This window comes from Mycobacteriales bacterium (genome assembly GCA_040902655.1).
Taxonomy (GTDB): Bacteria; Actinomycetota; Actinomycetes; order Mycobacteriales; family SCTD01; genus SCTD01.
This window is the reverse complement of record JBBDWV010000025.1, coordinates 1-53,290: the sequence shown is the minus strand read 5'-3', so window position 1 is coordinate 53,290 and position 53,290 is coordinate 1. Positions and strand designations below refer to the sequence as shown.

Sequence of the window (53,290 nt, the reverse complement as noted above, 5' to 3'; positions counted from 1 at the left end):
CGGACCGGTCTCCCGGTCCGGCCACCCGACCGTCGATCAGTCGATCAGGCAGAGCCCTGCTTCTCGAGCACGGTGTCCCAATCGGCCTCGAAGGTGAAGTCGATCGGGTAGTCGGTCCCGGACGGCTCCGTGACGCCCCAGCGGATGTCGTACCGGATGAGGGTGTGGTCCTTCTCGCGGAGCTGGACGTCGCCCCAGGGGGTGTCCGCCATCTCGATTCCCTCCAGCGCACCGGCAACGGCATCCGGCTCGATCGAGTCGGCCTCCTTGATCGCCTCGGCCAGCAGCCAGACACCGATGTAGGCCTGCACGGACCAGTTCGTCGGGCCCTCGCCGTACTTCTCGCGGTAGTCGGAATCGAACTTCTCGTTCGCGTCGCTGGGCGGAGAGCCGAGCGCGAAACGGGAGGCGCTGTGGATGCCGGCCGGCACCTTGTCCCCCAGCGCCTCGATCACGAGTGAGTCCGCGAAGGCCGGCGTGACGAAGGTGGTCTTGTCGAACAGACCGAACGGCTGGGCCTGCTGGATGAAGGCCACCAGGTCACCACCCCACAGGCAGCTGTAGACCGCCTCGGGCTTGCGCTGCAGGATCTGCTGGATCAGCGGCGTGTAGTCCGGCTCGAACAGCGCCGGCCACAGCTGGTTGCCGACCTGCACACCGGGCTGCTCCTGCTTCAGCGCCTCGAAGTAGCGGTCCGTGCAGTCGCGGCCGTAGGCGTAGTCCGGCGAGATCGACATCCAGTTCTTGAACCCGAGGGTCTTGCCGTACTGCGCGTTGGCGATCCCGTCGAGCCACGTGCTGCGCGCCGCGCGGAACACCCGCGGCTGGAAGTTCTTCTCCTCGGTCAGACTGTCGGCCTCCGAGGCCGTCGAGATGACGACCGTGTCCAGCTGCGGAGCGGCCTGCGACACGGCGAAGGACTCGTTCGAGGACGAGCCGTCGATGAGGAAGTCGACTTCGTCCTGCAGGACGAAGTCGCGCGCGGAGCGGACCGCCTGCTCGGGGTTGGCCGCGGTGTCCTTCTGGGAGATGCGGAGCTCACGTCCGAGCACGCCGCCGGCCTCGTTGATGTCCGCGACCGCCAGCTCCGCGCCCTTGAAGCCGGTCTCGCCCAGCATCGCGATCCGCCCGGAGAACACGGAGATGAAGCCGAGCTCGATCGGGTCGCCACCACCCTCGCCGCCACCAGCGCCGCCACCAGCACCACCACCGCACGCGGCGAGCGCGAGCGAGAGGACGAGCGCGGGCACTGCGACGGCCCGTCGTGACCTCAACGTCATACCAAGCTCCTCTGTCTATGTGCCTGGACAGCTGCGCTGCCCATGGACTGGAAAACCGCGTCCTGCTGTTTGGGACGATCTCGCATTGGACCGGTCAGTACAGCTGCGAGAAAAGCACTGATCCGGGCCGCCGTCCAGTAGCACGGCGCAGCAGATCAATACCGTAACCGCACTGTGTCCGGGACGTCCGTGCAGGACCCACCGGGAGTCTTGTGTTGACCGACCGGTCTATGTAACGTCGGCCCCGCCCGCGCGGGCCGCGACGGAAGGTGACCACGATGACGAACACGATGATCGAGGATCGGCTCGACCTGCTGATCGACGGCAGCAGCCGGCCGGCGGCCGGCGGCCAGACCCTCGACGTGAAGGACCCGTCGACGGACGGGCTGCTGACCAGGGTGGCGGACGCGCAGCCCGAGGACGTCCAGGAGGCGATCGACGCGGCGCGGAGAGCGCAGCCGACCTGGGCCGCACTGCCACCGAGGGAGCGCGGGCAGATCCTCTACCGGGTCGCCCAGGGGATCCGGGCGGACGCCGACCGGCTCGCACACATCGAGTCCTCGGACACCGGCAAACCGCTACGCCAGGCCAGGGCCGATGTGGAGGTGGCCGCTCAGTACTTCGAGTTCTATGCCGGCTACGCCGACAAGCTCTATGGCGACACGATCCCGCTGGACGGCTCCTCCTTCGCCCTGACGTTCCGTGAGCCGCTCGGCGTCACCGGGCACATCATCCCCTGGAACTACCCGATCCAGATCTGCTCCAGGACGGTCGCCCCCGCCCTCATGGTCGGCAACGCCTGCGTGGTGAAGCCGGCGGAGGAGGCCCCGCTGGCCGCGGTCCTGCTCGGCCGGATCGCGTTGGCGGCCGGAGTTCCGGCCGGTGTCCTCAACGTCGTACCGGGCCGCGGCGAGGTCGCGGGCGCCTACCTCGCGGGCAGCGACGACATCGACCACATCTCCTTCACCGGCGGGGTCGACACCGGCCGGATCGTCATGGCCGCGGCAGCAACGAATGTCAAGCCCGTGACGATGGAGCTCGGAGGCAAGTCCCCGAGCATCGTCCTGGCGGACGCCGACCTGGCGCGGGCGGTTCCGGTCATCACCAATGCCCTGATCCAGAACGCCGGCCAGACCTGCGCGGCAGGCACCCGGGTGATCGTCCACGAGTCCCGGCACGCCGAGCTCGTGGAGCTGCTCGGCGAACGGTTCCGCGGCGTCACCCTCGGCCGCGGAACCGACGACCCGGACATGGGGCCGCTGATCTCCTCGGTCCAGCGCGACCGGGTGCTGGGCTACCTCGACATCGCAAGGAACGAGGGCTGCACCGTCGCCGCGGGCGGCGGCGCACCGTCGCTCGCGGGCCTCGACGGCGGCTACTTCGTCTCGCCGACACTGCTCGACGGCGTGTCCAGCGACATGCGGGTGGCCCGGGAGGAGATCTTCGGCCCGGTCCTGAGCGTGCTGACCTTCGCCGACCAGGCCGAGGCGGCGGCGCTCGCCGACGCCACGGCGTTCGGGCTGGTCACCTCGATCTGGACGACCGACGTCGACCGCGCTCTCTGGCTCGCCCGGCACGTCAAGTCCGGTCAGGTCTACGTCAACTCCTACGGGGCGGGCGGCGGCGTCCCGCTGCCGTTCGGCGGCTTCAAGAAGTCCGGCTTCGGCCGCGAGAAGGGACTCGAAGCCGTCTACGAGTACAGCCAGACCAAGATGGTCGCATTCGATGTGAGGAGCCAGGCATGAAAGGCGTGACGACGGTCCTGACCGGTCCCGAGCGGATCGAGCAGCGCGAATTCGACCTCCCCGATCCGGGCGCCGGCGAGATCCTCACCGAGGTGCTGCGCGCCAACATCTGCGGTTCCGAGCTGCACATCTGGCGCGGGCACCACCCGCTGATCGTGGACGGCTGCGTGCTCGGGCACGAGGGCATCGGCCGGGTCGCCCGCTTGGGCGACGGTGTCGACCGGGACTTCGCCGGCCAGCCGCTGCGGGAGGGCGACCGCATCGTGGCCACCTACTTCCAGATGTGCCGCAGATGTCCGGCCTGCCAGCGCGGCGAGTGGAATTTGTGCCAGAACGCCTACGCCTTCTGGCGCGAGCCGGCCACGAGCAGCCCGCACTTCCATGGCACCTTCGGCACCCACTACTACGTGCACCGTGACCAGTACGTCTACCGGGTCCCGGACAGCGTCCCGGACCGGGCTGCCTCCGGCGCCAACTGCGCGCTCTCCCAGATGATGTACGGCGTCCACCTCGCCGAGGTGGCCACCGGTGAGACCGTGCTGATCCAGGGCTCCGGCGGCCTGGGGCTGTGCGGTATCGCGATCGCCAAGGAGCGCGGTGCCCGCGTCGTCGTCACCGAGGTGCACCCGGACCGGATCGCCTCCGCGCGGCTGTTCGGTGCGGACGAGGTGGTCGACCTGTCCGGTGCGGACACCGCCGAGGCGCGGGTGGCCGCGGTGCACGAGGCGGTCGGCGGCGCGCCGGACGCGGTCATCGACGTCACCGGCGTGCCGAGCACCTTCTCGGACGGCGTGCGCACGGTCCGGCCGGGCGGGCGGTTCGTGAGCATCGGCAGCATCAGCCCCGGCAAGCTGTGCGATTTCGACCCTGGTCTGTTCACCCGCTCGGGGGCGGTCATCCGGGCGGCCATCCGCTACCACCCGTGGTTCCTCGGCCGGGCGCTGGACTTCCTGGCCGACAACGCGCACTACCCGTGGGACTCGCTGGTCGACGCCGACTACGCGCTGGACGACGTGGAGCAGGGCCTGCGGGACTCCGCGGCCCGCAAGGTTGCCCGGGCGAGCATCAAGGTCTCCCCGGAGGCGACCTGAGCTGACGGACCGGCCTGAGCACCGCACCGCCCCGAGAGAGGAGTCCTCAGCGATGGAGGACCAGGACTACCAGGCACTTCGCACGGAGGTCTTCGCCCGGCTGTGGAGCGAGGTCGCGCCGCTGGCCGAGGAGATCGAGGAGACGGAGTCGATCCCCCGCGACCGGCTCTTCCCGATCCTCGCCGACCTGAAAGTCTTCGCCATGCTCATCCCGGAGCAGTACGGCGGGCTGGGTCTGAGTATCGCCCAGTACCTGCCGGTGATCGCGGAGTTCGCCAAGGTGCACGGTGGCATCCGGGCGCTGGTCCACGTGCACAACTCGATGTGCCACGCGTACGCCGAGCTCGGCAGCGAGGAGCAGGCCCGGGCGGTGTTGCCTGCAGCGGCGCGCGGCGAGAAGTCGGTCGCCTTCGCCCTCACCGAGCCGGACCACGGCACCGGGGCGGACCTCGGGACCACTGCTGTTCGCGACGGCGACTCCTACGTGCTCAACGGGCGCAAGTGGCTCATCACCAATTCCGACTTCGCCAGCCACTTCATCGTGTTCGCCCGGACGGGCACCGGCGGCCGGTCGGCGGTCAGCGCGCTGTCGGTCGAGCGGGGGCTGCCCGGCTTCACGATCGAGGCGCTTCCCGAGACGATGGGGTGCAAGGGCGGCCAGCACGGCCAGCTCACCTTCGACAACGTCCGGGTGCCCGCGACGGACCTGCTCGGACAGGAGGGCGAGGGCCTGGCGGGCATGGAGCGCTCCCTGGAGATCAGCCGGGTGCTCGTCGCCGGCTCGTCCCTGGGCACCGCGGAGTACGCGCTCGAGCTTTCCCTGCAGCACGCCCGGGAGCGGGTCACCTTCGGCAAGCCGATCGCCGAGCGTCAGGCGGTGCAGCGCTACCTCGCCGAGATGGCGCAGGACGTCTACGCGCTGCGCCTCATGCTCGACGACGTCGCCGACAAGTACGACAGGGGGCAGCCGATCCCGCTCGAGGCCTCCCTGGTGAAGCTGTTCGGACTCGAAGCCGTCGGCCGGGTCACCGACCGCGCCCTGCTGGTGCACGGTGGCATCGGCTACACCCGCGCCCGGAGCATCGAGCGGTTGTACCGCGACGCGCGGCTGAACTGGTTGGAGGAGGGCACCCCCACGATCCAGCACATGGTCGCGGCGCGGCAGCTCGTCGACGGGAACGGGTGGGCGCAGGAGTGACGGGACCCCTGACGGGCCTCCGGGTGCTCTCGCTGGCCGAGCAGTACCCCGGCCCGTACGCCACCCTGCTGCTGGCCGACCTCGGCGCGGACGTGGTCCTGGTGGAACGGCCTGGTGGCGGCGACCCGGCGCGCCAGTTCGGCTCGTTCTTCGAGTCACTCGCGCGCGGCAAGCGCTCGGTGGCGCTGGACCTCAAGGACCAGGAGGGTGTCGACGCGCTGCTGGCGCTGTGCCGCACCTCCGACGTGCTGCTGGAGGGTTACCGGCCGGGGACGATGGAGCGCCTCGGCGTCGGCTATCCGCAGGTCCGCGAGGTGAACCCGCGCCTGGTCTACGCGTCGATCTCGGGCTTCGGACAGGACGGCCCCTACCGGGACCGGCCGGCCCACGACGTGTCCTACCAGGCGGTCGCCGGGCATCTGTACGAGCGCCTGCAGCTCCCCGGGCAGTCGGCCGCCCCCAGCCTGGCGCTGGGAGACCTGTCGGCAGGCCTGTTCGCGGTCGTCGGGGTGCTGTCGGCTCTGCAGCAACGTGAGCGGACGGGCAACGGGACACACGTCGACGTCTCGATGACCGACGGGCTGGTGTCGCTCCTGACGGCACACCTGATGCCCGTGGTGAACCGGCTCGGACCTCCGGCGTTCCCGTACGAACCCGGCTACGGCGTCTTCGCCGCCGCCGACGGGCAGCTGCTCTCGTTGAGCGTGGCGCACGAGGACCACTTCTGGAAGCGCCTGTGCGCGGCCTGCGAGCTCCCCGAACTGAGCGGACTGCGCTCGGCCGAGCGACTGGAGCGCCACGACGAGCTCACGGAGCGGATCGCGGCGCAGGTCGGTGCCCGGGGCAGGTCCGCGTGGGAACAGCGGCTGGTGGAGCACGACGTGCCTCATGCCTGGGTGAACGCCCTCGACGACGTCCCGCAGGACCCCCAGGTACGCGCCCGCGGGATGTTCGTGACAGTCCCGGCCGAGCCGGACCACCCGGAGCGGGTGCACGTGCGCCAGCCGCTGCGTTTCGACGGAACGGCACCCGGCCCGCAGTCGCACGCGCCCGAGATCGGCCGGCAGACGCGCGAGATCCTGCTCGCCGCAGGCTGTCCCGCCGAGGTCGTGGACCGGCTGGTCGCGCGGGCCTCGGCGTGAGCACGCCGCCGCGCCCGTCGCAGGCGGGGCGGCTGATCGCCGGCGACGAGCTGGAGACGCGTACGGCGGACGCCTACCGCGCGATGATGCTCCGCGCCCGGCAGGTGGTCTCGGCCGCGATGCGCGACGGGAGCGGCGAGGCGGCCGCCCGCGGCTGGGAACGGCTGCCGGACGCGCCACCGCCACCGACAGCGCCGCCGACAGCTCGCCCGACGCCGTGGCCGGACCTCCCCCCGGCTGCACGAGAGGACCTGCTCCGCCGTGCGCAGGCGGCCGGGAACGCGCCTCGACCGGCGCTGGTCCACGTCCCGCAGTCGCTCGACCGCCCTCGGGCGGGTCCGCTCGAGGGCCTGGCCATGGTCGTCAAGGACCTGCTCGACGTCGCCGGGCAGCCGACCCGCAACGGCACTCCGGGCGGCGCCTGGCGCGAGCCCGACGTCTCCTGCGCGGCGTGGGAGCGGCTGGCAGCGGCGGGCGCGGTCTGCGTCGGGAAGTCGGCCACGCACGAGATGGGCTGGGGCGCGACGACCCCTGCTGTGGAGCACCCCCAGGACCCCGCCCGGCTGGCCGGCGGGTCGTCGGGGGGATCCGCCGTCGCCGTGGCCGCCGGCCTGGTCGCCGGCGCCCTCGGCAGCGACACCGGTGGCTCGATCGGCATCCCGGCCGCTCTCTGCGGCGTCGTCGGGCTACGCCCCACCCACGGCATGGTGCCCACCGCGGGCGCGACGCCGCTCGCCCCCGGGCAGGACACGATCGGACCGCTCACCCGCGACGTCTCGCTGTGCCTCCGGCTGTTCGGCCTGCTGAGCGGACGGCCGGTCCCGGTCCCGGTTCCCGAGGTCGAGGGGTTGCGGGTGGGTGTGCTCACCACCGGTCCGGTCCAGCCGGGCGTGGCGGAGCAGGTCGAGCGCGCCGTCGACGGGCTCGCCGGCCGGGGGGCCCGACCCGTGTACGTCACCGTGCCGGAGACGGGCTGGGCGGCGGCCGCCTCCCTGCTGGTCATGCTGCACGCCTCCGCCCGGCTGTGGGCCCCCGCTGTGCTCGCCCGGCCGAGGCACTGGGGGTCTGCAGCCCGGGCCCTGCTCACCCTCGGCACCGAGCTGGACGACGCGGACGCGAGTACCGCCCTGCAGGCGTCCCGCGCCGTGCGACGCGCGCTGGCGGACTGCTTCGCCACCGCTGCTCTCGACGTGCTGGTTTTTCCCACCACACCGTGCACGGCCCCGCCACGCGGTGAGCAGACCGTGCAGGTCGGTGGACGTCCGCAGCTGGTGGCCGCCGCGCTGTCCCGCTACGCCTGCCTCGGCGCCGTGACGGGGGCGCCGACGCTGTCGGTGCCGTGCGGTGTCGACGGCGCAGGCCTGCCCGTGGGGTTGCAGGTGCTCGGACCACCGGGCTCCGAGCCGTTGCTGGGCCGGGTCGGCGCCACCGTCGAGGCCGCGCGCTGACTCACCGGGTGGCGACGGCCGCGAAGCGGGTCACGCCGAAGAAGTACTCCCCCGCGGCCGCCTGCTGGAGGATGTCGGCCTGCCACGCCTCCACCAGGTCGCGGTGCCGCCGGGCGACGAACGCGGCGATCAGGTCCGCCATGCCGAGGCTGTAGAGGGCGGCGGCGGGATCGGTCTCGACGACGGGCACCGCATGTACCTGCACGTCCTGCAGGCCGCCGGCCCGCAACAGCGCGGCGATACCCGTCGGCAGGTGTGGGTGCACGAAGTGCTCCTCCCACGCCCGCAGCACCGTGTCCGTCCGGTCCCGGTCGGCAGAGTGCCAGACGCACGAACGCCAGTCGGTGTCCACGAGGACAGCTGTGCCACCCGGCCGCAGCACCCGACACAGCTCGGCCACGGCCTGCTCCAGGTCCGGCACGTACTCCAGCACCTGGACGGCGACGACGCCGTCGCAGGACGCATCGTCGAGCGGTAGGGCGGTCGCCGAACCCAGCACGAAGTTTCGCCGTGCCTGCCCGGCACCGCGGCCCGTCCTGCGCCGGGCCGCCTCGATCATGCTCGGCTGGCGGTCCAGGCCCAGCACGTGGCCCTGCTCGCCCACGTCACCGGCGAGCTCGGCGGTCAGGTGGCCCGGCCCGCAGCCCAGGTCCAGCACGCGCGCGCCTGGTCGGGCCGCCAACAGTCGTCGGGTGGCAGCCCGCTGGTCGACGACCGCCGGCGCGTCGTAGATCTGCCCGAGACGCTGCGGGTCGAAGACCGCTGCGCCCCCGCCGGCGGCGCCCGGCGGGGCGGGAGGCCGGCCGGTCACGAGGAGCCGCCCTTCCGCCGGCTCCTCGAGAGCTCCTGCACGTCGTGCAGCCGTCCGGACACCCCGCCGGCGCGCAGCTCGCCCTTGCGCACCTTCAACGTGGGGGTCTTCGGCAGCTCCGGCACGAACTCGACGTAACGCGGGAGCATGAACCGCGGCACCCGCTGCTCGAGGAAGCAGAAGATGTCGAGAGCGTCGTCGAAACCGACCTGCCGCGGCACGACGACCAGCTTGATGTCCTCCTCCGTGTGCTCGGACGGGACACCGATCACCGCGACCTCCTCGACCTGGTCGTGCGCGACCGCGATGCTCTCCAGCTCGGCCGAGGAGATGTTCTCCCCACGGCGCCGGACGACGTCCTTCCTGCGGTCGAGGTAGCGCAGCTGCAGGCTCTCGTCGGTCACGAAGACGTCTCCGGTGTGGAACCACAGGTTGCGCCACGCGTCGACGGTCTTCGCGTCGTCGCGCCAGTAGCCCCTCGAGAACTGCCACGGCTTCTCCGGACGGAGCACGAGCTCGCCGGGCTCACCGAGCGGCACCGGTTCGTCGAATTCGTCGACCAGGCGCCAGTCGAAACCGGGACGCACCCGCCCACAGCTGCGGTGATCGACGATGTCCTCGTCCGAGATGGAGGTGACCGGACAGATCTCCGTCATGTTGAACATCGAGTGCACGGCGACACCGAACCGGGCCCGGAAGGTGTTGACGTCAGGATGAATCGGAATCATCAGCACCGAGCGCAGCGGGCTGTCGTCCTCGCCGTCGCGGACCGGCTCGGACAGCAGGTAGCTGGTCGCGCCGCCGAGCAGCAGCGTGTGGGTGGACCCGGACTCCCGGACGTCGCTCCAGAAGTGCGAGAGGCTGAAAGACGACCGCATGACGAGTCGGCACCCCGCGACGAGCGACTTGTAGAGCAGCAGCTTCTGGCCCACGTGGTTGGGCGGGGACGTGGCGTAGATCGCCTCTGACCGGTCGAGCCCGGGAGGTGCGGCGACAGCCGACTCGTACTCCTGCGCAAAGGTGCACAGGACTCCTCGGGAGCCGCCTGTCGTCCCGGACGTGAACAGCATGCAGGCGACGTCGCTCATGCCCAACGGCACCTCCTCGAGCCGGTCCGGCTCGCCGAGGTCGGCCAACTGCTCCCACGACCAGACGGTGCGGCCGGCCGGTGCCTGCGGAGCCGGCGCCGAACTGCCCGGGACGTCCACCACGACCAGGTGCTCGAGCCCCGGTACCGCACCGAGCACCGGCTCGAGGTCGGCGAGGACACTCCTCGAGGCCACCAGAACGCGCGCGTCGGCACTGTCGAGGAGCGAGACGAGCAGCGGCCCCTTGTAGCCGACGCCGACCGGACACTCGACCGCCCCGAGCCGCATGCACGCGAACCAGGCGACCGCGCTCTCCGCGACATTCGGCAGGATCGTCACCACCCGGTCGTTCCGTCCGACTCCCAGGGACCGCAGTCCGGCAGCGACGCGCTCCACCGTGGCGGCGACCTGCGCGTAGGTGGACGATCTGCCGTCCTCGACCTGTTCGAGGAACGGCTGGTCGGGCCGCTCACGGGCATGTCGCCGGAGCAGCTCGGGGACGGTCAACTCCTCGGCGGCGGGCTCAGGCACGAGCCTCCACCGCCAGGGTGTGCCTGCCGACCACGTCCTTGGCGATGAGCAACCGCATCACCTCCGAGGTCCCCCCCAGGATGTCGCCCATCTTGGCGTCCCGCAGATACCAGTCCACCGGCGGTTCGACGAGGAAAGCGGCTCCACCGAAGAGCTGGACGGCGTCGGCACCGATGCGCTGGGCGGCCTCGGTGACGAAGACCTTGGCGGCCGCACACACCGCCGTCGCCGCCTCCGGCTCGGTGTCGATGACCCGCGCGGCGTGACGTACCAGTTGGCGGCCCGCTTCGACCGAGACGTGCATGTCGGCGATCTTCGCCTGGACCATCTGATGGTCGGCGACCCGCTGCCCGAAGCTGCGACGCTCGACGACTCGCGCCACGGTGCGGGCCAGGGCATCCCGCCCGTTGCCGACGTAGGCCCCGGCCAGCCCCACCCGCGCGGTCTCCAGTGCCTGCTTGAAGATGCGCCCACCAGCACCTACCGCGCCCAGCACGTCGCTGTCCTGGACCTCGCAACCGTCCAGGACGACCGATCCCGCGATGGGGATGAGGTAGCCGGGTGGGCTGGAATTCTCGGGGCCGTTCGACAGGCCGGGGTTGTCACGGGAGATCAGGAAAGCCGCCTTGCGGGCCGGACCCTCGGAGCCGGTGACCTGCGCGAGGACCGTGAAGAGCCGAGCGTGGTGGGCGAGGCTGATGTGGATCTTCTTGCCGTTCAGCACGTAGCCACCCTCACGTGGTGCGGCGTGCGTCCCGAGGCTGGTGATGTCGGACCCGCTCGCCGGCTCGGTGAGACAGAACGCTGCGAGCACCTCGCCGGCCGCGAGTGCGGGCAGCAGGGCCGCCTTCTGCTGTTCGCTGCCGTACTGCACCAGGCCGAGGGTCCCGATGGTGGAGTGCTCGTTGATCGAGTACGCCGCCATCATGTCGTGGGCCGCGATCTCCTCGATCGCGGCGACGTACTGCTCGACCGTGTAGCCGTGGCCGCCATAGGCCTGCGGGATCAACAGCCCGAACAGCCCGCGCTTCGCGAGGGCGGGGACCGTCTCGGCGTAGAACCGGTCCACGTCCCGCCCGTGGTCGGCCGGCACACCGCCGTCGCTGGTCAGTAGCTCGCGGACCCGGCCCTGGACGTCCTCGTTCATTCCTGCTCCTCTCCGACCCGCAGGTCGAACGCTCTCTCGAACCACCGCCAGTGGACGTCGCGGTACTCCTCGTTGGTCGCGATCTTGCGGAACGACCAACTCTTGTTGGCCCAGGCATAACCGGTCTCCACCATGGAACGGGCGGCGAGCCGGGTGTTCTCGACCTCGGCCATGCCCAGCCGGTGCGCGGCTGCCAACGGCTCCTCGAAATGGTCGACGACGAGCTCGTCCCAGTCCTTGACCGCCTGCAGGTACTCGCCGTCGAGGTTGCGCGACTCCTGGTAGACGAAGGTGATCTCCAGCTGCCTGTCCTGCATCACGCGCATGAGGGTGAAGAAGCGGCTCTTCAATCTCCGCACGGGGTTCACCTCGCTGGCACTGAGTTCGTCCTGCAGGTTGGACACGTTCTGCTGGCACACCAGGAAGACGATGTCGTCCTTGGACCGGACGTACTGGTACACGGTGGCGATGTTCATCTGTGCCTCAGCCGCGATCTCGCGGGTCGTCACCGCACCGAAGGAGACGCGACGCGCCAAGACGACGGCGGCGCGACAGATCTCCGCCCGCCGGGCCGCCACCAGTCCGGCATTGCGGACCGTGGTGTCGACATCGGGCCCACGCACGGACCTCGCGACCATCTCGTCCCCTCGGGCCGGACCGACGTGTCGGCCTGCGGAGCCGCCCGGGCAGACTTCCAAGCGAACGCTTGGTTGTCAACCGCGGGAATCTCCGCGCCCGGCTCGACAGGGTCGGCTGCTCGGCCTGCCGGCCCGTGAGGTAGACCTCGTTCCGGACAGCCCAGGGGGTCCCGGCCCGGACTCCCCCACGACGCGAACCCTGAAGGAGAACGATGGCGGTGGATCCGCGAGGCGCGGACCTGAAGCGGTACCCCGACGGCGCCGAGCCGGTGTCCTACGGCGAGGGGGCGGCGGCGTGAAGGCCTGGCAGCTCCACGAGGTGGGCGAGCCGCAGGACGTCCTGCGCTGGGAGGAGGTCGACGAGCCGGCGGTCCATTCCGGCACCCTCCGGCTCCGGGTGGACGCCGTCGCGCTCAACTTCCCGGACGTGCTGCTGTGCCGCGGTCTCTACCAGGAGAAGCCCCCCCTGCCGTTCACGCCGGGGCTCGAGGTCTGCGGCACCGTGCTGGACGGGCCGCGGGCCGGTGAACGCGTCCTCGCCGCCCCAGGCCTGCCACGCGGCGGTCTGGCCGAGCGGGTCGTGGTGTCGGAGGCGGGAGCACTACCCGTCCCGGACGCCATGCCCGCCGCGACGGCGGCGAGCATGCTCATCACCTACCAGACCGGCTACCTGGGCCTGCACCACCGGGGGCGGCTGCAGCCCGGTGAGACGCTGCTGGTCCATGCCGGCGCCGGTGGGGTGGGCAGCGCCGCCATCCAGCTGGGCAAGGCCGCCGGCGCCCGCGTGATCGCGACCGCCGGCGGTCCGGAGAAGATCCGGGTCTGCGAGCAGCTGGGCGCCGACGTCTGCATCGACTATCTCGCCGAGGACTTCGTGCCCGTGGTCAAGGACATCACGGAGGGCCGCGGCGCCGACGTCGTCTACGACTCGGTGGGCGGTGACACCTTCGACAAGAGCCGCAGGTGCATCGCCTTCGAGGGTCGGATCGTGGTCGTCGGCTTCGCCGGCGGCCGGATCGCGGACGCCCCGACCAACCACGCCCTGGTCAAGAACTACGCGGTCGTCGGCCTGCACTGGGCGCTCTACCGCACGCACCAGCCGCAGGTCATCCCGGACACCCACGACGCGCTGATGGCGCTGTGGGAGCAAGGACGGATCGACCCCCTGATCGGTGCGGAACTCCCCCTGAGCCAGGCGCCGTCCGCCCTGGCCAAGCTCGCCGACCGCGGCACCATCGGCAAGGTCGTCCTGCTGCCGTAACTGATCCGGCGCCCCGCTACTTGTACTGCGCGGCCAGCCCCAGGACCTGCTGCACGTACCAGTCGGCGTGGTTGTAGGCGAAGATCGCGTCGTAGAGGCCGTCGGGCCCGCGGTTGGCACCGAAGCGGCACAGGTAGCGGGCCGCTGACGGCACGGCGTCGTACGGGCTCATGATGTCGGCCTTGCCGTCTCCGTCGCCGTCGATGCCGTACGCGGCCCAGGTGCTGGGCAGGAACTGCATCGGGCCGAGCGCGCCGGCGCTGGAGGGGCCGAGGTGGCGGCCGTGGGCGCTCTCGACCTGGCCGATGGCGGCGAGCACGGTCCAGGACAGCCCGCGGCAGTAGCGGGCCGAGTCGATGTAGAGCTCCCGGTAGGTGCGGGGCTTGCCGCCACGGGGCGCCACGACCTCGGGGCGCAGGACCTCGACGACCGCGTCGGGGCCGAGGACCGCGTGCACCGCCTTGCGCAGGGCACCGATGTCGCGGCCGGGGGCGCTCACGACCACCGCGCTCGACGGGACGACTCCGAGGGAACGGGCGACGGCGCGATCGGTGACCAGGTCGATGCCCGACAGGCCGTACGCCGCGAGCGCACCGACCCGGAGCTCGAGGTCGCGGTGCCCCTGGACGGTGACGGTGCCGCCGAGCGGCAGGTCGCGTGCGCGGGCCAGGCCGTAGGACGGCGCCAGCTCGCCGCGCGCGACGGCCTTCCACAGCTCGTCGGAGGAGGCGGTCTCCTGCGGGGTGAGAGCGCGGAACGTCGACGGGTCGACACCCACGACGCGGGCCGCCTTACCACCGACGCGGACCGTCCCGGCGTCGATGAGCGCCACCGCCTCGACCTTGCGAACGGCCTGCAGCGCCGTGAGGTGGGCGGGGGTCAACGGGCGCGACACGCGGACGAGCAGATCCGGGACGTGCAGGACGGCCAGCGGGGACACCGCCGGCTCCGCCTTCGGCGCGGGCGCGGGCGCGGCGGGACGGCTGCGATCGGCGGCCTGCCCCAACGGTGCGGCCGGGACGGCGCCGGGTAGGTCGAGCGGCTCGGGCGCTGCGGCGGCATCGGCTGCGGTCTGTGCCACGGGGGCAGCCGCCGTGCGCCCGGCCCGGTCGAGGGTCGCGACGGCGACGCCGGACAGCAACGTCGAGGCGAGCGCCACGCCGACCACGCCTGGGCGCAGGAGCCGCACCTGACCGCCTCTCTGCCCGGCCGCACCGGTAGGTGCAACCATCCTGCGCGTGACGGATGTCCCGCGCACCGCGCCCTGCCCCGGCGTCTCCGGCGACTGGCTCGGCCCGCTGTCCGGGTTGGTCAACGACGGACCGGCCGGTCTGGTTACCGGGTCTGTGCTGCTCGTCCTGTTCGTCGCCACCGCGCAGATCCCTGCCGTGCCCAGACCACCACCTGCCGGGGCGACGGTCCGCCACGCGACGGCGCTGCGGTGACCGGCTGGGACGTCGCGGTCGTGGGTGCAGGGCCTGCAGGGGCCGCCGCGGCGCTGGCCGCCGTCCGCACCGGCGCCCGGACCGTGCTGCTGGAGCGGGAGCAGCTGCCCCGCTACAAGTGCTGCGGCGGCGGACTGATCGGCACGTCACAGGCGGCGGTCGCCGCCGCCGGCGTCGACCTCACGCCGCTCTGCCTCGACCGGGTCGGCCGCATCACCTTCACCGCCGGCGGTCGGGCGGGCTTCACCCGGCAGAGCGAACCGTTCCTGCCCATGGTCCTGCGCGCACAGCTGGACGCGGCGCTGGTCCAGGTCGCGCTGCGGGCCGGCGTGGAGCTGCGCACCGGCGTGACGGTGACCGGCTACGAGCAGACCAGCAGCGGCGTGACGGTCCGGACCCGGGAGGACTCGCTGCGCGCCGGTGCGGTCGTCGGCGCGGACGGCTCCGGCAGCCGGGCCGGCGTGCACGTGGGGGTGATCTGCGAGCAGGTCGACCTCGGGCTGGAGGCGGAGCTGCCGACGCCGCCGGGCTCGGAGTGGGCCGGCCGGGTGCTGCTCGACTGGGGGCCGGTGCCGGGCTCCTACGGCTGGGTCTTCCCGAAGGGCGACACCCTCACGGTCGGCGTCATCGGGAGCCGGACGCAGGGCGAGGCGATGCGTGCCTACTACCGCTCCTTCGTGGCCTCGCTCGGGCTGGACCTCGCGACCGCCCGGAGGGACGGTGGCCACCTCACCCGGGTCCGGACCCCCGACTCACCGCTGGTCCGCGGCCGGGTGCTCGTCGCCGGCGACGCCGCCGGGCTGCTCGAGCCGTGGACGCGGGAGGGGATCTCCTTCGCGTTGCGGTCCGGCACACTCGCCGGTGCGGCGGCGGCGGGCGACCCGGCCGGCTACCCGGCTGCGGTCCAGGCCTCGCTCGGCGCCGAGATGGCCGCAGGGCGCCGGGCGCTCGCGGCGTTCGGCGGCCATCCGCGGATCGTCCACGAACTGCTGCGCACCGCACCCATGTGGAGGCTGTTCACGCGCCTGGTCAGCGGCCGGACGACGCTGGATGCCCAGCTCCGGCGTCCGGCGGTCCGGGCCCTCGTGCGCAGCCTGGGCGGCTGAGGCCACCCGCAGCTCAGGCTCGTGGCCTCGCTACCGGAGCGCGGCGACACGCCCCGATCCCGCCCTCGCCGGGAACGCACGGCCCGAGTGTGGTGTTGTTCTAGGCGTGACCGGAACCGCGACTCCTCCCGCCCCCACCCTGACCGCTGCCGACCGCTGCGACCGCTGCGGCGCGCAGGCCTTCGTCCGTGTCGTCCTGTCCTCGGGCGACCTGCTGTTCTGCGCTCACCACGCCAAGGCCTACGAGGACACCTTGCGGGCCAAGGCCGTGGACTGGGTCGACGAGACCGCCACGCTGCGGGGCTAGAAGGCGCTGGCGCGCGCCGCGAAGCGGCCGTCGCGCTCTTCGGCCGCCAGCGGCAGTCCGAACGCCCGCGACAGCAGCGGGCCGGTCAGCACCTCCCGCACCGGACCTGCTGCGACGGAGCGCCCCCGGGACAACAGCAGCGCATGGGTGGTGCCGACCGGCACCTCCTCCACATGGTGGGTCACCAGCACCGTCGGCGGCGCCGCCTCGTCCTGGGCCAGTCGGCTGAGCAGCCGCAGCAACGCCTCCCGTGCCCCGAGGTCCAGCCCCGCGGCCGGCTCGTCCAGCAACAGCAGCTCGGGGTCGGTCATCAGCGCCCGGGCGAGCAGCACGCGCTTGCGCTCACCTTCGGACAGCGTGCCGAAGCGGCGGGCGGCGAAGTCGCGCAGCCCCATCCGGCCCAGCAGCTCCTGGGCGCGCGCCATGTCGGTGTCGTCGTAGCGCTCCGACCACCGGCCCACGACGCCGTAGGAGGCGGTGACGATGACGTCCAGTGCCGTCTCGGCTGCCGGGATCCGATCGGCGAGGGAGGCGCTGGACAGGCCCACCCGGGTGCGCAGCTCGCCGAGATCGGTGCTGCCGAACCGCTCGCCGAGCAGCTGGACGGATCCGCGTGACGGGAACAAGGACGCGGCCGCGACGTGGAGCAGCGTGGTCTTGCCGGCGCCGTTGGGTCCCAGCACGACCCAGCGCTCACCGTCCCGGACCGTCCAGTCCACGTCGGCCAGCATCGTCGCGCCGTCCCGGACGACAGCCACTCCGAACATCTGCAGCACGGGCTCGGGCATCGGATCGACCGTAGTCCCCGCCGGCCGCGCGACCGCCACCGACCTGCCGCTGGCAGAGTGGCGCGCATGGCCTACCGCTGCTTCGACGTCGAGATCGCCGACGAGGTCGCCCACCTGCGGATGTCCCGCCCGGACGAGCTCGACACGATGACCCCGGACTTCTGGCGCGAGCTACCCGAGATCGTCACCGCCGTCAGCGACGACGCCTCCGCCCGGGCCGTCGTCATCAGCAGCACCGGCAAGCACTTCAGCGCCGGGATGGACCTGTCGGTGTTCCTGTCCGGCGACCCGGCCGGTGCGCAGGCCGAGGCCGGACGCAGACACGCGCGGATGCGCTCCCACGCAAGGCTCCTGCAGTGGTCTTTCACTGCCCTGGAGAAGGCGCGGGTGCCGGTGCTCGCGGCCGTGCAGGGCGGCGTCATCGGCGGGGCGGTCGACCTGGTCACGGCCTGCGACCTGCGTTACGCCAGCGCCGATGCGTTCTTCTGCGTGCAGGAGATCAATCTCGGCATGACGGCGGACGTCGGGACCCTGCAGCGCCTGGGGAAGGTCGTCAACGAGGGTTTTGCGCGCGAGATGGCCTACACCGGGCGGCGCTACCCCGCACAGCGGGCGTACGAGGTCGGCCTGGTGCAGCAGGTCTTCCCCGACCACGCCGCCGCCGTGGCGGGCGCGCTCGAAACCGCGCGGGAGATCGCCGACAAGTCGCCGCTGGCGGTCTGGGGCACGAAGGTGGCGATGAACTACGCCCGGGACCATCCGGTCGACGACGCGCTGGAGCAGATCGCCACGTGGCAGGCCGGCATGTTCCAGCCGGCGGACATGGCCGAGGCCTTCGCCGCCAAGAACGAGCAGCGCCCCGCGGTGTTCCCCGACCTGCTCCCCGAGCCGCGCGGCCTCTGAGGGAGGCCCGGCAGCCGGCGCGGCGGCCGTACAGCAAGGTGTCGGTCGTGACCCGACTGTGCGAGGACTGTGGCGAGCACGCCGAGTGGCTGCTGACGAGCGTGCGGGAGAACTCGGTGCCGCCGGACACGACGGAGACCGCGGCCTGCGGCCTGCACCGGCTCGACGCCACCGAGAACCTGCTGAGCCAGTACGGCAACGTCGCGATCAGCGAGACACTCGGCTGAGGCTCAGCGTTCCGGGCGGCGCCGGCTGCGCAGGACAACCCAGCTCGCGCCGCCGAGCAGCAGCCCCGCCAGCACGACGGCGGCCACGGACAACCCGGTCCCGCCGGCCCGCTCCAGCGCCTGCTCCACCAGCTGGCGCGACCGCGAGGTCGGGTCGGCCAGCACGACAGCCACGAACACCGCCACGAGCAGCGCGACGAGCAGGCTCAGCACCTTCGACGTCCAGCCGGTGAGGCCGGCCCGGTCGCGCAGCTCGGCGGCCGCCCGGAAGATGCGGCGGGCCCGCAGGAAGCGGAGCGCGCCCACCACCCGGACCAGGCGCAGCAGCTGCACCGGACCGACGGCGAGCACCACGGCCGGGATGAGCACGATCGTGAAGGCCAGCAGCCAGCGATGGTCGCGTACCCAGGCCCGCTTGTCCCGGGAGAGCACGGCGAGCACCACCGTCTCGGCGACCAGGACCGCACCGCTCACCGCGTTCACGACGTTGCCCGCCGTCGCGGCGGTGCCGTCGAGCAGCGTGAGGAAGACGGCGGGCACGGAGGCCAGCGCGGCGATCAGGACCGGTCCGGCGAGCCGCTGCTCCCAGCGCCCGTAGCGCACGTCGAGAGGGTGCAGAAGGTCCCCGCGCTGATCGTCGGTGCGGGCGCCCATCGTGCGCAGGCTACCGTCGGGGCGGCGGTGTTTCGGGGCGGGAGTGCCGCAGGGTGATGCTCATCCGGGCGCCGGAGGCCGACCTCTCGCGCGGGACCGTGTGGTGCCAGTCGTGCTGCATCGCGCCTCCCATGACGATGAGGTCGCCCTCCCCCGGCGCGTAGCGGCGCACCACCGCGCCACCCTGCGCCGGCCGGACGAGGAAGGAGCGGCGCGCCCCCAGCGAGACGGTCGCCACCAGCGGGTTGCTCATGCTCTTGCGGACCGTGTCGGCGTGCCAGGCGACGGCGTCGCTGCCGTCGCGGTAGAGGTTGATCAGGCAGGAGTCGAAGTGGACGCCGTAACGCTCCGACAACGGTGCCACCAGCTCAGCGATCTCGGGCGGCAACGCTTCGCCGGTGCCCCAGACGGCGACCAGCCGCGGCTCGAGCACCTCGCTGTCCCACATCTGCCGGGTGCGCTGCCGCCACGGTGCCCTCTCACGCAGCAGTTCGAACAGATCACCGTGGTCGGGGACCCAGGCCGGCACGACGTCGAGCCAGGAGTGGTCGTCGAGCGGGTCACGACGCAGCGCGTCGAAGGACAGCCGTCCGGCGGGCTGCTCCGTCCCGTCGAACAGCGACGCCTGCCAGGCCACCTGCGGTGCGCCGTGCCGCGTCATACCGGCACCGTCACTCCGGGTCGCTGACGTCACCGACGCGGGCCTGGAGCACCGTGAGGGCGGCGTCCGCGTCGACCGCCGGGCCGGGGGTGTCATCGGTCTGCATGGGCGCAGTCTGCCCCGGTGCGCACGGAAGCAGAACCAGGCGCAGACTGTTGTCCGAGACGGCGCGCCCGCTGACCGGCAGCGGGCTCGCCACGGGCAGGAGGCGCACGTGCGACAGCGGCGCCGGTCCCCTGAGGTCACCGTCGTCACGGCGGCCCGGCTGAGCCATACCGACGACATCACCCTGCGCCAGCGTCGTTACGTCCTCACGCAGAGCGTGCGGATCGCCTGCGTCGTGCTGGCCACGATGCTGCCCGTGCCCCTGGTCTGGAAGGGGGTGCTGATCCTGGGCGCCATCGGGTTGCCCTGGTTCGGCGTCGTGATGGCGAACGCCGGACCGACCGTCAGCCGCCGCAGGAGGACGGCCATGGTGGAGCGCCCCGCCGAGCAGCCGATGCGCCTCGCCCTCGAGCCCGGCCGGGTCATCGACCAGGACTGAGCCCTCGGTGACCGGCCGCTGGCAGGTGCGCGCGCCGTTTCTCGTGGAGGTTTCAGCGCCTGGCGGCCTTCGCAGCCGCCTTGACCGACTGCTTGTACGCCCGTACCTGCTGGAGCGACTCGGGTCCGGTCACGTCGGCCACCGACCTCAGCGCCCCGTCCTCGCCGTAGGCACCGGCGGCCTCGCGCCAGCCGGCCGGCTGGATGCCGAGCTGCTTGCCGAGCAGGGCCAGGAAGATCTGCGCCTTCTGCCGACCGAAGCCCGGCAACGCCTCCAGCCGGCGCAGCAGCTCGGCGCCGTCGGCGACCTCCTCCCACAGGGCCTCCGCCCGCCCGTCGTACTGCGCCACCAACACCCGGCACAGCTCCTGCAGCCGCGCGGCCATGGACCCCGGGAAGCGGTGCACCGCCGGTGTCTGAGCGACCAGTGCCGCGAACGCCTCCGGCTCCGCAGCCGCGATGGCTCCGGCGTCCAGCGCACCCATCCGCGAGCGCAGCACGTGGGGGCCGCGGAAGGCCTTCTCCATCGGAATCTGCTGGTCCAGAGCCATGCCAAGAAGGAGTGCGAGTGGGTCGCCGGTCAGCAGCGTGTTCGCCTCGTCGTCGTCGGTCAGCCACAGCGTCATGCCTACATCCTGGCCCACGCTCAGGCGGGTGCGTGGCGACGTAGCAGCCCGTACCGTGCGTTGCTGAGGTCAGCGGCGACGCTGCCGCTGCCGCTGCCGCTCGCCGCCGCCTGCCGGTGGCGGGGTGCCGCCGGTCGTGGATGTCAGGGTGCCGCCGCGGTGTCCGCGTGCCGTCGAGCCTGGAGCAAGATCTTCGGAACATCCACAGGACGCTGGCCGTGTGGATGTTCCGAAGATCTTGGACTCGTGTCGGCCTGGGGCCCGGCACGGCCAACGCGCCGGTAGCGGTTGCCGATCGCCCGACGTGCTGCTACGTCCAAGAGCCGCCAGTAGAAGCCGTGCGGTGCGGCCGCCGGGCTGATCGCCGGGCTGCTCGATCCATCTCGGTGCTACGCCTGTACGCGAAGCAGGCGGTGCTGGCACCGAGAACGTCGGGCACCGGGGCGGCGCCGGGCCGGGCCGGGCCGGGCCATCTTGGTGCCAGCGGCCCGCACAAGCGGGCGCTGCTGGCACCGAGAACTGTCGTGGCCGGGCCTCATAGGTGATGCTCCTACTGCACCCAGCGCGTGAGGTGGCTGCGGCGTCGTCACAGAGCCGGCAGTACCGCGCGTCCCGGCCCAGCCTCCGGCGTGATCAACGCCGGGGTTGCTCACTTCCGGTACGGCGGAAATGTGCGTGAAGACGGCGTTGATCACAGCACCGGCGACGCTCGCTGGCTTCAGGACGACTGCTGCACAAGTGCTGCCAGGGGCTAGAGGACGTAGCCGGCGATGAGCTGTCCGAGCTGCCGGATGTCGGCCCGCCCCTTGAACTCCAGGCGGACCTTCCCCAAGCCGCTGAACCACAGGTCCAACTCGGCATCCAGGTCGAGGGTGCCAGCAGTCTCGACACTGAAGGCCTGAACCTTCGAGTACGGCAGGCTGGTGAAGTCCTTTTTCTTGCCGGTCAGGCCCTGCACGTTGACGGCGATGAGGCGCTTGTCGGTGAAGACCACGTAGTCCCGCATCGCCTTGAACGCCTGCAGGATCACCTCGCCGGGAACGAGCAGCTCGGCGACACCGTCACCCACGTCCGCCGGACTCACCGGACTGAGCTTGACGAAGGAGCCGTTCGCGAAATCCATCATGCCGAGCACCGTAGAGCGGGGCACGTGCCCGACAGTGGTGCTGCCGCGGCGCTCGCCCGCCGGGCCAAGGCGGGAGCGGCCGGAGCCGGTCCCCGACAACAGTCTGATCGGAAAACGTCACTGATTTGACACGGAAGTGGGGCAGTGGCGCATGCTGTCTCCTGACCTCGCACGCGATGAGGGGCCGACCGCCCGCCCGAGCAGAGGATCCCGACATGGTGAAGCTGACCGACGACGCGGCACTGATGATCGAGCACATGGTGGAGAACGGGCAGCTGCCGCCCGGTGCCGGGCTGCGGATCGCCCAGCGCGACGATCACCCGGCCCTGGCGATGCGGCTGGCCGACGGTGCCGAGCCCGAGGACGTCACCGTGACCGGGCGGCAGGCTCGGCTGTTCCTGGCGCCGGTGGCCGAGGCGCGGTTGGTGGGCCAGACCCTGGATGCCCGCTCCAACGAGGCCGGCTCCGCCTTCTTCGTCCGACCCTGAACGACTTCACCGTCATCCAGGCCTGGGCCGCCGCGCCGGCCACCGGCGGCCGGCCGGTCCGGCTACTCGAGCGGTTGCACCGGCACGCGGTCGCGGCGCCGCGCCAGGGTGATCCCGCCGCTGGCCAGGCTCACCAGCAGCAGCGCCGCGATCTCCCGCGTCCCCAGCGCCTCCCCCAGCACGGCGAAGCCCGCCACGGCCGCGGCGGCCGGCTCCAGGCTCATCAGGATCCCGAAGACCCGGGTGGGAATCCGGCGCAGCGCTGAGAGTTCGAGGCCGTACGAGATCACCGACGACAGCAGGGCGACACCGAGAGCGGCCACCAGCAGCGAGGGCCGCTCCAGGACCACCGCCGCTCCGGAGGCGCCGAACGGCAGCACCAGTAGCGCGGCGAAGGCCAGCGCCACGGCGAGCCCGTCGGTCCCGGGCAACACCTGCCCGAGGCGCGCACTCGCCACGATGTATCCGGCCCAGAACAGCCCGGCGACGAAGGCGAGCAGCAGGCCCTGAAGCGGGGCACCCGTGGGATTGTCCAGCCCGAGCAGGGCGACGCCGCTGGCGGCCAGCACCGCCCAGAGCAGGTCCACCGCACGTCGGGTCTGCACCAGGGCGAGCAGCAGCGGGCCCAGAAACTCCACCGTCACGGCCACGCCGAGTGGGACCGTCCGGAGCGAGAGGTAGAAGACCAGGTTCATCCCCGCCATCGCGCCGCCGAGCAGCAGGGCTGCCGACCACGACGTCCGCGACCAGGAACGTACGGCTGGCCGGAGCACCGCGATCAGCAGCACGGCCGCCAGCGTGAGCCGCAGCAGCGTGGCGCCCGCTGCGCCGACGTCGTCGAACAGGGTTTTGGCCAGCGAACTGCCGGCCTGCACCGAGACGATCGCCGCCAGGACCAGCAGCGGGGCCGGCACGCGATCGGAGGGGGCCGGCACGGACGCGGACGCTAGCAACGCCGACAGGAGGACCGGCGGCCGCGGACCGGACATGCCGGGATGTTCTGGATGCTGGGCGTACGCGCTCACGCAGAGGGCACATGACCAGCACGGAATGTCATCAACACGAAGGGATCCGCCATGATCGTGCTCGGTCTCATCCTCCTGCTCCTCGGCGTGCTCGTGGGCCCGTCGATCCTGACCACCCTCGGCATCGTGCTGCTGGTCGTCGGCCTGATCGTCAACCTGGTACCGCTGGGCGGCACCCGCCGCCGGGTGTTCTGACCCGCACCACCCGCACCACCCGCACCACCCGCACCACTGCGCGACCGCACCACCCGTACCACCTGCGCCGCCGTCGGCTTCTCGCTGCGGCGGCGCAGGCGCTTCTCAACAAGACGAACGTACGGTTTGAGCTAAGCTCGCGTCGTGCCCAAGGTGACCGACGACCGGCTGGCCGCGCGACGCGGCGAGATCCTGGCCGGGGCGCGGCGGGCCTTCGCCCGGCACGGCTACGAGGGCGTCACGGTCAAGGTGCTCGAGGCCGAGACGGGGCTGTCCCGCGGAGCGATCTTCCACCACTACCCCTCCAAGGAGGCGCTGTTCCTCGCGCTGGCCGAGGACGACGCCGCCCGTACCGCTCAGGTCGTGGCCGAGTCCGGGCTGGTGCAGGTGATGCGCGACCTCGACAACAAGGACGCCGGCTGGCTCGGCGTGCAGCTCGAGGTCCGCCGGCGGGTGCGTACCGACCCTGCCTTCGCGGCGTCCTGGTCCGCACGCCAGGACGCGATCACCCGCGCCACCGCCCAGCGTCTGGAGCGCCAGCGCGGTGCCGGCGTGGTGCGCAGCGACGTGCCGGTCCCCCTGCTGGTCGACTTCCTCCGGCTCGTCTTCGACGGCCTGGTCAGCAGCCTGGCCACCGGCATGCCCAGCGAGCACCTCGAGGGCGTTCTCGACCTGGTCGAGGACGCCGTGCGCACCCCCCGCTAACTTGACCGACAACGACTGAAGGAGCAGCACATGGCCAGCCAGGACAGCTTCGGTGCGCGCAGCCGGCTGGAGGTGGGCGGGAACTCCTACGAGATCTTCCGGCTCGACGCGGTGGAGGGCTCCGCGGACCTCCCGTACAGCCTGAAGGTGCTGCTGGAGAACCTCCTGCGCACCGAGGACGGCGCCAACACCACCGCCGACTCGATCCGGGCCGTCGCGCAGTGGGATCCGGCCGCCGAACCGGACACCGAGATCCAGTACACGCCGGCCCGCGTCCTCATGCAGGACTTCACCGGCGTCCCCTGCATCGTCGATCTGGCCACCATGCGTGAGGCCATGGCCGACCTCGGCGGCGACCCGAAGAAGATCAACCCGCTGGCGCCGGCCGAGCTGGTCATCGACCACTCGGTGATCGCCGACTTCTTCGCCCGGCCCGACGCGCTCGAACTCAACGGCGCGCTGGAGTACGAGCGCAACCGGGAGCGCTACGAGTTCCTGAAGTGGGGCCAGACCGCCTTCGAGGACTTCAAGGTCGTCCCCCCGGAGACCGGCATCGTGCACCAGGTGAACCTCGAGCGGCTGGCCACGGTCGTCTTCACAAGGACCGTCGACGGCCGTCTGCAGGCCTATCCGGACACCCTCGTCGGCACCGACTCGCACACGACGATGATCAACGGCCTGGGGGTGCTCGGCTGGGGCGTCGGCGGCATCGAGGCCGAGGCCGCGATGCTCGGGCAGCCGGTGTCGATGCTCATCCCGCGCGTGGTCGGCTTCAAGCTCTCCGGTGAGCTGCCGGCGGGCGCGACGGCCACCGATCTCGTGCTGACGGTCACCGAGATGCTGCGCAAGCAGGGCGTCGTCGGCGCGTTCGTCGAGTTCTACGGCCCCGGTGTCTCCAACGTCCCGCTCGCCGACCGCGCCACCATCGGCAACATGAGTCCGGAGTACGGCTCGACCTGCGCGATCTTCCCGGTCGACGCCGAGACGCTGGCCTACCTGCGCCTGACCGGTCGCCCGGCGGAGACCGTGGACCTGGTCGAGGCGTACGCCAAGGAGCAGGGACTCTGGCACGACCCGGCCGCCGAGCCGCGCTTCTCCGAGACCCTCGAGCTGGACCTGTCGACCATCGTGCCGAGCCTGGCCGGCCCGAAGCGCCCGCAGGACCGCGTGCCGCTGACCTCCGCGAAGGCGATGTTCCGCACCGCACTCGCCGACTACACGACGACGGCGCCGGTCGAGCAGGGCCGCACGCCGGGGGTGCCACCGGTGGCCACCGCGGCCGTGTCCGGCACCGGCGTCGACGAGGCCAGCGCCGAGTCCTTCCCTGCCTCGGACCCGGCCTCCACGACGCACGAGGCACCCGGGGACAAGCCGGCGACGGTCGCCACCGGTGACGTCAGCCGGCGGCCCTCAAACCCGGTGGCGGCGACCCTCGCCTCCGGCGACGCCGTCACCATCGACCACGGCCATGTCGCCATCGCGGCCATCACCAGCTGCACCAACACCAGCAACCCGTACGTCATGGTCGGCGCCGGCCTGCTGGCAAAGAACGCCGTGGAGAAGGGCCTGTCGACCAAGCCGTGGGTCAAGACGACCCTCGCGCCCGGCTCGAAGGTGGTCACCGACTACTACGAGCGGGCCGGTCTCAACCCCTATCTCGACAAGCTGGGGTTCGCCACCGTCGGCTACGGCTGCACCACCTGCATCGGCAACAGCGGCCCGCTGCCCGAGGAGGTCAGCGCCGCGGTGAACGAGGGCGACCTGGCGGTGGTGTCGGTGCTGTCCGGTAACCGCAACTTCGAGGGACGCATCAATCCCGACATCAAGATGAACTACCTGGCGTCACCGCCGCTGGTCGTCGCCTACGCACTGGCCGGCTCGATGGACGTGGACCTCACCACCGAGCCCCTCGGCCAGGACGCCGACGGCAACGACGTGTTCCTCGCCGACATCTGGCCCTCGCCACAGGAGGTCGCCTCGGTCGTCGGCGAGGCCATCACCAGCCAGATGTATGCCGCGTCCTACTCCGACGTCTTCGCCGGCACCGAGCGGTGGAAGGCGATCGAGGTGCCGGCCGGCGACGCCTTCGCCTGGGACCCGCAGTCGACCTACGTGCGCAAGCCCCCGTACTTCGACGGCATGGAGCGGGAGCCGAAGCCGCTGACCGACATCACCGGCGCCAAGGTGCTGGCCGTGCTCGGCGACTCGGTCACGACCGACCACATCAGCCCGGCGGGGAACATCCGTGGGGACTCCCCGGCCGGCAGGTACCTGCAGGACAGCGGCGTCGCGCCCAAGGACTTCAACAGCTACGGCTCACGCCGCGGCAACCACGAGGTGATGATCCGCGGCACCTTCGCCAACATCCGACTGCGCAACCAGCTGGCCCCGGGCACGGAGGGCGGCTTCACCGTCAAGGACGGCCAGCAGACCACGATCTACGAGGCTTCCCAGGCCTACCAGGCGGAGGGCACGCCGCTGGTCATCCTGGCGGGCAAGGAGTACGGCAGCGGCTCGAGTCGCGACTGGGCAGCCAAGGGAACCGCCCTGCTGGGCGTGCGGGCCGTCCTTGCCGAGTCCTACGAGCGGATCCACCGCAGCAACCTCATCGGGATGGGCGTGCTGCCGCTGCAGTACTCCCCCGGCGAGAGCGCGACGTCACTCGGCCTGACCGGAGCCGAGACGTTCACCATCGAGGGGATCGCGGACACCGACTCGATCCCGCGCGAGCTGACCGTCCGGGCCGATGACAGGACCTTCACGGTCACGGTCCGGATCGACACCCCCGGTGAACAGGGCTACTACCGGCACGGCGGGATCATGCCGTACGTCCTGCGCTCGCTGCTCTAGCCCCCCGGCTCGGGGCTGCGGAAGCGCATCTTTCGGCCGGACAGGCCCTCGCCGGGCGCAAGAGGGGCGATACTGGTCCTGCCACACCCGCGACGGCGGTGGAGCGTCGTGCCCGTCCCGATCGTGGACCGTCAGCCACGGTGCTCGCTCCGGCGGGCCGGCACCGCACGACCGCGCTCGCCCGGCCACCCCGATGGACGAAGGACGCCTCTGTGACCCCGCCCCGCACCGCCCGCGTCGACGTGGACGACAACGCCCTCGACCCCGCACCCTCCGCCGGTGTGCGCGCGGAGCCGACCGCGAAGAAGGCCTCCAGGAAGGCGCCCGGAAAGAAGGCCGAAGTGCCCGCACAGGGTGCACCGGCCGGTACGGCCGCCGACGAGCCCGATCTCGCGGACCTCGACGAGGACATCGACCCGGCCGAGCTCGTGTCGGATGCCGACCCGATCGAGGGCGCCGTGCTGGACGGAGCCGTCGTCGCCGCGGCCGACCCAGCGTTGGCCGCCGCCGCGGCCACCCCGGCCGTCGCCGAGGACGACGAGGACGACGAGGACGACGACACGCCCAAGCCCCCGTCGGACGACGACGACGAGGACGAGGACGACAAGAAGCCGCTGGCCGCCGAGGGTGAGGTCGGCATCTCGACCGACCTCGTGCGGGCCTACCTCAAGGAGATCGGCAAGGTCCCGCTGCTGACCGCCGAGATGGAGGTGGATCTGGCCCAGCGGATCGAGGCGGGCCTGTTCGCTGCGGAGAAGATCCGGCAGGCCGACTCGGGTGAGGCGCCCAAGCTGTCCGCTGCCCTGCGCCGTGACCTGGACTGGCTGGTCCTGGACGGCGGGAAAGCCAAGCGGCACCTGCTCGAGGCCAACCTGCGCCTGGTCGTCTCGATCGCCAAGCGCTATCTCGGCCGCGGCATGCTCTTCCTCGACCTGATCCAGGAGGGCAACCTCGGTCTGATCCGCGCCGTCGAGAAGTTCGACTACACCAAGGGCTACAAGTTCTCGACCTACGCGACCTGGTGGATCCGGCAGGCGATCACCCGGGCGATGGCCGACCAGGCGCGCACGATCCGTATCCCGGTACACATGGTGGAGCAGATCAACAAGCTGACCCGGGTGCAGCGCGAGATGCTTCAGGAGCTCGGCCGTGAGCCCACCCCAGAGGAGCTCGCGAAGGAGCTCGACATGAGCCCGGAGAAGGTCGTGGAGATCCAGGGCTACGCCCGTGAGCCGGTGAGCCTCGAGACCACCATCGGCGACGACCAGGACTCCTCGCTGGGCGACTTCATCGAGGATGCCGACGCGCCCGTGGCCGCCGAGGTGGTGTCGTACGGTCTGATGCAGGAGCAGCTCGGCGAGGTGTTGCGGACCCTGACCGACCGGGAGGCCGCCGTCGTCAAGATGCGCTTCGGCCTGGTGGACGGCCAGCCGCGCACCCTGGACGAGATCGGGCGCGAGTTCGGGCTGACCCGCGAGCGGATCCGCCAGATCGAGAGCAAGACGTTGTCCAAGCTGCGCCACCCCTCGCGATCGCAGAAGCTCCGCGACTACCTGGACTGATGCAGCCGGTCCCGCCGGAGGAGTTCGAGGGCTACGTCGCCGACGCGCTCGACGGCCTGCCACCGGAACTGGCCCGGTGCTTCGACAACGTGGTGGTCGTCGTCGAGGACGAGGCCGAAGGCGACCCGGACCTGCTGGGCCTCTACGAAGGCGTCGCACTGACCGCACGCGAGCACTACTCGGGGGCGCTGCCGGACCGGATCAGCGTCTACCGGATCCCGCTGTGCCTGCTGGCCGAGGACCTCGAGCACCTGCTCGAGGAGATCCAGGTGACCGTGGTGCACGAATTCGCGCACCACGTCGGGATCGACGACGACCGCCTGCACGAGCTCGGCTGGGACTAGCGTCGGCAACAGGCCTGGATAGGACCGGCTCCTGCGGGTAGTCCTGTGAGCGACCTCACCCGGAGAGGCCTACCGGAATCCTCTCCGGCGCGGGATCGTTGGACCCTGCACGTGGCCAACCATGGGCGCTCGACCGCCCGGGACGCTCAACCGTTTCCGCTCGGTGCTCGTGCGCTTGGCGCGGCGTGAGACTGTTCTGTCCACTGCGCCACCGCCCCGAGAGCTCAGGAGATCGCATGTCCGCCCCCGCACGTCCCGCCGACGTCGTCGAGACGTTGGTCGCGCGCTCGACGGCCGAGGGACCACTGTCCCTCGCGCAGCTGCGCTCGGCCTTCGAGGCCGCCGGCATCGGTCCGGCCGAGGCGCGCGCGGTCCTGCGCTCACTGTCCGAGCAAGGGGCGGTGCTCGAGGCCGTTCCCGGCGCCGCGGAACGTCCAGCGGCCCGTACTCGTCGTACGTCGAAGGCGTCGGGGGCCCGGCCGGTCCAGCGGGCCGTCGGACCTCAGGAGAAGCGTCCCGCCGGACGCACCGTTACCACCGCACCGGCTGATCAGTCCGGAGAGGACACGCACGTGCTGACCGAGACCGTCCCGAGCCAGGCCGCCCCCGAGGGCGCTCCGGCCATCGCCGCCAAGGCGGCCAAGCCGGCCAAGCCGGCCAAGCAGAGCAAGGCGGAGGCCGAGGCTGCCGTCGCCGAGGCCGCGCTGCCCGAGGGTGACACCGTGTTCGCGGAGCCGGCCACCGCGCCGGCCACCGTCGCCGAGGAGGACAAGCCACTGGCGCTGGACGAGCCGCCGCCCGGGATCGACCTGGTCAAGGCCTACCTGCGCGAGATCGGCCGGGTCGCCCTGCTGACCGCGGAGCTGGAGGTCGACCTGGCCAAGCGGATCGAGGCGGGCCTGTTCGCCACCGAGAAGCTGCGCCAGCACCGGGCCGGCGAAACCAAGATCGCGGCCGCCATGCGCCGCGACCTGGGCGAGATCGAGAAGGACGGCGAGATCGCCAAGCGCCACCTGCTCGAGGCGAACCTGCGCCTGGTCGTCTCGCTGGCCAAGCGCTATCAGGGCCGCGGGCTGGACCTGCTCGACCTCGTGCAGGAGGGCAACCTGGGCCTCGTGCGCGCGGTGGAGAAGTTCGACTACGCCAAGGGCTACAAGTTCTCCACCTACGCCACCTGGTGGATCCGGCAGGCACTGCAGCGTGCGCTGGCCGACCAGGGCCGCACCATCCGGGTGCCGGTCCACATGGCCGAGCTGATCACCAAGGTGACCCGCACCCGCCGTGACCTCACCCAGAGCCTGGGCCGCGAGCCCACCTCCGAGGAGATCGGCGAGCCGCTCGCGATGACCGCCGAGAAGGTCGAGGAGATCCTGCGACACGGCCGCGACACCCTGTCGCTGCAGGCGCCGGTCGGCGACGACGAGGCCGTCCTCGGTGACTTCATCCACGACGTCGACTCGATCGACCCGCAGGCGGCCGTCGAGACGCAGATGCTGCACGGCCAGCTGTCCGAGGTCCTGGACTCGCTGCCCGAGCGCTCCGCGATCGTCATGCGGATGCGCTTCGGCCTCGACGACGGCCGCCCGCGCACGCTGGACGAGGTCGGCCGGCACCTGGGCCTGACCCGCGAGCGGATCCGTCAGATCGAGCGCGACACCCTCGCCGAGATCCGCGCCGGCGGCCGCGCGGATGCGCTACGCGAGTACGTCGCGTAGTTCCTGACCGGAACGGCATGGGGAGCACCCTGCGGCACCCGGTCCCGGGAGTCGTCACCCATCGCTGGCCGCGCCCGGCGGACACCTTCCGGCCCGACATCGAGGGGCTGCGGGCCGTCGCGGTGCTGCTGGTCGTGGCCAGCCATGCGCTGGGCGCCCCCACCGGCGGTTACGTCGGCGTGGACGTGTTCTTCGTCGTCTCCGGCTTCCTGATCACCGGGCTACTGCTGCGCGAGCACGCCCACAGGGGCCGCATCAGCCTGCGCGACTTCTACGCCCGCCGCGTACGGCGGCTGCTCCCGGCGGCGGTCCTGGTCCTGGCCGTGACCAACCTGGCGGCCTACCTGCTGTTCGCCGGCGAGCGGGCCGGCCAGGCCGTCCGCGATTCGCTGTGGTCGCTGGGCTTCCTGGCCAATGTCCGCTTCACGACGATCGGCACCGATTACTTCGACGACACCCGGCCGCCCTCGCCGGTGCAGCACTACTGGTCGCTGGCGGTCGAGGAGCAGTTCTACGTCGTCTGGCCGCTGCTGCTGCTGGCCGCGCTGTGGCTCGCCGGGCGACGCGGCGCCGGCGCGGTACTCGTGCTCGCCACGGCGGCCTCGTTCGCCTGGTCGGTGCACCTGACCGCCGCCGATGCCACCGTCGCCTACTTCGCCACGCCGGCGCGTGCGTGGGAGCTCGGGGTGGGCGCGCTGCTGGCCCTGGGAGCACAGTCGGGGGTGGTCCAGCGGCTGCCGCTGCGGTTCGCCGTCGGCCTCGGCTGGCTGGGGCTGTACGGCATCGTGCTGTCGGCGGTCCTGTTCACCGAGCGCACGCCCTTCCCCGGCCTCGCCGCCGTACTGCCGGTGCTGTCGACCGCCCTGGTCCTGCAGGCCGGCGAGGCGGGCGCCGCCGACCGGAACCGGGTGCTGGTCAACCCGGTCAGTCGCTACCTGGGACGCCTGTCCTACTCGCTCTACCTCTGGCACTGGCCGGTGCTGGTGATCGGCGTGGCGGTGCTGCCGGCGAGCCTGGGCGTGGTCGTCCCGCTGGTCGCCACGTTCATCCTCGCCGCGCTGTGCCACCACCTGGTGGAGGAGCCGGTCCGCCGCTCCTCCTGGCTCGCCCGCCGACCGGCGCCGCGCAGCCTGCCCAAGGGCAGCGGCCGGCGGGCGGCGGTGGCGCTGAGCGCGACGGCAGCGCTGCTCGGTGGCGGCTTCGTGCTGCCGGCGGTGGCGCTGCACCGGGACGCGCCGATGCCGCAAGCCGCGCCACCCGCCCCGGCCGATCCGGACGGCTCGTCGGCCGACCCGGACGCGCTGGCGGAGCGGATCCGCGGCTCGCTCGCGCCGGCGTCCTGGCCGCTGCTGGACCCATCGCTCGAGCGGATCAGCCTGGCGGGCGCTCCGGAGTGGGTGACCGACCGATGCGACAACGTCAACTCAGGTAACCTGGAACGCTGCCGCTACGGCCCGGTCACGGCCAGCCGGACCGCCGCGCTGGTGGGCGACTCGATGGCGATCAGCTGGCTGCCGGCCCTGCGCGACGCGCTCGAGCCGCTCGGCTTCCGCATCCACGTCCTGACCCGCAACCAGTGCCCGGCGCCGGCGGTGATGTTCTACCGGAATCGACCGGAGGAGCCGTTCACCGAGTGCGCCGAGCACAAGGACTGGGTGGTCGAGCAGGTCCGCACCCTGCAGCCGGAGCTGGTGGTCGTGGCGAACTCCCTCACCCTGGTCGACAAGCAGGTCGACGAGCCGGCCGGGGAGGCCCGCTACGAGCGCTGGGGGGACGGCATGGCCGTCACGCTTCGCACCCTGAGCGCCGAGGCCGACCGGGTCGTCCTGCTCGGGGCCCCGCCGCGGTCGGGCAACCTGCAGGAATGCGTGACGCGGCTGTCCGACCCGGTCGACTGCACCGAGCCGGTGCCCGCGCAGTGGCGCGCCGTGAGCGCCGCGGAGCAGCAGGCGGCCCACCGGGTCGGCGCCACGTACGTCGATCCGGAGCCCTGGTTCTGCGTCGACGGCCGCTGTCCCGCCGTCGTCGGCCGGACGCCGGTCTACACCGACGGGCGGCACCTCACGCACGCCTACGCCCGTCGACTGGCCCCGCTGATCGCTTCGGCCCTGAAGGTGACGGAGCAGCGCTGACGGGGCATCCCGGGCCCATGCAGCCAGTAGTCCACGCCGCCCGCCCGTTGGAGCCGACACCCGGCGCTCCCCAGCCCGACGCCGTACCGCCGCTCGACCCGGACACGCCGGTCCCCGACGATCCGGGGCCGCTGCAGGAGCCGGACGTCCTGCCGCCCCCGCCGCTCGAGCCGACGCCCGAGGTCGTACCGGCCGGGGAGCCGGAGCCGGAGCCGGTCTAGATTCGCCAGCAACCGCTCCCGCTCCGAAAGGCGCCGCCGTGCCCGAGAACGCGTCCCGCCAGAACACCACCTTCCCCAGCGGTACCGGTCAGGCGCACGGCTACCTCGTGCTGCCCGAGGCCAGCTCCGGCCCCGGCGTCGTGGTGATCCAGGAGTGGTGGGGCCTGACCGACCACATCGCGGACGTGGCGGACCGGCTGGCAGCCGAAGGTTTCGTGGCGCTGGCACCCGACCTGTACGGCGGCCGGACCACCCACGATGCCGACGAGGCTGGCGAGCTGATGACGACCCTGCCGGTCGAACAGGCCGCCGGCGAGCTCGCCGGTGCGGTCGACTTCCTGCTCGGCCACGAGGCCGTCACGAGCAGCACCGTCGGTGCCGTCGGGTTCTGCATGGGCGGCGGCTTCGTGCTGCTGCTGGCCGCGCAGCAGGGGGAGAAGGTCAGCGCCGCCGTCCCCTTCTACGGCGTGGGACCGGCGGTCCCGGCCACCTTCACCGGCCTCACGGCGGCGGTGCAGGGGCACTACGGCCTGCGGGACGACTTCTACCCGGCCGGCGACGCCCGCGCGCAGGAGACCCAGATCCGCGAGGAGTCGGGCGCCGACGTGGAGTTCCACTTCTACGACGCCGGACACGCCTTCCACAACGACACCGACCGGCTCGGCACCTACTCCCCCGACGACGCCGCCCTGGCCTGGTCCCGCACCGTCGACTTCCTGCGTACGAACGTCGTCGTCCAGGGGTAGTCGGCGGCACCGGCCGGCGACGGGCGGCTAAGCCGGCGGCACGCGCAGCGCGAGCAGCGCAATGTCGTCGCGCTGCGCCACGGCCGCGGCCCGGTGCACCCGCTCGACGACCGCGTCGGCCGTCAGTCCGCGGCAGCCGCGCAGCACCTGCTCGACACCTTCCTGCTGCAGCCCGCGGCTACGCCCGGAGTCGTGCACCCCATCGGTGACGAGCAGCATCGTGTCGCCCGCGGACAGCCACACGCTGCAGTCCGGCGCATCGACCGCCGGCAGCACGCCGAGCAGTGCTCCCGGGCGGCCGACCTCCTCGACGGTGCCGTCGGCGCGCAGCAGTGTCGGCAGGGGATGGCCCGCGCTGGCGAAGGCGATCTCGACGCCGTCCCGGACCGGCTGTGCGCGCGCGTAGAGCGCCGTCACGAACGCCGGCTCCACCGCGCCGCCGCACTCGGCGAGCAGGGCCTGGTTCACGGCGTCCAGGACTGAGCTTGCCCCGGACTCGTGCACGGCGGCGCCGCGCAGGCTGTACCGCGCGCAGCTGGTGCGCCCGGCGGCCTGCGGACCCTTGCCGCAGACGTCCCCGATGACAAACCCCCAGGCGCGGTCGTCCACCGGGAAGACGTCGTAGAAGTCGCCGCCGACCTCGAAGCGGTGGGCGGGCTGGTAGCGGGCGCCCAGTTCGAGGAAAGGCACGCGAGGCAGGGACGGCGGCAGGAGGCTGGCCTGCAGCGCGGCGGCCAGTTGCTCGACGTCGTGCAGCCGGCGCTCGGCGGCGCCGACCGCCTGCCGGGCGCTCAGGCGCAGCTCGAGTTCGTCCATCACCGTGGCCGCGAGATGCTGGAGCATCTCGGTCTCGGCGTCGGTGACCTGCCTGGGCAACCGGTCGATGACGCAGAGCGTGCCGAGGTTGTAGCCGTCGGACGTCGTGAGCGGCACACCGGCGTAGAAGCGCAGCCCGACTGCACCGCTGACCAGGCTGTTGACGAGCGTGCGCGGGTCGGACACCGCGTCGGTGACGATCCACGGCTCCGACCCCAGGATGGCCGACGCGCACAGCCCCGGCTCACGCGCCACCTGCGTGGCGTCGAGGCCGTGGTGGCTCTTGAACCAGATCCGATCGGTGTCGACGACGCTGACGATGGCGATCGGGACGTCGAACAGGTGCGCCGCGACGGCCGCAATCCGGTCGAAGGCGCCGTCGGGCGGGGTGTCGAGGACGTCGTAGCGACGGACGGCCGCAAGCCGCAACGCCTCGTCCCGCGGCATGAACGGTGTCGTGCTCATTCCTAGTCCGCACGCACCCAGGCGGTGGTCGACTTCTTCCGCCGGGCGGTGGGCGTTCCGGCCGACGGCTCCGGGGCGGAGCCGGCGACCGAGCCACCGGCCTGGGACAGCCACTGCTTCTGGGTCACCAACGCCGCCTCGAGCTCCTCGGTCGGCCGGCCGGCGGCACGGGCCTTGTCCAGCTTGCCCTCGAGCTCGACGACTTTCTCACGCAGCCTGACGGCGAACGGCGACTCGTCGGACGCGCGGAACCGCTGCTCCCCCGCGCCGCGGATCTTCTCCTCGACCGCGCCCATGCGATCCTCGAGGGAGCGCAGCACGTCGCGCGGGACCTTGCCGGCCGCCTCCCAGCGGTCCTGCAGAGTGCGCAGCCGGGCCTTGGCCTTGTCCAGACCCTGCGAGGGGTCGATCGTCTCGGCCTCGGCCAGGATCTCCTCCTTGACCTTCTGGTTGCCGCGCAGCTCCTCGTCCTGGACGGAGAAGTGGGCGTTGCGCGCGGTGAAGAAGGTGTCCTGGGCAGCCTTGAAGCGCCTCCACAGCTCGTCCTCGACCTCACGCGGCGCCCGGCCTGCGGCCTTCCAGTCGCTCATCAGCTGCTTGTAGCGGGCCGCCGTGGGTCCCCACTCGGTGGAGCCCGAGAGCGCCTCGGCCGCCTGGATCAGCTTCTCCTTGCGCTCCTGCGAGACCCCGCGCTGCTGCTCGAGCGCCGCGAAGTGCGTGGTGCGGCGCTCGGCGAAGCGCTTGCGCGCGGCGGCGACGCGCTGCCAGAGCTCGTCGTCGGCCTTGCGCTCGAGGTGGGGCAGGCGCTTCCAGTCGTCTCCGAGCGTGCGCAACCGCTCCCCGGCGGACTTCCACTCCGAGCTGCCGGCGAGCGTCTCCGCCTCCTCGGCCAGGGCGGCCTTGACCTCGGCGGCGCGGGCCCGGGCCTCGGCCTTCTTGGCCTTACCCGCCTCGACCGCGTCGGCGGTCTTCTCCAGCAGCGCGTCGACGCGTCGCTCGAGAGCCGCCAGGTCGCCGACCGCGGCGGCGGTCGGGATCGTGCCCTTGAGCCGCTCGGCGCTCTGAGCGACCTGCTGCGGGTCGCCTGCCCCGGTGCGCAGCCGCTGCTCGAGCAGCGCCACCTCGGTGGAGAGCACCTCGAAGCGCCGGGCGAAGTGCGCCAGCCCCTCCTCCGGCGTTCCCGCCTGCCAGGACCCGACCTCACGCTCGCCCTCGGTCGTTGCGACGAACACGGTGCCGTCCTCGGCCACCCGGCCCCACTCGCTCATGATGCTCGCTTCCGGTGTCGCGGAGCGCCGCACGGGCGCGCCTGTGCGCCCTGCTCCGGGCGCGGTACCCCACCATCCTCGCTGATGCGGCCGCCGGCCGTGGACGGGTGCTACGGAACCGGGCGTGTCGGTGCGGCGTGGCAGGGTCGCGGGGTGAGCACCCGGAACGCCGCCGAGCGGCACCTTCGCGCCCTCGCCGGCGCGTCGGCCGTCCTGCGCGAGGACCAGTGGACGGCGATCGAGGCACTGGTGTCCGGCCACCGCCGGGCATTGGTCGTGCAGCGCACCGGCTGGGGCAAGTCGGCGGTGTACTTCGTCGCCACCGCGCTGCTGCGGGCCTCCGGCGCGGGACCGACGGTCATCGTCAGCCCGTTGCTCGCGCTGATGCGCAACCAGATCGCGGCCGCGCAGCGGGCCGGTATCCGCGCGGTCACGGTCAACTCCAGCAACGTCGAGGACTGGGCGACGGTGTACGACGCTGTCGCGCGGGGCGAGATCGACGTCCTGCTGGTCAGCCCGGAGCGGCTGAACAACCCCGGCTTCCGCGACGCGGTGCTTCCCCGGCTCGCGGCCACCGCAGGACTGCTCGTCGTCGACGAGGCGCACTGCATCTCAGACTGGGGGCACGACTTCCGGCCCGACTACCGCCGCATCCGCACGCTGCTGGCGGAGCTGCCGGCCGGCACACCGGTGCTGGCGACGACGGCGACGGCCAACGCGCGCGTCGTCACCGACGTCGCCGAGCAGCTGGCGACCGGGAGCGGCGGCGGGACCGTCGTGCTGCGGGGCGCGCTCGATCGCGAGTCGCTGCACCTGTCGGTGCTGTCGCTGCCGGGCGCCGCGCACCGCTGGGCCTGGCTGGCCGACCATCTCGCCGACCTGCCGGGCAGCGGGATCGTCTACACCCTCACGGTCGCCGCCACCGACGAGCTGGCCTCCTTCCTGCGCGGCCGCGGCATCGCGGCATCGGCCTACTCCGGCCGCACCGACGACGCCGAGCGGCGGACCGCCGAGGACGACCTGCTGGCCAACCGGGTAAAGGTCCTGGTCGCCACCAGCGCCCTCGGGATGGGCTTCGACAAGCCCGATCTCGGGTTCGTCGTGCACCTCGGCGCGCCGCAGTCACCGATCGCCTATTACCAGCAGGTCGGCCGGGCCGGCCGCGGCGTCCGGCGCGCCGAGGTGGTGCTGCTGCCCGGCGCGGAGGACGAGGCCATCTGGCGCTACTTCGCCTCGCTCGGCTTCCCGTCCGAGGAGCAGGTCCGGCAGGTGCTCGGCGCGCTCGGCGACCGGCCGACGTCCACGCCGGCCCTCGAGGCGCACGTCGACCTGCGGCGTACCCGGCTCGAGACGATGCTCAAGGTCCTCGACGTCGACGGTGCGGTGCAGCGCGTCAGCGGAGGCTGGATCTCGACCGGCCGGGCGTGGACCTACGACGCCGACCGCTACGCGCGGGTCGCCGCGGACCGCGCGGCCGAGCAGCAGGCGATGCGCGACTACGCCTCGACGCCCGACTGCCGGATGCTCTTCCTGCGCCGGCAGCTGGACGACCCGGAGGTGCTCGACGGCACCGCCGCCCCCTGCGGGCGGTGCGACCGCTGCACCGGCCGGGCGCTGCCGGCGCAGGTGTCGCCGGAGTCGTTGTCCGCCGCGCAGGCCGCGCTCGGCCGGCCCGGTGTCGAGCTCGAGCCGCGCCGGATGTGGCCGACGGGACTGACCGAGGTGAAGGGCCGGATCCCGGCCGGGCAGCAGGCCGAGAGCGGGCGCGCGCTCGGCCGGCTGTCCGACGTCGGCTGGGGCGGCCGGCTACGCGTGGTCTTCTCGGCACCCGACACCGAGGTGCCGGACGACATCGTCGGAGCCGTCGTCGAGGTGCTGAAAGGGTGGGGCTGGCAGACCCGGCCGACCGGCGTGGTGGCGGTGCCGTCGCGGTCACGGCCGCTGCTGGTGGCGAGCCTCGCGGCCCGGGTCGCCGCCATCGGTCGGCTGCCGCTGCTCGGCACCCTCGACCGCGTCCGCGACACACCGACCGGCGCCGGCCACGCGAACAGCGCACAGCGGCTGCGGGCGGTCCGCGGAGCGTTCGCGGTGCCCACGGGGCTGGACCTGCCGCCCGGGCCGGTGCTGCTCGTCGACGACCGGACCGACAGCGGCTGGACGCTCACCGAGGCGACGCGGGTGCTGCGGGAGGCCGGGAGCGGCCCGGTGCTCCCGCTGGTGCTCGCCGTCGACGGGTGAGGTCGCGACAGGAGGGTAACACCGACCGGTCCTGGACGCGGCTCGCTGGTGCTGGACGCGGTCCGATCCGACCGCGCCGTACTGTCTGATCCATGACCTGGCACCCCCGACAGCTGGCCCAGCAGACCGGCCGCACCTTCGTCGTCACCGGCGCCAACAGCGGCCTCGGCCGCGAGGTGGCCCGCGACCTCGTCGCCCGCGGCGGCTCCGTGGTGCTGGCCGTGCGCGACGCCGACCGGGGCGAGCAGGCGCGGGCGAGCTTCACCGGACCGGGCACGGCCAGCGTGCTCGAGCTCGACCTGGCCGACCTCAGCTCCGTCGAGGCGTTCGCGAAGGCCCTCGCTGCCGAGCACGAGAGCCTGTCCGCGCTGGTCTGCAACGCCGGGATCATGGGCGGCCCGCTCGGGCTCACGGCACAGGGCCACGAGCGGCAGATGGGCATCAACCACCTGGGCCACGCGGCACTGGTCAGCGCCCTGTGGCCGTTGCTGCACACCGCCGGCGGCCGGGTGGTGCTGGTCTCCAGCATCGCCGCCCGGGCCGGCCGGTTGTCCGCGACGACAACGACCCAACAGCTCGTGGCGCCCTCGCCGTACGTCGGTCAACAGGTCTACAGCAACACCAAACAGGCCAACCTGCTGTTCGCGCAGGAGCTGCACCGCCGGGCCGGCGCTGCCGGCTCCCCGGTCAGCGCCGTCGCCTGTCATCCGGGGGTCAGCGACACCGAGCTGTTCACCCGCCAGCTGCGCGAGCGGCGGCTGGGTGTTCTCGTACCTGCCGCCAAGGTCGCGATGAAGGTCGCGCTCCAGTCCGCCGCCGCCGGTGCGCTGCCGACGCTGCGGGCGCTGGACCACAGCACCCCCAGTGGCGCCTTCGTCGGGCCCGCCGCCCTCGGGCAGGTCCGCGGCCGGCCGGAGCTGCTCGACGTCTACCGCACCGGGCGCGATCCCGCGGTCGCCGCCCGGCTGTGGGAGCTGACCGAGCAGATCCTGGACCGGCCGCTGCCGGTCTGACAGCGGGCCGCCCGGGCTCCCCCGACCGGATCGACCTGCTCGTGCCGCGCTGGAATCTCCGTCCAGCGCTGCTTGTTGGCACAAGCATGAGAGTCGAGATCTGGTCCGACGTCGTCTGTCCCTGGTGCTACATCGGCAAGCGCCGCTTCGAGCAGGCGCTGGCCGCCTTCCCCCACCGGGACGAGGTGGAGGTCGTCTGGCGCGCCTTCGAGTTGGACGGCCAGGCTCCGCCCGAGCGGGTCGGCGACTACGCGGAGATGCTGGCCGCGAAGTACGGCTGCTCCGTCGAGCACGGCCAGGAGATGATCGACACGATGACGGCCAACGCCGCCCAGGAGGGGCTGGACTTCCGCTTCGACCGCGCCCGGGTCGGCAACACCTTCGACGCGCACCGGCTGCTGCACCTGGCCGCCGAGCGCGGTCTGCAGGACGCGGTCAAGGAGCGCCTGCTGCTCGCCACCTTCACCGAGGGCGAGCCGATCGGCGACGCGGAGACGCTGGTCCGCCTGGTCGCCGAGGCCGGGCTGGACGCCGACGAGGCACGGGCCGTGCTGGCCGACGGCCGCTACGCCGACGAGGTGCGCGCCGACGAGCGCGACGCGCAGCGCTTCGGCATCAGCGGGGTCCCGTTCTTCGTCGTCGACCGGACCTACGGCGTCTCCGGCGCCCAACCCGCCGACGTCCTGCGCGCCCTGCTCGACAAGGCGTGGGAGGAGAGCCGCCCGGTGCAGCTGGTCACCACCGGCGCCGCGGGTCCGGGCTGCGACGGCGACTCCTGCGCCGTCTGACCTGACCGTCCCGCGGGCACGGATGCTCCCGTGACCGCTCTGCCCATCTCCCGGCTGCGGCGCACGACCAGCCTGCTGTCCCTTCCGGCCGGCGCCGCCGGGCTGGCCGTCGAGGGCGTCGTACGACGGGCCGCCGGCCAGGACCCCGCGGCCGTGGCTGCCGGGCTGCGGGAGCGCAACGCCGCCCGTACCGCCCGGGTCCTCGGCGACCTCAAGGGCGGCGCGCTCAAGGCGGGGCAGCTGCTGTCCACGGTGGAGGCGCTGTTTCCCCAGGACCCCGAGGCGACCTGGCGCGAGACGCTCGGCGCCCTGCAGGACCGCAACGCCGCGCTGCCCTTCCGCGAGGTGGAGCCGGTCCTGCGCGGCGAGCTGGGACCGCAGTGGCGCTCGCTGTTCAGCGGTTTCGACCAGGCCGCTGTCGCAGCCGCCTCGATCGGACAGGTCCACCGGGCGGTGTGGGCCGACGGCCGGGACGTTGCCGTGAAGGTGCAGTACCCCGGCGTGCGGGAGGCGCTGGCCGCCGATGTCCGTTCCCTCTCGCTGGTCTCCCGGGCGGCCGCTCTGGTGGCCCGCGGGCTGGTGCTGCCTCCCCTGATGCGCGAGCTGCGCGACCGGCTCGTCGAGGAGCTGGACTACGAACACGAGGGTCGTACGCAGACCCGCTTCGCGTTGGCCTTCGCCGACGACCCGGAGCTGTGCGTGCCGACGGTCCTGCGCGCCACTCCCCGGGTGCTCGTCATGGACTGGCTCGACGGCGCGCCGCTCTCGGCGGTCGCGCGCAGCGGCGACCAGGGCGAGCGCGACCACGTCGCCGCGCTCTACCAACGCTTCCTGGTGTCGGGGCCCGAGCGGGCCGGGTTGCTGCACACCGATCCGCACCCGGGCAACTTCCTGCGGCTGCCCGACGGCCGCCTCGGTGTCCTTGACTTCGGGTCCTCGCTGGAGCTGCCCGGCGGTATGCCGGCGACCTTCGGCCGGCTGCTGGCGGCGCTGCTCGGCGACGACGGTGACGAGGTGCTGCACCGGCTGCGCGAGGAGGGCTTCGTGCGGCCCGGCGTCCACGTGGAGGTGGACAAGCTGGTGGACTACATGGCGCCGTTCTCGGTGCCGGCGCGGCACGAGCAGTTCCGGTTCAGCCGGGACTGGCTGAGGAGCGAGTTCGGCCGGGTCAACGACCCGCGCAACCCGGACTTCGCCGTGGCGCTGAAGCTGGACCTGCCTGCCGAGCACCTGTTCACCCACCGGGTGTGGCTCGGCATGGTCGGCGTGCTCTGCCAGCTCGAGGCGACCGTCCCGGTACGCACGGTGCTGCAGCGGTGGCTGCCGGGCTTCGGGGAGGGGGGCCTCGGTTAGCGTCACGGCGTGCGCCTGCCTCTGTTCGGCCCCTCCGACCTGCTGGACGCCGCCCGGGACCTGGCTGCCGCCGGTGCGGCCCTGGGGCGGGCCGCGACCGGCGCCATCGCGCTGGTCCCCCGGCTCGAACACGCTCTCGACCGGGTCGAGGTGCTGCTCGACCGGGCCGACGTGGCCGTGACACGGATCGAGGCGACGGCGACGGACGCCGATGCCACCGTCGCCTCGGCGCTGCCGCTGCTCGCGCAGGTCGCGCTGCTCGTCGAGGGGCTGGTACCGGTCCTCGACAGCGCCCACACCTCCGCCCAGCGGATCGACGTGCTGCTCGACGGCGCCGAGGCCGCCGTGCGGCACAGCGGGTCGGTGCTCGACGGTGCCGACGACGCGGTACGACGCGCCGGTGGCGTGCTCGACGGCGCCGGCGGCGCGGTCGCCCGGAGCGGGGACATCCTGGACGGCGCGCAGGCGGCCGTCGGTCGTACTGCTGCGGTTCTGGACGGGGTCGACCAGGCAGTGGTCGGGAGCAGCACCGTCCTGGACCGGGCCGGCGGCCTGGTGACCGACGCCAGCGGCCTGCTCGGTCAGGCGCAGGGCCCGTTGGTGGAACTGCTGCCCGTCCTGCAGCGGCTGGCGGACACGCTGGACGCGAAGGAGGTCGAGGCCGCCGTCCTGCTGATCGACCGGCTGCCCGAGCTGCTGGGGGCCGTGGACGAGGACCTGCTGCCGCTGGCCCGTCAGCTGCAGAGCGTCGGCCCGGAGATGCATGCGTTGCTGGCGCTGGTGGAGGACCTGCACGCCATGGTGGCCGGGCTGCCCGGCATGGGGCTGGTGCGCCGACGGAAGGACGCGGACTAGTACTACAGCAACCCTCCCCCGGGCGGCCCGATGGCGCCAAGATCCACCCGCCCGACACGCTGCCCGGCGTTCTCGGTGCCAGCAGCGCCTGGTCCATGAACGGGGCTGGCACCGAGATCGAGCGGGCAGCCGGCCGGGGCAGCGCGACCGAGCCGGAGGCGTTCGCTGGGGGCGGGGTGGCGGCTCAGCGACTCGCGCATCGACAGGTGCCGCGCAGCGGCTGTACACCACCGGTCAACATTTCCCGAATCTTGACCTGTCGTGTACACCCCCCTCGACAGCACACCCACCTCCGGAGCGCGCGCGGAGTCCGTGACCAGCAGCCACCGTCGCCAGGCGCGACGGCGGGGATCTGTGAGACCTGGGAGCCGCTGGGGCGACCCCGTCTGGGCCGGGTCAGGACCAACCCGGCGACGGTGCTGCCGCCCAGGACCACGGCCGAGGCCGCGGCAACAGCTGACCTGCTCCCTCCAGCTCTCTGTTGTCCCGCAGCCACCGATACGGCGGGGCAGTTGCCCACGAGGTTGAGGCGACGCACCCGCCCGGGCCTGCTGTCGAACTCAACCGAGCTTGACCACCATCTTGCCGGTGTTGCGCCCGGAGAGCAGGCCGAGGAAGGCGTCGACCGCCTGGTCGATCCCCTCGACCACCGTCTCCTGCGCCGTCAGCCGGCCGTCGGCCAGCAGCGGACCGACCTCGCGGACGAACTCCGCCTGCAGGTGCCCGTGGTCGCTGACCAGGAAGCCCTGCAGCTTCAGCCGCTTGCCGACGACCTGCATGAGGTTGCGGGGTGCGGCGGGCGGCTCGGTGCTGTTGTAGGCGCTGATCATCCCGCAGATCGCCGCCCGCCCGTGCACCTTCAGCGCACCGATCGCCGCCTCCAGGTGCTCCCCACCGACGTTGTCGAAGTAGACGTCGATGCCGTCCGGCGCCGCCGCCCGCAGCTGCTGAGCCACCGGCGCCGCCTTGTAGTCGAAGGCCGCGTCGAAGCCGAGCTCCCCGGTCAGCCAGGCGACCTTCTCCGCCGAGCCGGCACTGCCGATCACCCGGCCGCCGCGCGACTTCGCCAGCTGCCCGACCAGACTGCCGACCGCCCCCGCGGCGCCCGAGACGAAGACCGTCTCCCCCTCGGTGAACCCCGCCACCTCGACGAGCCCCGCGTACGCCGTGAGCCCCGGCATGCCGAGCACCCCCAGGTAGTACGACGGCGAGAAGTCCCCCCGCGGCAGGATCTTGAAGCCCTTGGCCGGGCCGACGGCGAGGTCGCGCCAGCCGAGGCCGTGCAGCACCAGGTCGCCGACGGCGTGGCTGTCGGCGTGCGAGGCGATGACCTCGCCGACCGCGCCACCGTCCATCGCCTTCCCGAGCTCGAAGGGCGGGACATAGCTCTTGGCGTCGTTCATCCGCCCGCGCATGTAGGGGTCGACGGACAGGAACAGGTTGCGGACCAGCACCTCACCCTCCCCCGGCGCGCGCACCTCGACCTCGGCCAGCACGAAGTCGGCCGGCAGCGGCTCGCCCTGCGGCCGGGCCACCAGGCGTACCTCTCGTCCTGGTGTCGCAGCTGCACTGGTCATCGACGTTCCTCTCCTCGGCGTCGGGTCATCCTGCCCCGGTCGCGCGGCCCGCCCGCGCGCCGGGTAGGCAGGAGCCATGACCGACGGCGACGGATGGCTCGAGTGCTCGCTCGGCCACCAGCACTGGGGCCGGTACGGCGCGGCCGGTTTGCTGGCTGTCGCACCCGGGCCGTACGTCCTGCTGCAGCACCGGGCAGCCTGGAGCCACGACGGCGGGACCTGGGGCGTCCCCGGCGGCGCCCGGGCCGGCGCGGAGACCGCCGAGCAGGCGGCCCGCCGGGAGACGGTCGAGGAGACCCGGCTGGATCTCACCGCCCTGGTCGTGCGGGCCCAGCACGTCGCCGACCACGGCACCTGGAGCTACACGACCTTCGTGGGAACTCTCCCGGACCGGCTGCCGGTGGTGCCGGAGCGGGAGAGCCTCGAGCTGCGGTGGGTGCCGGTCGGCGAGGTCGCGGACCTGCCGCTGCACAGCGCGTTCGCCGCTGCCTGGCCCGCGCTGCGCCGGCTGCTGCCGTGAGCGGCCCGGTGCCGGGCCGGTATCCCGTGCGCTTCGGCGAGGCCGAGCTGTTGCAGGACCTCGACGCAGAGGACGGCTGGCTGCTCAGCGTCGACGGGGTCGCCCAGTCCTACGTCGACCGCGCCGACCCGACGCACCTCGAGTTCGACTACGTACGGCTGATGGGCGACGTCGTGGACGGCCTGCCCGACGGGCCACTCACCGCCGTGCACCTCGGCGGCGGCGGCTGCACGCTCGCGCGCTACGTGGCCGCGACCCGCCCCGGGTCACGGCAGCTGGTCGTGGAGGTCGACGAGCAGCTCGCCGAGCTGGTGCGCACGTCCTTCGGCACCCGCGGTTTCCGGTTGCGGATCGGCGACGCGCGCCGCGAGCTGCCCACGCTGCGCCAGGGCGAGAGCGACCTCGTCGTCGCCGACGTCTTCGAGAGCTCGCTCGTGCCGGTGCACGTGACGACGTCGGAGTGGGTGCAGCAGGTGCAGCGGCTGCTGCGGCCCGGTGGCGTCTACGTCGTCAACGTCGCCGACGGCGGGCCGCTCGCCTTCGCCCGGGCGCAGGTGGCGACACTGTTGGCGGCGTTCGAGCACGTGCTGCTGCTGGCCGACCCGTCGGTGCTGCGCGGCCGGCGGTTCGCCAACCTGGTGCTCGCCGGGTCACAGGCCCGGCTGCCGGAGGCCGAGCTGACGCGCACGGTGTCACGCGCGGCAGGGCGCGCCCGGCTGGTAAGCGGCAACGATCTGCGCGACTTCACCGGCGGGGCTGCTCCGGTCACCGACGCGACCGCCCGGAGCGTCCCGCGGCCGCCACCGGACCTGTTCCGTCGCTGAGCCCCGCTCCTCGCCGAGCCGGAACCGGGGCCGGGGCCGAGCCGGGGCCGGGGCCGGGGCCGGGGCCGGGGCCGGGGCCGGGACATGGGCCTGGGCGCGTCAGCGGGACGCGGCCCGCTCGTACTGTCGCACCGCCAGCGGCACGAAGACCGCCAGGATCAGCGCGACCCACAGCAGGGTGTAGAGCACCGGGTGCTGCAGCGACCACACCTGCGGCTCAGGTGCGCCCGGCCCGAGGTTGCCGAACAGCTCGCGGGCCGCCTGCGTCACCGCCGAGACAGGGTTCCACTCGGCGACGACCCGCAGCGGGCCGGGCAGGCCGGCGCTGGGCACGAAGGTGTTGGCGATGAAGGTCAGCGGGAAGATCACGATGAACGACGCACTCTGGACGACCTCCACCGACGGCACCAGCAGCCCGACCCAGGCCATGATCCAGGAGATGGCGTAGGCGAACAGCAGCAACAGCAGGAAGCCGCCGAGCGCCTCGAGGAACGAGGTGCGGATCCGCCAGCCGACGACCAGCCCGGTCAGCGACATCACCGTGATGACGAGCACGTTGTTCAGCACGTCGCTGGTGGTGCGGCCGACCAGCACCGCAGAGCGGGACATCGGCAGGGACCGGAACCGGTCGACGATCCCCTTCTGGATGTCGTCGGCCAGGCCGGCGCCGGTGAGGGTGGCGCCGAAGATCACCGTCTGGGCGAAGATGCCGGCGATGAGGAACTCGCGGTAGTCCACCACGCCGGTGTCGATGGCGCTGCCGAAGACGTAGGCGAACAGCAGGATGAACATGATCGGCTGGAGCGTGGTGAACACCAGCAGCTCGGGCACCCGCTTGACCTTGATCAGATTGCGCCGGGCGACGACGGCGCCGTCACCCAGCGCGGCGGTGAACGCGCTCATCGCTGACCTCCCTGCGCCTCGTCGGGCGCGGCGGCGTGCCCGGTGAGGGACAGGAAGACGTCGTCGAGGGTGGGACGGCGAAGCGCCACGTCGAGGACCTCGATCCCGGACGCGTCGAGCCGGGCGAGCGCGTCGACCAGCACCTTGCCGCCGCCGCTCACCGCGGCGGTGAGCCGCCGGGTGTGCTCGTCGACCAGGACCTCGCCCGTCGCGACGGCGACGAGCACCCCGCGCGCCTGCTCCAGCTCCGCCGTGGCGCCGAGCACCACCTCGATGCGCTCGCCGCCGACCTGGGACTTCAGGGCGTCGGCGGTCCCCTGCGCGATCGCCCGGCCGTGGTCGATGACGACGATCTCGTCGGCGAGCACGTCGGCCTCCTCGAGGTACTGCGTGGTCAGCAGCAGCGTGGTCCCGCCGCGCACCAGCTCGCGGATCACCTCCCACATGTCGCTGCGGCTGCGCGGGTCCAGCCCGGTGGTGGGCTCGTCGAGGAAGAGCACCGGCGGGGCGGCCACCAGCGCGCCGGCCAGGTCCAGCCGGCGGCGCATCCCACCCGAGTAGCCCTTTACGGGACGGTCCGCGGCGTCCGTCAGCAGAAACCGCTCGAGCAGCTCCCGGGCGCGCGCCCGCGAGCGGCTGCGACCGAGCCGGTAGAGGCGGCCGATCATGTCGAGGTTCTCGAAGCCGGTGAGGTACTCGTCGACCGCGGCGTACTGCCCCGACAGGCCGATGACCCCCCGCACCCGGGCCGGCTCGCGCAGCACGTCGAGGCCGGCCACCTCCGCGGTCCCGGCGTCGGGCACCAGCAACGTCGTGAGGATGCGCACAGCCGTCGTCTTGCCGGCGCCGTTGGGTCCGAGCAGGCCGAGGACCGTGCCCTCCTCGACGTCGAGGTCCAGGCCGTCGAGCGCGGTCACCTCGCCGTACCGCTTCACCAGACCTCGCGCGCGCACCTGCGCCGTCATCGCGTCCCCGTCCCGTCGACGCGCAGACGTTAGACGTCGCGTCCGACGGAGCACCGCCGCAGTCCGCTCAGCTCGTGCCGCCCCGCGCCGCCGGGAAGTCCGGTGCCCGCTTGGCGAGGAAGGCCGCGACTCCCTCGGCGTACTCCGCGCTGGTCCACGACTGCCGGTAGAGCGCGAGCACGTCGTCGTCCTCCGCCAGCCGGCCGGCCGCCGCACGCGCGATCAGCGCCTTGCCGCCGATCGCGGACACCCGGGCCCGGGCGGCCAGGATCCGCGCGAGGGAGTACGCCCGGTCCTCGACGGCGCCGGGCTCCACGACCTCGTGCACCAGGCCGATGCGCAGTGCGGTGGGCGCGTCGAGCAGGTCGCCCGTCAGCAGGATCCAGCGAGCCCACGCGGCGCCGACGGTCTCCACCAGCCGGGCCGTGGAACCGAGGGCATAGACGACGCCCAGCTTCGCCGGGGGAATCCCGAAGCGGGAACCGGTCTCGCAGACCCGCAGGTCGCAGGCCAGCGCGATCTGACTCCCGCCGCCGATGGCGAAGCCCTCGATCAGCGCCACCGTCGGCTTCGGGAAGCCGATCAGCGCCTGCTCCCCCGCCTCGACCGCCTCGCCGTAGGCCTGTGCGCCCTCCGGATCGGCGCGCAGGGTGGAGAACTCGCCGATGTCGGCGCCACTGGAGAAGGGCCCGCCCGGAGTTCCGCGTACGACGACCACGTCGCAGCGCTCGTCGGCCGCGAGCACCGGCATCAACCGGGCGAGGGCCCGCCACATCGCGTACGAGACGGCGTTGTGCTTGTCGGGCCGGGTGAAGGCCAGCGTCACGACACCGCCCGCACGGCTCACCGACAGGTGGGAGGCCGCGTCGCCGAGCACCGTCACCAGGTCCATGCCCGGCATCCTCGCAAGCCGGCCGGCGTCAGCCGGCGAGGGCCCGGCGGCGCTCGGACGGCGGCGGGCCCACGGGGGTCAGTGGTGGCGCCGACGCGTCGATGGCCCGCAGCGAGGCGAGCACCGCCTCCTTCGACCGGGCCCGGTAGAACGGCGGCAGGCTGGCCAGCAGCACCCCGGCGTAGCCGGCGGTCTCCAGCCGTGGGTCCAGCACCGCCACCACGCCGCGGTCCTGCGTCGACCGGATCAGCCGGCCGGTGCCCTGCGCCAGCAGCACCGCCGCCGGAGGCAGGGTCACCTCGAGAAAGCCGTTGCGCCCGGCGTCGGCTGCAGCCGCGAGCCGCGCCTTGGACAGCGGGTCCTCGACATGCCCGAACGGGATGCGGTCGATCACGACGAGCTGGCAGGCGCTGCCGGGGGTGTCCACGCCCTGCCAGAACGAGCGGGTGCCGAACAGGCAGCTGCGGGCGTCGGCGCCGAAGGCGTGCTGCAGCGCCCCCGCCGAGTCCTCGCCCTGGAGCAGGATCGGCAGGTCGGTCGCCTCGCGGACGGCCGCCGCCGCCCGGACCGCCGCGGCGGTCGAGCTGAACAGCCCGAGGGTCCGGCCGCCGGCCGCCAGCACCAGCTCGACGAGCAGCGCGTCGACCTCACGCGCCCAGGACACGCCCATCCGGCCGGGGTCGGGCAGCTCCCGCGCGACCCACAGCTGCGACTGCCGGCGGTAGTCGAAGGGGCTGCCGACGTCGAGGTGCTTCCAGCGCGGCGGCGGGTCGTCCTCGGCACCGTCGAGCGCCTCGTCCACCGCGGCCTGCTCGCGACCGTCGTGCGGCTCGCCCTCCCCCATCGGGGAGCCCGCCAGCCAGGTCAGGCCGAGCTGCCCGGCGGCGTGCCGGAACGACCCGCCCAGGGTCAGCGTCGCCGACGTCGCCACCACGGTGGTCTCGCCGAACAACCGGCTGCCGAGCGCGCCGCCGACCCGCAGCGGCGACACCCGCAACCGGGTGGTGGAGCCGTCCGCCGTCGCGTAGACCGCCGAGGAGACCGACGGGGTGCCGATCTCCCGGGCCGCCTCGGCCACCGCGGTCAGGGCGCCACGGGCCCGTTCCCGCCGGGCCAGCTCGACGTCGTTCCCGGCCAGCTCGCCGGACGACATCTCACGGGTGATCTCGCTGCAGGCCGCCGTGGCGGCGGCCTCGAGCAGCCCGAGGACGTCGAGCGAGTGCCGGTCCAGCGCCCGCACCCAGCCCGGCTCCAGCAGCTGCAGCACCCCCTCCAGCCCGTCGCGCGCGTCCTCGAGCCGGCTCACCGTCGCCTCGGACACCAGCTCGCCCACCGCACCCACGGCCCGCCGGACGTCGCCGAGCGTCAGCTCGTGGGAGAGGGCCTCGGTGACGGAGCTGACGAACTCGTGCGCCTCGTCGAGCACGACGGCATCGCGCTCGGGCAGCACCTGCACGCCGGTGAAGACGTCCAGCGCGAGCAGGGTGTGGTTGGCCACGATCACGTCCGCCTCGCGCGCGACCTCGCGGGCCTGCTCGGAGAAGCAGTCGGCTCGGTCGGGACATCGACTGCCCAGGCACTCGCGGGCGCTGACCGACACCTGCCGCCAGGCCCGGTCGGTCACCGGGAACGGCACCTCGTCGCGGTCGCCGCTCTCCGTCTCGCCGGCCCAGTCGCGCAACCGGACGACCTGCGTGCCGAGCGAGGACGCCGGGCCGTCGAACAACGAGTCGGGCTCGTCCTCACGGGCCCCCGGTCCGCCGTGCACCTGCTGCAGGCACAGGTAGTTGCCCCGTCCCTTCGCGAGCGCGTAGGTCGGGGTGCGCTTCAGCACCGGTGCGAGCGCCCGCACCAGCCGCGGCAGGTCCTTGTCGACCAGCTGCGCCTGCAGCGCCTTGGTGGCCGTGGCCACCACGACGCGCTTGCCCGAGACCAGGGCCGGGACGAGGTAGCCCAGCGACTTGCCGGTGCCCGTACCGGCCTGGACGAGCAGGTGCTCGCCGGAGCCCAGGGCGGTGGCGACGGCCTCGACCATCCGGCGCTGGCCGGGCCGCTCCTGCGATCCCGGCACGGCCCCCAGCGCGGCGTCCAGCGCCTGCAGCGCCTTCGTCGCGCGGGCCCCCGTCACGGCGGCCACGGTAGCCGCCGAGCGACCCGCAGCCCGGCCACGCGGGCAGCTTGTGGGTCGTGCAACGGCGCGCCGCGGCGGACGGGCTAGGAGACCCGGCCCACCGTGTAGCTGCTGGAGTAGATGGCCTGCAGCTTCACCCGGTCGCCGGTGGTCGGCGCGGCCCACATCCGGCCGCTGCCGGCGTAGACGCCGACGTGGCTGACCCGGCCGCCGCTGCGGAAGAACAGCAGGTCGCCGGGGCGCTTGGCGGACTGTGCGACGCGCGGGATCGACGCCTCCTGCTGCGCGCTGGTGCGCGGGATGCTCTTGCCCAGGCGGGTCTTGAAGATGTAGGTGGTGAAACCGGAGCAGTCGAAGCTGCTCGGGCCGGTCGAGCCGTAGCGGTAGGGCTTGCCCTGCTGCTCCGCCGCGATCTGCACGGCTCGCCGGCCCAGCGTGGTCGCCTTCACGACGATCTCCGGGCTGGCGCCGGGCGTACGCGTGCTGCTGCCGGCGTACGTCGCCCGGATGCGGGTGTCGCGGTCGAACGGCAGCGACCCCTGGCCGAGGCCCTCGGCGTTGCTGAGCAGCCGGCCGATGTACTGCCAGCCCGAGCCGGTGGCCGCCTCCAGCCGGATGTAGCCGTTCTGCACCGCCCGGCCGTCGGCGAGCAGCCGGACACCGATGCGCGAGCGGCCGTCGGCGCCGGCCTGCGTGGCCGAGATGCGCATCGCGGTGACCTGCTTGCGCACCACCACGATCTCCGGGCTGGTGCCGCTGGTACGCGTGGCACTGCCCGAGTGGGTGGCCCGGATACGGGTGCTCTCGGAGAACGGCAGCGACCCGACGGCCAGGCCCTGGGCGTTGGTCCTCAGCTGCGCGACGGAACTCCAGGTGGAGCCGGTTCGCGCCTCGACGTCGACCAGCGCGTCGGGGACGGCCCGGTCGTCGGCGAGCAGCCGGACCCCGATCGAGGAGCGGCCGTCGTCGCCGACGGTGGTGGCCGAGATGCGCATCGTCGTCTGCGCACGCATCGGTTCGGCGGAGGGCGTCGGCTCGGGGCTGGAGCCGATGGTGGCGGTGGGGGTGGCCGACTCCTGCGCGAAGGCGGGGCCGGCGAGAACGAGCGGGAGCAGGACGGCGGTCAGCGTGGTGCCGGCCGCGGCGCGGGCGGGCAGGCAGGACGGACGGGCATGACGCGGGGAGTACATGGGTGTGGGCCTCTCGCACGCCTGCGGGGTGAGCTGTCGGGCTCGGGCGGAGAGTGCCCGGCGCGGCCTGCCGGACGGCAGTGGCGCGCTTCGCCCCGAGGGCCGCTGTCGCGGCCCGTGGAGATGTGGGTCCCCCGTTCCCGCCCTCGGGTTTGTGGTGCGCCTTGCGTGACCGTGGGCGGGACTCGGCGTCGGTCAGGCGCGTGCTTGTGCCTACAAGTGTGCAGGAGAATCGGACAAACGGCCCGCGCGCCGGGTGCGATTCCCGTCACACCAGCGTCACATCACCGTCATGAGCGCAGCTCCCGTAGCCTTCGGCGCCATGGGGCTGTTCACGGTCGAGCAGGCACGCGAGGAGCTGGCTCGGCTGCGGCCCGTGCTCGACGAGCTGGTCGTGCTGCGCGCCGACGCGGCCGAGCTCGCGGCAGCCGTCCGTACCGGCGGGGCGTCGCTGCTCGGCGGCCTGCCCGAGCTGAAGGCGGCCGAGGCCCGGCTGGACGAGCTGATGACGACGGTCCAGTCCACGGGCGCGGAGCTCAAGGGATGGGCGCCGCTGCTGGTGGACTTTCCCACGGAACTGGACGGCGTACCCGTCCTGCTGTGCTGGCTGGAGGGCGACCCGTTGCTGGCGTGGTATCACCGGGCCGATCTCGGCTTCGCGGGCCGCCGCCCGCTCGCGTGAGCGGAACACCCCCTTCCGGGGAGGCGTTGGACAGCAGGACGAGAGGAGCACGGCGTGCACCAGCAGGACCCGCACGACCTGTACGAGGTGGAGGCCGACCTGCCCCGGCTCGACGGCCCGGTGCTGGTGCAGGCGCTCGACGGGTTCGTCGATGCGGGCAGCGCCAAGCGACTGGCGCGGGCACACCTGCTGCAGAGCCACGACTCCCGGGTGATCGCCACCTTCGACGTCGACGCGCTGCTGGACTACCGGGCGCGTCGTCCGCTGATGACCTTCGACGAGGACCACTGGACGGGGTACGCCGATCCGCTGTTGGCCGTGCACCTGGCCCACGACGCGGAGGGGACGCCGTTCCTGGTGCTCGCCGGTCCGGAGCCGGACGTCCGCTGGGAGGCCTTCACGGCCGCCGTCGGTGAGCTGGTCGTCCAGCTCGGCGTGAGCACCACCGTCGGCCTGAACGCCATCCCCATGGCGGTCCCCCACACCCGCCCGCTGGGCATCATCGCGCACGCCACCCGGCCGGAGCTGGTCGCGGGCCACGAGCGCTGGGTGGGCACGGTGCAGGTGCCCGCGAGCGCCGGCCACCTGCTGGAGTACCGGCTCGGCCAGGCCGGCCACGACGCGGCCGGCTTCGCGGTCGCGGTGCCGCACTACCTGGCCGACGCGGAGTACCCCGCCGCCGCGATGTCGCTGCTGGGCAGTCTGGCCGGCCTCACCGGCCTGTCCTTCGCGACCGGAGCACTGGAGAGCGCCGCGGCGGACGTGCGCACGCAGGTGGACGAGACCGTGGCCGGGTCGGACGAGGTGCGCGGCGTCGTCGAGGCGCTCGAGCGGCAGTACGACGCCTATCTGGCCGGTGCCGGCCGCAGCCTGCTCGCCGAGATGGGCGGCTCGCTGCCGACCGCCGAGCAACTCGGCGACGAACTGGAGCGCTTCCTCGCCGAGCAGACGGAGGAAGGCTCCTGACCGAGGGGGACCCCCTCCCCGCGCGGCACCCTCCCCGGCACGGCACCCTCCCCGGCACGGCACCCTCCCCGGCACGGCACCCTCCCCGGCACGGC

Annotated in this window: 51 protein-coding genes; 31 read left to right on the top strand and 20 right to left on the bottom strand. The window is 72.8% G+C overall.

The window, feature by feature from the left end:
• Window positions 1-44 precede the first annotated feature (44 nt).
• Window positions 45-1,280 carry an ABC transporter substrate-binding protein gene (locus WD794_07455; GenBank protein ID MEX2290144.1) on the bottom strand — a complete coding sequence of 412 codons (1,236 nt, stop codon included), beginning with the start codon at window positions 1,278-1,280 and terminating at the stop codon, window positions 45-47.
• A gap of 278 nt (window positions 1,281-1,558) precedes the next feature.
• Between WD794_07455 and WD794_07450 the strand changes: the two genes are divergently transcribed.
• The 5 genes from WD794_07450 to WD794_07430 are packed head-to-tail and all read left to right on the top strand — an operon-like array spanning window position 1,559 to window position 7,904.
• Complete coding sequence (locus WD794_07450; protein MEX2290143.1) at window positions 1,559-3,025, top strand: aldehyde dehydrogenase family protein; 1,467 nt, start codon at window positions 1,559-1,561, stop codon at window positions 3,023-3,025.
• Window positions 3,022-4,116 (top strand): zinc-binding dehydrogenase, encoded by a 1,095-nt coding sequence (locus WD794_07445; GenBank protein ID MEX2290142.1) that lies wholly within the window; start codon window positions 3,022-3,024, stop codon window positions 4,114-4,116. The genes WD794_07450 and WD794_07445 overlap by 4 nt, the downstream gene beginning before the upstream one ends.
• A gap of 52 nt (window positions 4,117-4,168) precedes the next feature.
• Complete coding sequence (locus WD794_07440; protein MEX2290141.1) at window positions 4,169-5,314, top strand: acyl-CoA dehydrogenase family protein; 1,146 nt, start codon at window positions 4,169-4,171, stop codon at window positions 5,312-5,314.
• Window positions 5,311-6,456, top strand: a complete 1,146-nt coding sequence (locus WD794_07435; GenBank protein ID MEX2290140.1) for a CaiB/BaiF CoA-transferase family protein — start codon at window positions 5,311-5,313, stop codon at window positions 6,454-6,456. Before WD794_07440 ends, WD794_07435 begins: the two co-directional genes overlap by 4 nt.
• A complete protein-coding gene (locus WD794_07430) occupies window positions 6,453-7,904 on the top strand; it encodes an amidase (protein ID MEX2290139.1) in 1,452 nt (483 codons plus the stop codon). The genes WD794_07435 and WD794_07430 overlap by 4 nt, the downstream gene beginning before the upstream one ends.
• Window position 7,905: 1 nt before the next feature.
• Here the strand turns inward: WD794_07430 and WD794_07425 are convergent, their stop codons facing one another.
• The 4 genes from WD794_07425 to WD794_07410 are packed head-to-tail and all read right to left on the bottom strand — an operon-like array spanning window position 7,906 to window position 12,119.
• Entirely contained in the window at window positions 7,906-8,715 is an 810-nt protein-coding gene (locus WD794_07425) for a methyltransferase domain-containing protein (GenBank protein MEX2290138.1), read from the bottom strand.
• The gene (locus WD794_07420; GenBank protein MEX2290137.1) at window positions 8,712-10,334 is read right to left on the bottom strand and encodes an AMP-binding protein; all 1,623 of its coding nucleotides are present in this window, start codon (window positions 10,332-10,334) and stop codon (window positions 8,712-8,714) included. The genes WD794_07425 and WD794_07420 overlap by 4 nt, the downstream gene beginning before the upstream one ends.
• Window positions 10,327-11,481, bottom strand: coding sequence for an acyl-CoA dehydrogenase family protein (locus WD794_07415; GenBank protein MEX2290136.1), 1,155 nt, complete (start codon window positions 11,479-11,481; stop codon window positions 10,327-10,329). Before WD794_07415 ends, WD794_07420 begins: the two co-directional genes overlap by 8 nt.
• Entirely contained in the window at window positions 11,478-12,119 is a 642-nt protein-coding gene (locus tag WD794_07410) for a TetR/AcrR family transcriptional regulator (GenBank protein MEX2290135.1), read from the bottom strand. Before WD794_07410 ends, WD794_07415 begins: the two co-directional genes overlap by 4 nt.
• A 295-nt stretch (window positions 12,120-12,414) precedes the next feature.
• Between WD794_07410 and WD794_07405 the strand changes: the two genes are divergently transcribed.
• Window positions 12,415-13,380, top strand: a complete 966-nt coding sequence (locus WD794_07405; protein MEX2290134.1) for an NADPH:quinone oxidoreductase family protein — start codon at window positions 12,415-12,417, stop codon at window positions 13,378-13,380.
• A 16-nt stretch (window positions 13,381-13,396) separates the two neighbouring features.
• On the opposite strand, the gene WD794_07400 is transcribed toward WD794_07405, so the two are convergent.
• Window positions 13,397-14,569 (bottom strand): lytic transglycosylase domain-containing protein, encoded by a 1,173-nt coding sequence (locus tag WD794_07400; protein ID MEX2290133.1) that lies wholly within the window; start codon window positions 14,567-14,569, stop codon window positions 13,397-13,399.
• Between the two features lie 49 nt (window positions 14,570-14,618).
• On the opposite strand from WD794_07400, the gene WD794_07395 reads away from it, so the two are divergent.
• The 3 genes from WD794_07395 (at window position 14,619) to WD794_07385 (ending at window position 16,238) form a co-directional block, all read left to right on the top strand.
• Entirely contained in the window at window positions 14,619-14,825 is a 207-nt protein-coding gene (locus WD794_07395; protein ID MEX2290132.1) for a hypothetical protein, read from the top strand.
• The gene (locus WD794_07390; protein MEX2290131.1) at window positions 14,822-15,931 is read left to right on the top strand and encodes a geranylgeranyl reductase family protein; all 1,110 of its coding nucleotides are present in this window, start codon (window positions 14,822-14,824) and stop codon (window positions 15,929-15,931) included. Before WD794_07395 ends, WD794_07390 begins: the two co-directional genes overlap by 4 nt.
• A 106-nt stretch (window positions 15,932-16,037) precedes the next feature.
• Window positions 16,038-16,238 (top strand): hypothetical protein, encoded by a 201-nt coding sequence (locus WD794_07385; protein ID MEX2290130.1) that lies wholly within the window; start codon window positions 16,038-16,040, stop codon window positions 16,236-16,238.
• Here WD794_07385 and WD794_07380 read toward each other — a convergent pair.
• The gene (locus WD794_07380) at window positions 16,235-17,026 is read right to left on the bottom strand and encodes an ABC transporter ATP-binding protein (protein ID MEX2290129.1); all 792 of its coding nucleotides are present in this window, start codon (window positions 17,024-17,026) and stop codon (window positions 16,235-16,237) included. The genes WD794_07385 and WD794_07380 overlap by 4 nt on opposite strands.
• 66 nt (window positions 17,027-17,092) lie before the next feature.
• On the opposite strand from WD794_07380, the gene WD794_07375 reads away from it, so the two are divergent.
• Complete coding sequence (locus WD794_07375) at window positions 17,093-17,929, top strand: crotonase/enoyl-CoA hydratase family protein (protein MEX2290128.1); 837 nt, start codon at window positions 17,093-17,095, stop codon at window positions 17,927-17,929.
• A 47-nt stretch (window positions 17,930-17,976) separates the two neighbouring features.
• A complete protein-coding gene (locus WD794_07370; protein MEX2290127.1) occupies window positions 17,977-18,156 on the top strand; it encodes a hypothetical protein in 180 nt (59 codons plus the stop codon).
• A gap of 3 nt (window positions 18,157-18,159) precedes the next feature.
• Here the strand turns inward: WD794_07370 and WD794_07365 are convergent, their stop codons facing one another.
• A complete protein-coding gene (locus WD794_07365) occupies window positions 18,160-18,810 on the bottom strand; it encodes a hypothetical protein (GenBank protein ID MEX2290126.1) in 651 nt (216 codons plus the stop codon).
• Between the two features lie 10 nt (window positions 18,811-18,820).
• A complete protein-coding gene (locus WD794_07360; GenBank protein MEX2290125.1) occupies window positions 18,821-19,471 on the bottom strand; it encodes an alpha-ketoglutarate-dependent dioxygenase AlkB in 651 nt (216 codons plus the stop codon).
• A gap of 214 nt (window positions 19,472-19,685) precedes the next feature.
• On the opposite strand from WD794_07360, the gene WD794_07355 reads away from it, so the two are divergent.
• The gene (locus WD794_07355) at window positions 19,686-20,015 is read left to right on the top strand and encodes a DUF3099 domain-containing protein (GenBank protein MEX2290124.1); all 330 of its coding nucleotides are present in this window, start codon (window positions 19,686-19,688) and stop codon (window positions 20,013-20,015) included.
• Between the two features lie 52 nt (window positions 20,016-20,067).
• Here the strand turns inward: WD794_07355 and WD794_07350 are convergent, their stop codons facing one another.
• Window positions 20,068-20,640 (bottom strand): HhH-GPD-type base excision DNA repair protein, encoded by a 573-nt coding sequence (locus tag WD794_07350; protein MEX2290123.1) that lies wholly within the window; start codon window positions 20,638-20,640, stop codon window positions 20,068-20,070.
• A gap of 751 nt (window positions 20,641-21,391) precedes the next feature.
• Entirely contained in the window at window positions 21,392-21,766 is a 375-nt protein-coding gene (locus WD794_07345) for a PH domain-containing protein (protein MEX2290122.1), read from the bottom strand.
• Between the two features lie 215 nt (window positions 21,767-21,981).
• Here WD794_07345 and WD794_07340 point away from each other — a divergent pair, with 215 nt between their 5' ends.
• Window positions 21,982-22,254, top strand: a complete 273-nt coding sequence (locus tag WD794_07340) for a hypothetical protein (GenBank protein ID MEX2290121.1) — start codon at window positions 21,982-21,984, stop codon at window positions 22,252-22,254.
• A gap of 62 nt (window positions 22,255-22,316) precedes the next feature.
• Here the strand turns inward: WD794_07340 and WD794_07335 are convergent, their stop codons facing one another.
• Window positions 22,317-23,189 carry an EamA family transporter gene (locus WD794_07335; GenBank protein MEX2290120.1) on the bottom strand — a complete coding sequence of 291 codons (873 nt, stop codon included), beginning with the start codon at window positions 23,187-23,189 and terminating at the stop codon, window positions 22,317-22,319.
• A 141-nt stretch (window positions 23,190-23,330) separates the two neighbouring features.
• Here WD794_07335 and WD794_07330 point away from each other — a divergent pair, with 141 nt between their 5' ends.
• The 9 genes from WD794_07330 (at window position 23,331) to WD794_07290 (ending at window position 33,749) form a co-directional block, all read left to right on the top strand.
• Window positions 23,331-23,474: a hypothetical protein gene (locus WD794_07330; GenBank protein ID MEX2290119.1), complete on the top strand. Its 144-nt coding sequence runs from the start codon at window positions 23,331-23,333 to the stop codon at window positions 23,472-23,474.
• 144 nt (window positions 23,475-23,618) lie between these two features.
• Window positions 23,619-24,179 (top strand): helix-turn-helix domain-containing protein, encoded by a 561-nt coding sequence (locus WD794_07325; GenBank protein ID MEX2290118.1) that lies wholly within the window; start codon window positions 23,619-23,621, stop codon window positions 24,177-24,179.
• Between the two features lie 30 nt (window positions 24,180-24,209).
• Complete coding sequence (locus WD794_07320) at window positions 24,210-27,029, top strand: aconitate hydratase (GenBank protein ID MEX2290117.1); 2,820 nt, start codon at window positions 24,210-24,212, stop codon at window positions 27,027-27,029.
• Between the two features lie 212 nt (window positions 27,030-27,241).
• The gene (locus tag WD794_07315; protein ID MEX2290116.1) at window positions 27,242-28,591 is read left to right on the top strand and encodes an RNA polymerase sigma factor; all 1,350 of its coding nucleotides are present in this window, start codon (window positions 27,242-27,244) and stop codon (window positions 28,589-28,591) included.
• Window positions 28,591-28,935 carry a metallopeptidase family protein gene (locus WD794_07310; protein MEX2290115.1) on the top strand — a complete coding sequence of 115 codons (345 nt, stop codon included), beginning with the start codon at window positions 28,591-28,593 and terminating at the stop codon, window positions 28,933-28,935. Before WD794_07315 ends, WD794_07310 begins: the two co-directional genes overlap by 1 nt.
• A gap of 236 nt (window positions 28,936-29,171) precedes the next feature.
• A complete protein-coding gene (locus WD794_07305; protein ID MEX2290114.1) occupies window positions 29,172-30,650 on the top strand; it encodes an RNA polymerase sigma factor in 1,479 nt (492 codons plus the stop codon).
• A 17-nt stretch (window positions 30,651-30,667) separates the two neighbouring features.
• A complete protein-coding gene (locus tag WD794_07300; GenBank protein ID MEX2290113.1) occupies window positions 30,668-32,782 on the top strand; it encodes an acyltransferase family protein in 2,115 nt (704 codons plus the stop codon).
• Window positions 32,783-32,799: 17 nt separating this feature from the next.
• The gene (locus WD794_07295; GenBank protein ID MEX2290112.1) at window positions 32,800-33,003 is read left to right on the top strand and encodes a hypothetical protein; all 204 of its coding nucleotides are present in this window, start codon (window positions 32,800-32,802) and stop codon (window positions 33,001-33,003) included.
• 38 nt (window positions 33,004-33,041) lie between these two features.
• Window positions 33,042-33,749, top strand: coding sequence for a dienelactone hydrolase family protein (locus tag WD794_07290; protein MEX2290111.1), 708 nt, complete (start codon window positions 33,042-33,044; stop codon window positions 33,747-33,749).
• Between the two features lie 27 nt (window positions 33,750-33,776).
• Here WD794_07290 and WD794_07285 read toward each other — a convergent pair whose 3' ends face one another.
• Complete coding sequence (locus WD794_07285; GenBank protein ID MEX2290110.1) at window positions 33,777-35,030, bottom strand: GAF domain-containing SpoIIE family protein phosphatase; 1,254 nt, start codon at window positions 35,028-35,030, stop codon at window positions 33,777-33,779.
• Window positions 35,031-35,032: 2 nt separating this feature from the next.
• A complete protein-coding gene (locus WD794_07280) occupies window positions 35,033-36,298 on the bottom strand; it encodes a DUF349 domain-containing protein (protein ID MEX2290109.1) in 1,266 nt (421 codons plus the stop codon).
• A gap of 153 nt (window positions 36,299-36,451) precedes the next feature.
• Here WD794_07280 and WD794_07275 point away from each other — a divergent pair, with 153 nt between their 5' ends.
• The 5 genes from WD794_07275 (at window position 36,452) to WD794_07255 (ending at window position 42,545) form a co-directional block, all read left to right on the top strand.
• Window positions 36,452-38,536, top strand: a complete 2,085-nt coding sequence (locus tag WD794_07275; protein MEX2290108.1) for a RecQ family ATP-dependent DNA helicase — start codon at window positions 36,452-36,454, stop codon at window positions 38,534-38,536.
• Between the two features lie 92 nt (window positions 38,537-38,628).
• Entirely contained in the window at window positions 38,629-39,549 is a 921-nt protein-coding gene (locus tag WD794_07270) for an SDR family NAD(P)-dependent oxidoreductase (protein MEX2290107.1), read from the top strand.
• 86 nt (window positions 39,550-39,635) lie between these two features.
• A complete protein-coding gene (locus tag WD794_07265; protein ID MEX2290106.1) occupies window positions 39,636-40,337 on the top strand; it encodes a DsbA family oxidoreductase in 702 nt (233 codons plus the stop codon).
• A 30-nt stretch (window positions 40,338-40,367) separates the two neighbouring features.
• Complete coding sequence (locus tag WD794_07260; protein MEX2290105.1) at window positions 40,368-41,690, top strand: AarF/ABC1/UbiB kinase family protein; 1,323 nt, start codon at window positions 40,368-40,370, stop codon at window positions 41,688-41,690.
• Between the two features lie 9 nt (window positions 41,691-41,699).
• Window positions 41,700-42,545 carry a hypothetical protein gene (locus WD794_07255; protein ID MEX2290104.1) on the top strand — a complete coding sequence of 282 codons (846 nt, stop codon included), beginning with the start codon at window positions 41,700-41,702 and terminating at the stop codon, window positions 42,543-42,545.
• Between the two features lie 560 nt (window positions 42,546-43,105).
• Here the strand turns inward: WD794_07255 and WD794_07250 are convergent.
• Window positions 43,106-44,122: an NADP-dependent oxidoreductase gene (locus WD794_07250; GenBank protein ID MEX2290103.1), complete on the bottom strand. Its 1,017-nt coding sequence runs from the start codon at window positions 44,120-44,122 to the stop codon at window positions 43,106-43,108.
• A gap of 76 nt (window positions 44,123-44,198) precedes the next feature.
• Between WD794_07250 and WD794_07245 the strand changes: the two genes are divergently transcribed.
• Both WD794_07245 and WD794_07240 read left to right on the top strand, forming a co-directional pair.
• A complete protein-coding gene (locus tag WD794_07245; GenBank protein ID MEX2290102.1) occupies window positions 44,199-44,642 on the top strand; it encodes an NUDIX domain-containing protein in 444 nt (147 codons plus the stop codon).
• Window positions 44,639-45,466, top strand: a complete 828-nt coding sequence (locus WD794_07240) for a fused MFS/spermidine synthase (GenBank protein ID MEX2290101.1) — start codon at window positions 44,639-44,641, stop codon at window positions 45,464-45,466. Before WD794_07245 ends, WD794_07240 begins: the two co-directional genes overlap by 4 nt.
• A 99-nt stretch (window positions 45,467-45,565) precedes the next feature.
• On the opposite strand, the gene WD794_07235 is transcribed toward WD794_07240, so the two are convergent.
• The 5 genes from WD794_07235 to WD794_07215 form a co-directional block, all read right to left on the bottom strand.
• The gene (locus tag WD794_07235; protein ID MEX2290100.1) at window positions 45,566-46,369 is read right to left on the bottom strand and encodes an ABC transporter permease; all 804 of its coding nucleotides are present in this window, start codon (window positions 46,367-46,369) and stop codon (window positions 45,566-45,568) included.
• The gene (locus WD794_07230; protein MEX2290099.1) at window positions 46,366-47,334 is read right to left on the bottom strand and encodes an ATP-binding cassette domain-containing protein; all 969 of its coding nucleotides are present in this window, start codon (window positions 47,332-47,334) and stop codon (window positions 46,366-46,368) included. Before WD794_07230 ends, WD794_07235 begins: the two co-directional genes overlap by 4 nt.
• 67 nt (window positions 47,335-47,401) lie before the next feature.
• Complete coding sequence (locus tag WD794_07225) at window positions 47,402-48,226, bottom strand: enoyl-CoA hydratase-related protein (protein ID MEX2290098.1); 825 nt, start codon at window positions 48,224-48,226, stop codon at window positions 47,402-47,404.
• A gap of 28 nt (window positions 48,227-48,254) precedes the next feature.
• A complete protein-coding gene (locus WD794_07220; protein MEX2290097.1) occupies window positions 48,255-50,354 on the bottom strand; it encodes an ATP-dependent DNA helicase in 2,100 nt (699 codons plus the stop codon).
• 86 nt (window positions 50,355-50,440) lie between these two features.
• Window positions 50,441-51,547, bottom strand: coding sequence for a C40 family peptidase (locus tag WD794_07215; protein ID MEX2290096.1), 1,107 nt, complete (start codon window positions 51,545-51,547; stop codon window positions 50,441-50,443).
• A gap of 292 nt (window positions 51,548-51,839) precedes the next feature.
• Here WD794_07215 and WD794_07210 point away from each other — a divergent pair, with 292 nt between their 5' ends.
• Both WD794_07210 and WD794_07205 read left to right on the top strand, forming a co-directional pair.
• Window positions 51,840-52,229, top strand: a complete 390-nt coding sequence (locus WD794_07210; GenBank protein ID MEX2290095.1) for a DUF2203 domain-containing protein — start codon at window positions 51,840-51,842, stop codon at window positions 52,227-52,229.
• Window positions 52,230-52,283: 54 nt separating this feature from the next.
• Window positions 52,284-53,195 carry a PAC2 family protein gene (locus WD794_07205; protein MEX2290094.1) on the top strand — a complete coding sequence of 304 codons (912 nt, stop codon included), beginning with the start codon at window positions 52,284-52,286 and terminating at the stop codon, window positions 53,193-53,195.
• Window positions 53,196-53,290 lie beyond the last annotated feature (95 nt).

Coding starts and splice junctions, on each gene's coding strand:
- WD794_07455 (MEX2290144.1), bottom strand. CDS start 1,280: ATGACGTTGAGGTCACGACGGGCCGTCGCAGTGCCCGCGCTCGTCCTC.
- WD794_07450 (MEX2290143.1), top strand. CDS start 1,559: ATGACGAACACGATGATCGAGGATCGGCTCGACCTGCTGATCGACGGC.
- WD794_07445 (MEX2290142.1), top strand. CDS start 3,022: ATGAAAGGCGTGACGACGGTCCTGACCGGTCCCGAGCGGATCGAGCAG.
- WD794_07440 (MEX2290141.1), top strand. CDS start 4,169: ATGGAGGACCAGGACTACCAGGCACTTCGCACGGAGGTCTTCGCCCGG.
- WD794_07415 (MEX2290136.1), bottom strand. CDS start 11,481: ATGAACGAGGACGTCCAGGGCCGGGTCCGCGAGCTACTGACCAGCGAC.
- WD794_07410 (MEX2290135.1), bottom strand. CDS start 12,119: ATGGTCGCGAGGTCCGTGCGTGGGCCCGATGTCGACACCACGGTCCGC.
- WD794_07380 (MEX2290129.1), bottom strand. CDS start 17,026: ATGCCCGAGCCCGTGCTGCAGATGTTCGGAGTGGCTGTCGTCCGGGAC.
- WD794_07375 (MEX2290128.1), top strand. CDS start 17,093: ATGGCCTACCGCTGCTTCGACGTCGAGATCGCCGACGAGGTCGCCCAC.
- WD794_07365 (MEX2290126.1), bottom strand. CDS start 18,810: ATGGGCGCCCGCACCGACGATCAGCGCGGGGACCTTCTGCACCCTCTC.
- WD794_07360 (MEX2290125.1), bottom strand. CDS start 19,471: ATGACGCGGCACGGCGCACCGCAGGTGGCCTGGCAGGCGTCGCTGTTC.
- WD794_07350 (MEX2290123.1), bottom strand. CDS start 20,640: ATGACGCTGTGGCTGACCGACGACGACGAGGCGAACACGCTGCTGACC.
- WD794_07345 (MEX2290122.1), bottom strand. CDS start 21,766: ATGATGGATTTCGCGAACGGCTCCTTCGTCAAGCTCAGTCCGGTGAGT.
- WD794_07340 (MEX2290121.1), top strand. CDS start 21,982: ATGGTGAAGCTGACCGACGACGCGGCACTGATGATCGAGCACATGGTG.
- WD794_07330 (MEX2290119.1), top strand. CDS start 23,331: ATGATCGTGCTCGGTCTCATCCTCCTGCTCCTCGGCGTGCTCGTGGGC.
- WD794_07320 (MEX2290117.1), top strand. CDS start 24,210: ATGGCCAGCCAGGACAGCTTCGGTGCGCGCAGCCGGCTGGAGGTGGGC.
- WD794_07310 (MEX2290115.1), top strand. CDS start 28,591: ATGCAGCCGGTCCCGCCGGAGGAGTTCGAGGGCTACGTCGCCGACGCG.
- WD794_07305 (MEX2290114.1), top strand. CDS start 29,172: ATGTCCGCCCCCGCACGTCCCGCCGACGTCGTCGAGACGTTGGTCGCG.
- WD794_07300 (MEX2290113.1), top strand. CDS start 30,668: ATGGGGAGCACCCTGCGGCACCCGGTCCCGGGAGTCGTCACCCATCGC.
- WD794_07295 (MEX2290112.1), top strand. CDS start 32,800: ATGCAGCCAGTAGTCCACGCCGCCCGCCCGTTGGAGCCGACACCCGGC.
- WD794_07285 (MEX2290110.1), bottom strand. CDS start 35,030: ATGAGCACGACACCGTTCATGCCGCGGGACGAGGCGTTGCGGCTTGCG.
- WD794_07280 (MEX2290109.1), bottom strand. CDS start 36,298: ATGAGCGAGTGGGGCCGGGTGGCCGAGGACGGCACCGTGTTCGTCGCA.
- WD794_07270 (MEX2290107.1), top strand. CDS start 38,629: ATGACCTGGCACCCCCGACAGCTGGCCCAGCAGACCGGCCGCACCTTC.
- WD794_07265 (MEX2290106.1), top strand. CDS start 39,636: ATGAGAGTCGAGATCTGGTCCGACGTCGTCTGTCCCTGGTGCTACATC.
- WD794_07250 (MEX2290103.1), bottom strand. CDS start 44,122: ATGACCAGTGCAGCTGCGACACCAGGACGAGAGGTACGCCTGGTGGCC.
- WD794_07245 (MEX2290102.1), top strand. CDS start 44,199: ATGACCGACGGCGACGGATGGCTCGAGTGCTCGCTCGGCCACCAGCAC.
- WD794_07235 (MEX2290100.1), bottom strand. CDS start 46,369: ATGAGCGCGTTCACCGCCGCGCTGGGTGACGGCGCCGTCGTCGCCCGG.
- WD794_07230 (MEX2290099.1), bottom strand. CDS start 47,334: ATGACGGCGCAGGTGCGCGCGCGAGGTCTGGTGAAGCGGTACGGCGAG.
- WD794_07225 (MEX2290098.1), bottom strand. CDS start 48,226: ATGGACCTGGTGACGGTGCTCGGCGACGCGGCCTCCCACCTGTCGGTG.
- WD794_07215 (MEX2290096.1), bottom strand. CDS start 51,547: ATGTACTCCCCGCGTCATGCCCGTCCGTCCTGCCTGCCCGCCCGCGCC.
- WD794_07210 (MEX2290095.1), top strand. CDS start 51,840: ATGAGCGCAGCTCCCGTAGCCTTCGGCGCCATGGGGCTGTTCACGGTC.